Raw genomic sequence first — 57,671 nt, forward strand, 5'->3', positions numbered from 1 at the left:
CGTGGCCGAAGGCTTCCTGCAGCGGGTGGCACTCCACCCGGACCGGGCCGCCCTGTGGACCCCGGAACACACCCTCAGCTACCGGGAACTCGACCACCGCGCCCGCGTGCTCGGCGCCGCCCTGCGCGAGCGGGTGGCGGTGGCACACGGCCGGGTCGGAGTGCTGTGCGGGCAGGGCGTCGAGGTACCGGTCGCCCTGCTCGGCATCATGGCCGGCGGCCACGCCTACATGCCGCTCGACACCAGCGCACCCGCGGGCCGCCTGACGCAGCTGATCGAACTCACCGACGCCGACGCCATCGTCACCGACCGCGCCAACCGGTCACTGGCCGAGCAGATCGCCGACGGCCGACCCGTACTCGACGTCGACGACACCACCGCGCGGCCGCTGGCCGCATGGCCCGCGCTCGACCCGGACGCCGTCGCGTACGTGCTGTTCACCTCCGGCTCCACCGGGGAACCCAAGGCCGTCGTGCAGACCCACCACAACGTGGCCCGGCACGTGTACGGCTACGCCTCGGTCCTCGGCGTCCAGGAGAACGACCGGCTCAGCATGGTCTGCGCGTACACCGCGGACGGCGCGGGCCAGGACCTCTACTCCGCGCTCGTCCACGGCGCGACCGCCTGCCCCATGGACCTTCGCCGGGACGGCGCCGAAGCGGTCCGCGAGACCCTGTCCCGCTCCGCCGTGACCATCTACCACTCCACTCCGACGGCCTTCCGGGAACTCGCCACCGCCACCGGCGCCGCCCCATGGCCCGACACCCTGCGCACCGCCGCCTACGGAGGCGAGAAGCTCACCCGCGACGACGTCACCTTCGTCCAGCGGCAGCTCCCCGCCTGCCGGATCGTCAACGTGTACGGGCTCACCGAGTGCAGCGTCGCGCTGATGCACGTCATCGAGCCCGGCGAGGTGCTGCGCCGCGCCTCGGTGTCGGTCGGCCGTCCGGTGCCGGGCGTGGACGTCCATCTCATCGACGCGGCCGGACAGCCCGCCGAACTCTTCGGCGAGATCATCTGCTCCGGCCCCTCCCTGGCTTTGGGCTACCTGGACCCGGCGCAGACCGCGGCCGCCTTCCGCGACGGCCCCGAGGGCCGCAGCTACCACACCGGCGACCTGGCCTGGCTGCTCCCCGACGGCTCCCTGGAGCTCGTCGGCCGCCGCGACGGACAGGTCAAGCTGTGGGGACACCGGGTCGAGACCGGCGAGGTCGAGGCCCGGCTGCGTGGCCTGCCGGGCGTCACGGACGCCGCGGTCGTCCCCGTCACCGACCCCGCCGGGGAGCTCCAGCTCGCCGGCTACTTCACGGGGCATGCCGAACCCGCCGAACTGCGTGCCCAGTTGTACGCGATTCTGCCGCACTACATGGTGCCCAGGGTGCTCGTCCCGATGGCGGCACTGCCGTACACCAGGACCGCGAAGATCAGCCGCACCGAGCTGCCGGAACCCGACTGGTACGCGACCGCCGCCTCGGCCCCGCCCCGTACCCCCACCGAGCAGTCCATCGCCGACGTGATCAGCGAGGTGCTCGAGGTCGGAGCGGTCGGCCGGCAGGACAACTTCTTCGATCTGGGCGGACAGTCGCTCCAGGCCGCGAAGGTGGTCGGCAGGCTCCGCGAGGTGCTCGGCGTCGAGGTCTCCGTCCGGCAGATCTTCGAACTGGGCACGGTCGAGCGGATCGCCGCCGCGCTGGTGCCCAGCCGCCCGGTGATCGAGCCGCGCCCGGCGGACGCCGAACCCGTACTCTCCTACGACCAGCAGCGGTTGTGGCTGGAGGACCAGCTCCGCTCGTCGGTCGCCTACAACGTGCACGGAAGGCAGCGACTGCTCGGCGATCTCGACGTGCCGGCACTGGAACGCAGCATCCGGGCGATCATCGCCCGTCATGAGACACTGCGCACCACCTTCCCCGTGGTGGACGGCCGCACCGTGCAGTCGGTCACCGACGCCGATGACACCTGGCGCCTCACCACCGAGGACCTGACCGGCTTCGACGGCGACCGCGAGAGCGCGGCCCTGAAGCTCGCCGACGAACAGGCCACCACCACCTTCGACCTGGCGAACGGCCCCCTCTTCCACTGCCTGCTCGTCAAGCTCGCCGACAACGAGCACCTGCTCAGCATCACGATCCACCACATCGTCTCGGACGCCTGGTCGATCCGGCTGTTCCTCAAGGAACTGTCGATGCTGTACGAGGCGGGCGGCGACGTGGAGGTGGCGCGGCTCGCTCCGCTGACCGTCCAGTACCGCGACTACGCGGTGTGGCAGCGCGACTGGCTCACCCCGGAGAGCCTCGAAGCACAGGTCGGCTACTGGCGGCAGCAACTCGAAGGCGCCCCGCCCGCGCTGGACCTGCCGGTCGCCCGGCGGCGCACCGCCGCCCAGGGCGCCGTCGGCGGCCGGGTGTGGGCGGAACTCTCCGCCGAGGAGACGGCGGCACTCCACCAGCTCTGCCGCGCGCACGGCGTCACCCCCTACATGCTGCTCCTCGCCTCACTGGCAACGGTGCTGCGCCGCTGGTCCGGCCAGGAGGACCTCGTCATCGGCACGCCCGTCACCACCAGGAACGACGCCGGGATCACGGACCTGATCGGGTTCTTCGTCAACACGCTCCCGCTGCGCGTCGACCTCTCCGGAGCCCCGTCCTTCGACGAACTGCTCGGCCGGGTACGCAAGGTCGCCCTGGACGGGTACACGCACAACGAGGACGCGCCGTTCGACGTGCTGGTGAGCGAGCTGCGGGTGCCCCGCGACCCCACCCGTACCCCGCTGTTCCAGGTCATCCTGAACATGGTGGAGAGCACCTCGCAGGACTGGCAGCTCGCCGGTGTCTCCGTGCGGAACGTGGAACCGCCGCCGCTGCCCAGCAAGTTCGACCTCGCGCTGACCGCTCACACGTCCGACGACGCCTTCCGCTTCGAGCTCGTCTTCCACCGGGACCGGTACGACGACGCGATGATGCGGGCCCTGCTCGAACAGCTGCGGACCCTGCTGTCCGCCGCTTCGGCCGACTCGACGCGGGGCATCCTCGACTACCCGCTCCAGGCTCCTTCGGCGGCCGCCGACGCCGTCCCGGCCCCGGTCGAGGTGCCGCGCCCGGCGCTTCCCGCGCCCGACGCGATCGCGGTGACCGACGGCACCCACTCGTGGACGTACGCGCAGCTCCACGGGGCGGCCGAGCGGGTCGCCCGGGTTCTGGCGGAGCGCGGTGAGGGGGATGTGGCCGTGATCAAGCGGCGCACGGCCGGCTTCGCCGTGACGGCGCTCGGCTGCGCGCGGGCCGGGGTTCCGTTCTCCGCCGTGGAGGCCTCTCCGGGCCTCGCCGGCCACCCGTTCATCACCACGGTGCTGGACCCGGATCCGTCCGACGACACCCCCGAGGGGGCGATCGACGTACGGGCACTGCTGCGGGACGCCACCGGCGACGCGGCCGCCTTGCCCGCGCCCGCCGAGGACTGGGCGGCCGGGCGGTACGACCTGGGCCCGGAGGACCGGTTCGCCGTGCTCTCCGGCGGCTCCGGTCAGCTGCTGTCCGCGTTCGGTACCTCGCTGACCGCCGGTGCCACGCTGGCCGTGCCCGACGAGGCGACCGCAGGTGACCCCGAGGCCCTGGCCGACTGGCTGCGGAGCACCTCCGTGACCGTCCTCCACCTGACCCCGCCCCAGCTGCGCGACCTGGCGGCGCACGATCCGCTGCTGCCCTCGCTGCGGTACGTCTTCCTCGACAACGACGGACGGCTGACGTCCCATGACGTCGCCCTCGTACGCGGAATGTCATCCGCCTGCCGGGTCGTCGGCCTCTACCGGGTGACCGCGATGGGCCGGCCGCTGGCCGTCTGCGACGTACCGGACACCTGGTCGCCGGAGACCGCCGTACTGCGGGTGCCCATGGGCACGGAGGTGGAGGGCGCGCGGGCCGAGCTGCTGAACGCGGCGGGGCAGCCCGTGGCGGTCGGCGAGGTCGGTGAGATCCGCCACGGGGCCCGCCGCACCGGCGACCTCGGGCGCCGACTGCCGGACGGGACACTGGAGTTCGCCGGCACGTCAGGCGCACCCGTCGACGTGGTGGAGACGGTCGCGGCACTGCGCGACCTCCCGGCCGTACGGGACGCGCTGGTGACCGAGTACCCCGACCTCGACGGCCGGGCGATCCTCGTCGCCTTCGTCGCCGCCCAGGACGGCACGGTCAGCCTGCCCGAACTGCGCCAGCACCTCACCCTGCACCTGCCGGAGTACCAGCTGCCGCAGCAACTGCTGCTGCTCGACCGGCTCCCGCTCACCCCTGACGGCGACTACGACCTGGCCGCCCTGCCCGACCCCGCCGGGGACGGCGCGCAGGACACGTACGTCGCGCCACGCACCCCGGTGGAACGCCGGCTGATCGAGATCTTCGAGGAGCTCCTCCAGGTCAAGGGAGTGGGTGTTCACGACACCTTCTTCGAGCTGAACGGCTTCTCCCTGCTCGCGACCCAGCTGGTCTCCCGGATCAGGGAGACCTTCCAGCTGGAGCTGGCGCTGCGGGACGTCTTCGAGTCGCCCACGGTCGAGAGCCTGGCCCAGCTCATCGTCCGCGCCCAGGCCGAGAAGGCCGACGCGGACGCCCTGGAGGCGCTGCTCAGCGAGCTGGAGTAGCCCCGGCGGCCCGGGGGGTGTCGAGTACGCCCCGGCGGATGCGTATCCGTCGGGCGTACTCCGGATCCCGTGCCATCAGCGTCCGGTGGGAGCGGCGCAAGGCGTGATGGGGTATGCCGGGCCACAGGTGGTGGACGGTGTGATAGCCGTCGGCGTGCGGGTGGATGAGCAGGCGCTGCACCAGCCCGACGTTGGAGATGGTGGCGTCGAAGACGGTGTCGCAGTCGGAGTAGATGTGCTCGTCGGCCTCGGCGATCAGCCTCAGCACCGGCAGCACCACAAACGCCGAGGCGATCCAGATCCCCTCGGCGACGGCTGCCGTGACGGGACCGGCGACCAGCCCCGCGGGCACGGCCACGAGCACCGTGCTCCACAGCAGCGCGCCGACGGTCACGGTCAGGTCCGATCTGATCTCCCGCAGCCACCCGATCTGGTACCGCACGATCCTGACCAGCACCGACGCCGCGAACGCCGTCGCCGACGACCGTCGCATCCCCTCGAGGTCGAGCTCGGTGTACCGCCGCCGGTCGGAGTCCTCGGAGGTCCCGAACCGGCCGTGGTGCCGCAGATGGCTCGCCCGGTAGTCGGACAGTCGCCCACTGGTCGGCAGCCCGGCGAGCAGCCACCCGAGGACATCGTTCCAGCTGCGGTGATGGCGCAGCCAGTTGTAGTGCGACGCCTCGTGGGTCAGGTTCTCCAGCGCCCGCAGCTGCCGCGCGACGACCACACACCCGACCAGGGCGACCGGTAGAGCGACCCACGCGGTCAGCGAGACCAGCGACCACCCACAGGCCACGGCCACGACGATCGCGACCAGCGAGTCGACCACCGCGCAGCTCACCGTGAGCACAGGCCGGCTGCGATGCGCGGCAGCGATCTCCTCACGCAGCTCCGGGGGAAGCCGATACCCTCTCCGGTACGGTTTCTCGTTCCCCGGCCGGGTGGGACGTATGTGGTTCGTCTTCATCGGTTCCCCCGGTTGGCGATGGAGCGACGGCCTGCCCGTCCGGACGTGCCGCGAAATCGCCCCGCATTCGTCACCGCACCAACCGGCCCTCACCCTGGGGCGGCGCCGACTCCCCGCATCCGCACGCCCTGCACACCGTCGCGTCGACGACCCGACAACGATGGCCGCCCGGCCACGAAGGGCCCGCAGCGTATTCCGCGTCGCGGACAATCTAGGAAGCCTTGGCGATCACCGCCTGTCCCCTCTAAGGGGGACCATTGGGGATCCGCTGGTGGGGACCACTGGGGATCCGCTCGCGTCCGGGGGCACGCGCCACGTCCTGGCCGCCCGACCTGGCAGGCAGCGTGCCGACCGACGCCCACCACGCGCCCCGGCCGGAGCCGCGCCGTGTGGTTCCGGCTCCATGTCGAAGACGTCCACGCCCGCGATACGGCCCTCACGCAGCGCCGCCGGCGGCGCGTCCTGGTCGACGATCGCCGCGCGGGAGGTGTCGGCCAGACAGGCGGTCGGCTTGAGCAGGGCGAGTTCGGCGGGGCCGAGCAGGCCTCGGGTGCGGTCGCTCAGGGCGAGGTGGACGGAGACGAAGTCGCTGTACTGCGGTGGGAGGAAAATCGCCGCAAACGGGACGCGAAGTGAACCAGGGTCAGGGGAACCGCGGCATCTGAGGCAACATCTTGGTGAACGACGGACGTCGTCGTCGGTTGGATGGGGTGAGGGATGCCGATGGAGCCGAGAATCGCCGTCGCGGTGGTGACCATGGGGAACAGGCCCGCCGAAGTCGACGCACTGCTGGAGTCGGTGGCCAAGCAGGACCTCGCCCCCGCCCGCATCGTGATCGTCGGCAACGGCTGCCGGCTGCCCGAGTTCGCCCACCGTCTGTCGTTGCCCGGCGAGGTCACCCTCATCGAGGAGGACGAGAATCTCGGCTGCCCCGGCGGGCGCAACGTCGCCCTCGCCCGGCTCCGCGAGTTCGGTGACGTCGACGTCGTGGTGGAGCTCGACGACGACGGACTGCTCGTCGACGCCGACGTGCTGCGTCGCGTACGCGACCTGTACGCCGCAGACCCGCGTCTGGGCATCGTCGGCTTCCGTATCGCCGACGAGCACGGTGAGACGCAGCGGCGGCACGTGCCGCGGGCCGGGGCCTCCGACCCGATGCGGGGCGGGTACGTGACCGGGTTCCTCGGCGGCGGTCACGCCCTGAGCATGGCGATGCTGGCGGAGACCGGTGACTGGCCCGCCGCCTTCTTCTTCGCGCACGAGGAGACCGATCTGGCCTGGCGGGCCACCGACGCGGGCTGGCGCATCCTCTACGCACCCGAACTGCTGCTCCAGCACCCGAAGACCTCGCCCGCCCGGCACGCCATCTACCACCGGGTGACGGCCCGCAACCGGGTGTGGCTGGTCCGGCGCAATCTGCCGCTGCCGCTCATCCCCGTCCACCTGGGGGTGTGGGTACTCGTCACGCTGCTGCGGACCCGGTCGCTCGGTGGACTGCGCGCCTGGTTCGGCGGCTTCGCGGAGGGGCTGCGCGAGCCGGCCGGGGAACGCCGGCCCATGCGCTGGCGGACGGTGTGGCGGCTGACCCGGCTGGGGCGCCCGCCGGTCATCTGAGAACAGGACCGGCGACGGGACGAGGGCCCCGATCGTTCACCTCCGACGACCGAGGCCCCTCACGTCCCCGGATCCGGCCGCGGCGGCGACACTCCCCCGAGTTTCGCGTCCATGACGCGTGCACCGTCGGGGCCAGATCCGATGTAATGATCACATCAGGCCTGGCCAACGGATCGCTAACATATGGCCAACGGTCTCCTTCGTTGCCGCCGCTCCACTGGCCAGAACTTGCCGGGCGGCACCGGAGAACAGCCGGAACCTCAGCGGATTCCGGCGAAGACCGGCAGAGACCAGGTGGCGGGATACCGCCGTGAAGGGGCGAAAACCCGCCAGTCACGGCAGGGTTCCGCCGGAGGGCGCGGTCGGACACGGCGCGCGGGAAGGCAGTGGGCGGCGTGATGCGGTGCGCGCTGCGGTTCGGACTGCTGGGTCCGCCGGTTCTGTACGACATGGGGGAGTCCTACGAGGGTGAGGCCGGCGCGGCTCGCGCTCCCGAGGCCGTCGCCCGTGCCGGAGTACGTACCGTCGGCAGTCCCAAGGTGCGGACCCTGCTGGCCGCGCTGCTGCTCGAAGCCGGCCGGGTCGTCCCGGTCGAGTCGCTGAAGGACACCCTGTGGGGTGGCGCGCCGCCCGCCTCCGCGCAGGCCTCGCTGCACAACCACGTGACCCGACTGCGCCGGCTGCTCGACGACCCGGACCGGCTGCGCGCCGTGCCGCCCGGGTATCTGCTGCGCGTCGAGCAGGGCGAGTTGGACGTCCACGTGTTCGAGCGGCATGTCGCCGCGGCGCGCGGTGCCCATGCTGCCGGAAACTGGGAGCGGGTCGTGCGCGAGTGCGTGGCCGCGCTCGCGCTGTGGCGGGGCACGCCGTTGAGCGGACTGCCGTCCGAGGTGGGCGGGTACGCGTTCGTCCAGCGGCTCCGGGAGGCGCGGCTGCTCCTGCTGGAGTGGCGCTACGACGCCGAGCTTGCCCTGGGCGGCCCCCGACTCGGCGCCTTGGTACCGGAGCTGGCCGCGCTGGCCGCCGAGTATCCGCTGCGGGAGACGTACCACCGCCAGCTGATGCTCGCCCTGCACCGCACCGGCCGCCAGGCCGAGGCCCTCGCCGTCCACCGCGACCTGCGCACCCGCCTCGTCGACGAACTCGGCGTCGAACCGGGCCGGGGCGTGCGCGAGGCACATGTGGAGGTGCTGAGGGGGGTGCCGGGCGTGCCGGGTGTGCCGGATACATCGGGCGCGCGGGGCGGCATGTCGGGCGTGCCAGGTGCGCCGGGTGTGCCGGGTGCGCCGGAGGAGACCGGTGACCTCCCGGGCGACCGTGCCGTGTCAGGCGCCCGCGACGCCGACGGCGATGAGCCCGCCCCGTCCCTGGCGGCCCCCGCCCCCTCTGCCGCTCCTCCGGCCACCACCCCGTCCGCGGTCGCCCAACACATACCTCGCCCCGCCCAACTCCCGCCCGCGCCCGCGTACTTCACCGGCCGTTCCGACGTCCTGGACGCCCTGCGCCGGACCCTGGCCGCCGACTCTCCCGACAGCGACAGCGACAGCGACAGCGACAGCGGTGGCGGTGGCGGTGGCGGTGGCAAAGGCGGCGGTGGCGAAGGCGGTCCCGTCCGCCTCGCCGTCGTCAGCGGTATGGCCGGCGTCGGCAAGAGCGCCCTCGCGCTGCACGTCGCGCACGGTCTGCGGGAACGTTTCCCCGATGGCCAGCTGTACCTCAACCTGCACGGCGCCACCCCGGGCATGACCCCCCTCACCCCCGCCCAGGCCCTCGCCGCCCTGCTGCGCGACCTCGGTGCCGAACCCCGCCGCATCCCGGAACACCCGGACGCCGCCGCCGCGTTGCTGCGCTCCCTGCTCGCGCCGACGCGCACGCTGATGGTGCTGGACGACGCCGCGCACGCCGCGCAGGTACGGCCGCTGCTGCCGGCCGGTTCCGGTTGCGCGGTGATCGTCACCAGCCGTTCCCCGCTGACCGCCCTCGACGGTGCCCACCGCTTCCCGCTCGCGCCGCTGTCGGACGAGGACAGCGCGGCGCTGCTGCGCGCCGTCTCCGGCCGTGACGCCCTCGATGCCGCTCACCCCCTCGTCGAACTCACCGGCCGTCTCCCGCTCGCCCTGCGCGTCGTCGCCGCCCGCCTCGCCGCGCGCCGCGCCCTCACGCCGGACGTGCTGGCCGGTCAACTGGCCGCCACGGAAGGGCGGTTGCACCATCTTGAGTACGACGACCTGAGTGTCCGCCGCTCCCTCGCCGTCGCCCACGACGCGCTCGCCGCCTCCGAGCGCGAGGCCGACCGGGACGCGGCCCTCGCCCTGCGCCGCATCGGCGCCCTCGACCTGCCGGCGTACGGCGCACCCCTGCTCGCCCGACTCACCGGCACCGACGAGCGCCGCGCCGAGGCCGCCCTCGACCGACTCGTCGACGTGGCCCTCCTGGAGGAGACGGCGTACGGCCGCTACACCCCCCACGACCTGGTCCGCGACTTCGCCCGCGAGCTCGCCGACACGGAGGCCGGCCACGGCATCGACGACGACACCGACGCCACCGGCACCGCCCTCCGCTGGTACGCCGCCGTCGCCGAACGTGTCCTCACCGCGATCGTCGAGCCCGGCCCCGACCAGGACGACCGCCGCCGCCCGACCGCCTCCCGGCTGCCCCAGCACCCGGCACAGACCGTGCCGCCCTTCGGCAGTCCCGAGGAGGCCTTCGCCTGGGGCGAGCTGGAACTGGAGAACATCGTCACGCTGGCGGAGCGTCACGAACGCCACGCCAGGAAAGCGGGGGACCGAGGTGCCGCTCCCGGCGCCTCCGCTGCCCGCAGTGCTTCCATTGCCCCAGGTGCCCCAAATGCCCTCGAGGGCCTGGGGAACCTGGGGAGTCCGGGGACCCTGGGGAACGACCCCCACGCCGCCCACATCTCCAGCCTCCTCCGTCTCTTCTTCCCCTACGTCCAGCGCAGCGGCCGGGTCGCCGAGATGGAGGTGCTCGGACGGGCAGCGCTCGCCATGGCACGTCGGCTCGGGGACGAGGCGGCCGAGGCCTACGCGCTGGGCGACCTCGCCGCCCTGCACTTTTTGACCGGCCGCCAGAAGGACGCCCTCGCCCTCAACGACCGTGCCCTGACGATCTGGCGCCGGCTGGAGCGGCTCTCCCGGATCCGGCGCTGCCTCAACAACCGCGGGCTGCTCCTCGAAGGGCTCGGGCGCTACGAGGAGTCCGGCGAGGCGCTGCTGCAGAGCCTGGAGTACTCGCGGCAGCTGAACGACCCGCACGGCGAGGCCGTCACCCACAGCCACCTCGGCAACCTGTACGAGCACACCGACCCCCGGGCCGCGATCGAGCAGCACCGGCGCTCCCTCGCCCTCGGGGACCAGATCGGCGCCTTCATCGTGCAGCACTCCGCGCACTGCAACATCGGCTACGCCCATCTGACCCTCGGCGAACCGGTCGCCGCCCTGCCGCACTTCGAGGAGAGCCTGCGCATCCTCGGCGGCCACGGCGACTGGCACGGTGAGTCCCAGACCCGGCTCGGCCTGGTGCGCACCCTGCGGCTGCTCGGCCACGCCGAACACGCCACCCGCGAGTGCGCCGAGCTGCTGCGCCGCGCGGACGCCCGCGCCGACGGCTACACGGGCGGGCTCGCCCGACACCAGCACGGACTCCTGCTGCACGAGCAGGGGCGCGTCGAGGAGGCGTACGAGGAGTGGCGTGCGGCCCTCGCGGCGCTGGACGGAACGGACGAGAAGGAGGTCGTGGCGCAGCTCGGGGAACTGCTCGCCGCGACCCGCTGACTCAGCACCTCTCGTTCAGCACCGCACATCAGCACCGCACATCAGCACCGCTCATTCAGCCGCCTCACTTCGCGTCCGCATAGCACTCCACCACCGCCGTGGTGAACGGAAACCGCACCGGCGTCTGGCCGAACGTCAGTCGCCCCGCCAGGTCCGCCGCCTCCCGGATCGCCGCGACGACCGTGTCGGCCTCCTCCTGCGGGCAGTGCACGATCACCTCGTCGTGCTGGAAGAAGACGAGCTCGGCCGCCAGGCCGGCACAGGTCCGCCGCAGCGCGGCGAGCAGCAGCAGGGCCCAGTCGGCCGCGCTGCCCTGGACGACGAAGTTACGGGCGAAGCGGCCGCGGGCGCGGGCGTTGCTGGAGGCGTAACCAGGCATCCATCCCTGCTCCGTGGGCTGCTCGGCCGGATCGTCCTGGGGGATGCCCCCCTCCTCCGTCCCGTCGTCGCCCGCCCCGGCCGCAGGCGGACAGGTGCGCCCCAGCCATGTCCGCACCAGCCGCCCCTCCTCCCCGGCCCGCGCCGCCTCGTCGACGTACGCCACCGCCTTGGGGAAGCGGCGTCTGAGGGCGGCGAGGTTCTTCAGGCCGTCGCCGGAGGTCTGGCCGTAGACCGCGCCGAGCACGGCGAGTTTGGCCTGGGCGCGGTCGCCGGAGAAGGCGCGGTCGGAGACGGACTGGTACAGGTCGCTCTCCCGGCCGGCCACCTCCATCAGACCGGGGTCACGGGAGATCGCGGCGAGCACCCGCGGCTCCATCTGGTCGGCGTCCGCGACGACGAGCCGCCAGCCGGGCTCGGCGACGACGGCACGTCGGATGACCTTGGGGATCTGCAACGCGCCCCCGCCGTTGGTCACCCAGCGCCCGGTGACCGTCCCGCCCGCGATGAACTCCGGCCGGAAGCGCCCGTCCCGCACCCAGTCCTGGAGCCAGGACCAGCCGTGCGCGACCCAGATCCGGTACAGCTTCTTGTACTCGATCAGGGGCTTCGTCGCCGGGTGGTCGAGGGACTCGATCTCCCAGCGGCGGGTCGACCTGATCTTGATCCCGGCCTGGGCGAAGGCCTTCACCACGTCGGCGGGCAGGTCGGGCCGCACCCGGCGGCCGAACGCGGCCGACACCTCGTCCGCGAGCTCGGCCAGACGCCGCGGCTCACCACCGCCGGTGTACCGCTCGCCGAGCAGTTCGTGCAGCACCTCGCGGTGCACGTCCGCGCTCCACGGCAGGCCCGCGCGGTTCATCTCGGCGGCCACCAGCATCCCCGCCGACTCGGTGGCCGTCAGCAGCCGCAGCCGGTCGGGGTGGGCGGACCGGTCGTGCCGCCGCAGCTGCTCGGCGTAGACCTCGACGAGGTCCGTCAGCGGCAGGCCGCGGCTGCCCCGTGGCTCGAACAGCGGGGACTGCGCGCCGGGTTCGGCGGACCGCTGGGGCGGATCGGGCGGCACCGGGCCGCCGCGCAGCCGGGCGAGGGCGGCGGCCGCCGACCGGGGTTCGCCGTAACGACCCTCGTGGCCGAGGAGGAGTGTCTCGGCGTCCTCGATGTCGTAACACCGCTCTACTCGCACCCCCGCGGCGAGCAGACGCGGATAGACCTCGGCGGTGGAGCGCCACACCCAGCGCGTGACGTCCGGTCGGCGGCGCACGGCCTCGGCGAGATCCGGCTCCCGCCGTACCGGCCCGGCAGGCAGCCCGTCCGGACCGAGGGGGGCGAGCTCCGCGCCACCGTCCTCGGCCGGAGTGAGCGCCCACCGGTCGGCCATGCTGCGAGTGTGGCAGGGGGGTCTGACAACGGGTCTTCGGCAAGGAGCGTCAGCCGCGTCGGACGCCCTGGCTGCCTCAGCTCTCCTCGCCGAACTTCACCGTCACCTTGGCGAGCGCCGCGGCGATGTTCGCCTCCGCCGCCGGCTTGGTGATGTCCAGGCCCGACAGCACCCCCTCGCCGTTCTCGAACTCCAGCAGGGCGAGCAGGATGTGCTCGGTGCCGACGTAGTTGTGGCCGAGGCGCAGGGCCTCGCGGAACGTGAGCTCCAGGACCTTCTTGGCGTCGGAGCCGTAGGGCACCAGCTCCGGGGCCTCCTCGGCGGCGGGCGGCAGCGCGGCGGTGGCGGCCTGGCGTACGGCGTCGAGGGGGACGCCCTGCGCGGTGATCGCCTTGGCGGCCAGGCCCTCCGGTTCGGCCAGCAGGCCGAGGACCAGGTGCTCGGGGCGGCCCTCGGCGTTGCGGGCGGCGATGGCCTCGTTGTGGGCGGCCATCACCGTGTTGCGGGCGCGGGGTGTGTAGCGGCTGAAGTCCTGGTTCGCGCCCAGGTCCGTGCCCTCCTTCGGCACGAACCGCTTCTGCGCCGCCTGCCGGGTGACCCCCATGCTCTTGCCGATGTCGGTCCAGGAGGCGCCGGAGCGGCGGGCCTGGTCCACGAAGTGGCCGATCAGGTGATCGGCCACTTCGCCGAGGTGATCGGCGGCGATCACCGCGTCCTGGAGCTGGTCGAGGGGTTGGGCGTGGACCTTCTTGATGGCCGCGATGAGGTCGTCGAGACGTACGGATGACGTGATGGTCGGGTTCGTCGTCATGTGACAACCGTAGGTTGACAGTGCGTGGGTGTCAACCATCGGTTGACAGTTTGCGTCGTCTACTTCGGCGAGGCCGCCAACCGCAGCGCCAACCCCGTGAAGACCGTCCCGCTGAAGACGTTGAGCCCACGCGCGACCCGTCGGCTGCGGAGCAGCAGCGCGGAGAGCTTCCCGGAGAGCAGGCCGATCGAGCCGTCGACCGCGAAGCCCATCACCACGATGGTGAGCCCCAGAACCATGAGCTGCCCGGGCACATGCCCGAGCCCCGGGTTCACGAACTGGGGCAGGAAGGCGATGCTGAAAAGGATGACCTTGGGGTTGAGCAGGTTGGTCACGGCCCCCTGCCAGAAGGCGCGCCGCATCCCCGGACCGGCCGGCGCGCCCTCCTCGCCCGGCACGGAACGGTCCCGGAACGCCTTCACGGCCAGGTACAGCAGATAGGCCGCGCCCGCCCAGCGCAGCACGTGGTACAGCGTCGGCAGGGCCGTGAACAGCGCCGACAGGCCGAGCGCCGCGGCCACCGAGTGCACGAGCATCGCGCAGGCCACCCCGAAGGCGGCCATCACCCCGGCCGCGGGGCCGCCCCGCCCGCCCATCGCCACGATGAACATCATGTCGGGGCCGGGAGTGACGCAGAGCGCGAAGGCGGCGACGAGGAACGCCGCGTACAAGGATGTGTCCACCATGACAGCCATGCTCGACCCCGCCCCGGACCCCGGCGACCGAATTCCGGGCGCTGAGACGTGGGCGGGGCCGGGAGCCCCGCGGCCGCGTGGCACGATCAACGGGTGAGCAGTACGACCAGCACCGTCGAGCGCGCCTTCCAGGCCGCCCTCTACGACGCCACCGACACCACCCTCGACACCGGCGCCTCGCTCCTCGCGTCCGACCCGGCGTCCGACGCCGAACTCGACCGCCGAGGGCGGGAGTTCGTGGCGACGGCCTGGCGGCGCGGCTGGCAGCCCGCCGACGTCGTACGCCTGGTGCGGCGCGACCTGGACGACGTACACCTGAGCCTCGTATCGGCGCTGATCCGCGCGCAGGCGCCCGACGACGGTCCGCGCGGCCCCCGCTGGGCGGCGCAGCTGGACGAGCTGACCGCCGAGGCGCCACCCCGCACCGACCGTTTCTCGCACGCCACCGCCCTCCTGGAGCTGTACCGCCTGCTGCTGCGACTGCCCACGCTGGAACCCCTGGCGGAGCCCGCGCGGCGGCAGCCCGGGACCGGCTCCGGCTCCGGTTCGGACTCCCGCATGCTCGGGCGGATCCGCGCGCTGCTCGCCAAGGCGGAGGCGACCGGGTTCCCGGAGGAGGCGGAGGCGCTGAGCGCCAAGGCGCAGGAGCTCATGGCCCGGCACAGCGTCGACGAGGCGCTGCTCGCCGCCCGGGCCCCGGCCCCCGACGCCCCCGGCGCCTGCCGGATCGGGGTCGAGCCGCCGTACGAGCAGGCCAAGGCGGTACTGCTGGACGCGGTCTCGGCCGCGAACCACTGCCAGGCCGTGTGGAACGAACCCCTCGGCTTCTCCACGGTCGTCGGCTTCGAGGCCGACCTGGAGGCCGTGGAGCTCCTCTACACCTCGCTGCTCGTGCAGGCCACGACGGCCATGACCAAGGCGGAAGCGGCCCAGCGCGCGGGCGGCCGCAAGCGCACCAAGGCCTTCCGGCAGTCGTTCCTCGCCGCGTACGCCCACCGCATCGGCAGCCGCCTCGCGGCAGCCGCCGAGACCCAGGTGACCGACGACCTGCTCCCCGTCCTCGCCTCCCGCGAGGTCGCGGTCACGGCCGCTACGGACCGCATGTTCCCGGAGACGGTCACGACCCGCCTGCGCGGGGTGAGCGACGAGGCGGGCTGGACGGAGGGTGCCGAGGCGGCGGACCGGGCCCAGGTGCGATCCCGGCCCCGGCTGCCCTGACCTCCGGTCAGTCGCCCGCCTGCTGGAAGGCGCTCACCGAGGCGTCCGGCTCGTCCGTGCCGTCCTTCAGCGCGACGTCGCCGTACGACCACTCGAAGCTGTGGGTCGCGGAGGCGCCGGGCAGGCCGAACTTCACGGTCTTCACCGCGAGGCTCTTGGCGCCGCCCGCCTCGCCACGTACGTAGGTGATCGTGAAGGAGGCGGTCGCGTCCTTGGCGAGGGTCAGCTTCTGCGCCTGCGCGGCCTCGTCCTGCGGGACGGTGGCGGAGGTGCTGCCGGCGGAGAGGCCGACGGCCGGGAAGCCGTCCAGAGTGCATTCGGAGCCGGTGTTGGTGATCGTGACGGAGACGTTGCCGGTGTCCCCGGCGGCCGGGGCGGCGTTGACGGGCCCGACCTCCACGCCGACCCCGTCGATCTTGCAGGCGGTGCTGCTGGTCTTGCCGGCGGTGGTCTTCTCGTCGGTGGTGTCCCCGCCGCTGTCGCAGGCGGAGAGGAGGAGGGCCGCGGTGAGAGCGGCGACGGTGATCGGCATGACGCGCATGATGTGGTCCCCTGAGATCGTGACGGTGCTCATGGATCATCACGCATGAACGGCCGTCCCGTTGCACGCCCCCGGGGTGATCCTCGCCCCGTCAGGACCCGAGGCTCGCCGTGGGCAGCCCGGAGGGCAGTCGGCCGCCCTCCGACCTGGTGTACGTCTCCGTGCCGAGATCGCCCTCCCAGGTGACCTTCAGCGTCGTCCTGTCGACGGAGTCGACCATGCCCGTCGCCCGGTCCTTGCTGCCGTCCGTGCACTTGAGGTGGATCATCTCCATCCCGGCCTCCTCGCCCGCGGTCCCGCTGCACACGGTCCCGCCCGTGGCGAAGAGCCCGGCCTGGTTGCCGGTGATCACCAGCGCCACCGCATGCCCGTCGGTCGTGGCGAGCCAGCTGCCCTTCAGACCGGCGGACGCCGCCGTCGCCCCGCCGGTGGCGCCCCCGGTGTCCGCGGGCGTGGTCGCGGTCGCCGTCGAGCCGGGGCTCGCCGAGGACTCGTCCTCGGAGCCGCCGCCGCTGCACGCGCTCAGCGCGAGCACACCCGCCAGCCCCGTACCCACGGCCGCGAGCCGGACCCACCGGCGCGACACCTTGCGCGCCGCGCCGGGCGAAGGACGCGAGAAGGTCGCCGAAGTCACTGGAAGCTCCCAAGCAGTAGCCGGCCGGCCCGCGGACCGGAAGGACCGCAGCAAGCTACCAGGATGGGCCGGACGGACAGTGGGGGCGTCGGCACGGGCCTGCCGCACGGAGTCACGGGCGGCGGCGAGCGCCTTCCGGGTGGCCCGGCCGACGGCGCGCGACCTCGGCGGCGGGCCGCGGCGGGAGCTGCGAAGACCCGGCCGGAACGGCCCGGGCCCGGTCCGCCCGGGATCGTGGTTTTTCAGCCCCGGTCCCGGGCGGAGCCGTAGCGTCCGTGGCCGAAACCGCGGCCGGAACGGCGTGACAGCCGCCGGCGGCCACCCCCGGCCCCGCACGCCGACGTACCGGCCGGGCCCCATCCGTACGGGCGGTTGCGGTGCGACCGCCCGAACGGCGTCCGCGAACTGCTCGACCGCGGCTCCGACGAAGTACGTATTCGAACGCCGCACCGAATCCGATGCCAGGTCCCGCACCCGGACAGGCCCCCTGGTCATCCGCGTGGACCAGGACTTCCCGCCCCCGCCCGCCCAGGCCTGCGTCGAGGCCCTCCGGTCCGGGTGTCGTAGAAGCGGAACGCCGCGCCTACGCCAGAGAACGGATGCTGTCCGTCCGCCGGACCGACACCGATCCGTCATCCTGCCCATCGGACGATCACGTGGACGATGGAACACAAGGGGACCGCCGCGCGTCTGTTCCTAGTGCACGCGCGAATGCCCTGCGGTCTTCGGGGCAGACGCTGGAGCGACTCCGGTAAAGGGGTCGGCCAAGCTGTAATCGCGGGACCACCCCGCGTGCACGTGCATCTGCCCATGCATCTGCACATGAACAGAGCTATGATCCGGGTCAGTTGACCACTGCACCTATGGCCACATCAGCCAGTGCACCACCGGGGAGCGAGCTGTGGACCACGACGTTGACGGGGGGTACGACGTGTACAACGGCATGGCGGCCACACAGTTGAGCGGGGTGGCCTGGCAGAAGAGCCGGCACAGCAACTCGCAGGGTTCCTGCGTGGAGTTCGCCCGGCTGCCGGGCGGTGACGTGGCCGTACGGAACTCGCGCTTTCCCGACGGTCCCGCGCTCGTCTACACACGGGCCGAGATAGAGGCGATGCTCCTGGGCATCAAGGACGGCGAGTTCGACCATCTGATAGCCGGCTGACGCACTGCGGGCCGACGTCGGCGGCGGTCGGTGTTCGACATATCGTGACGCGCGTAGAACCGCGGCGCCGGAAAGCGCCGCGGTTCGTCATTCGGCGAGGGGTGGCAGATGGAACAGTGCCCAGACCACCTTGCCGTTGAGCGTGCCCGCCAGGGGGTGCCAGCCCCAGCTGTCACTGAAGGAGTCGACCAGGAACAGGCCGCGGCCCGACTCCGCCGAGAAGTCGTCCGTCTCGCGCGCCACGGGGCTGTCGTGGCTGGGGTCGCGCACCGCGCACACCAGCCGCTCGGTCCAGCGCATCAGGTGCAGCCGCACGGGCGGGTGCTGCTCCGGGTCGCGCGCGCTGCCGTTCGGCAGCGCATGGCGCAGGGCGTTGGTGACCAGTTCGGAGACGACCAGGCAGACGTCGTCGAAGCGCTCGCCCATGTCCCACTGGTCGAGGGTTCTCCGAGTGAACCGTCTGGCCTCGCGCACCGCTTCGTAGCGGGCGGGCAGGGCGCAGGAGGCGGCACTGGACACGGCCGCGGGATCCAGCGGCGGAAGGCCCTGCCGTAACGGCTCGAGCATGGTCGATCCATTCGTCCCCATGCGAGGCACTCCCGGGAATTCGCGGTCGTTGCGATGCAGCGGTGGCGCGGGACCATGGTTTCGGATGCGCAGAGCAGATGCAAGGGCAGATGCACGTGCACGTGACCGAATTGGACGCTCCCGTACCGCTTCTTGGCCATTTTTTCCGCCATCTTCTCGCCTTCTCTTGCTACGCCTTTGCGCTCTCCCTGCTCCTTCCTGTGCGCATCCTTTGACTTCTTTCCGTCTCTGTAATCGGACGAGTACTGCTCGGAGTGTTTTAGTGGCAGACTTCGGCCCCTGGAGACGTTGGGGAGGCTGGCGAACGTGAGCGCGGGAGAGCCAGGATCGGTGGTGCGGCGCATGCTGCTCGGCTCGCAACTCAGGCGACTGCGCGAGGCGCGCGGGATCACCCGCGAGGCGGCGGGGTACTCCATCCGTGCTTCCGAGTCGAAGATCAGCCGGATGGAGTTGGGCCGGGTGAGCTTCAAGACGCGGGACGTCGAGGACCTGCTGACGCTGTACGGCATCACCGACGAGGCGGAACGCAACTCGCTCGTCGCCCTCGCCCGGGAGGCCAATGTCGCCGGCTGGTGGCACAGCTACTCGGACGTGCTGCCCAGCTGGTTCCCCACCTATGTGGGCCTGGAGGGCGCCGCCTCCGCGATCCGCGCCTACGAGGTGCAGTTCGTGCACGGCCTGCTCCAGACCGAGGCGTACGCCCGCGCGGTCGTGCAGCGCGGTATGAAGGGCGCGAGCGAGGCCGACATCGAGCGGCGCGTGACGCTGCGCCTGGAACGGCAGAAGTACCTCTTCTCCGAGACCGCACCCGACTTCCACATCGTCCTGGACGAGGCCGCCCTGCGCCGCCCCTACGGCGACCGCGAGGTGATGCGCGACCAGCTCCAGCACCTCATCGAGATCTCCGAACGCCCCAACCTGCGGCTGCAGATCATGCCGTTCGGCTTCGGCGGCCACTCCGGTGAGTCCGGCGCCTTCACGATCCTCAGCTTCCCCGAGTCGGACCTGTCGGACGTCGTCTACCTGGAGCAGCTCACCAGCGCGCTGTACCTGGACAAGCGCGAGGACGTCGCCCAGTACGAACAGGCACTGAAGGAACTCCAGCAGGACAGCCCCGGCCCGGACGAGAGCCGGGACCTGCTTCGGGGGCTTTTGCAGCTGTCGTAGGGATAACCCTCGACATTGCTGTGAGGTTCTTGCGCAAAGCGCTCTCACACCCCCAACTCGCATGATTCACACGTACGATGACGTGTGATCAGACCAACAGTCGATCGGGGGTTGACCGGGTGTCCGCCTCGACTGCTTCGGCGGCAAGGGGATTGAGGGATCACATGTCGTCCTGCTTCACCGAACTGGCCCTGCAGTACATCGACGGCGAGTGGCGCCCGGGTACCGGCTCCTGGGACATCATCGACTTCAATCCGTACGACGGCGAGAAGCTGGCCTCGATCACGATAGCCACCATCGACGAGGTCGATCAGGCCTATCGGGCGGCCGCGCGGGCCCAGAGAGCGTGGGCCGACGTCAATCCCTACGCCCGCCGGGACATCTTCGACCGCGCGCTGCGGCTGGTCGAGGAGCGCGAGCAGGAGATCACCGAGGCGATCATCGCCGAGCTCGGCGGCACCCATGTGAAGGCCCGCTTCGAGCTCCACCTCGCCAAGGAGTTCCTGCGCGAGGCGGCCCAGCTGGCGCTGCGCTCCGAAGGCCGGCTGCTGCCCTCGCCGGTCGAAGGCAAGGAGAACCGCCTCTATCGCGTCCCGGTCGGCGTCGTGGGCGTCATCAGCCCCTTCAACTTCCCCTTCCTGCTGTCCATCAAGCCCGTCGCCGCCGCCCTCGCCCTCGGCAACGCCGTCGTCCTCAAGCCGCATCAGGACACCCCCGTCGTCGGCGGCACCCTGATCGCGAAGATCTTCGAGGACGCGGGCCTGCCGGCCGGTCTGCTGAACGTCGTCCTCACGGACATCGCCGAGATCGGCGACGCCTTCATCGAGCACCCGGTACCGAAGGTCATCTCCTTCACCGGCTCCGACAAGGTCGGCCGCCACATCGCCACCGTCTGCGCCGCCCAGCTCAAGCGCACGGTCCTCGAACTGGGCGGGAACAGCGCCCTGGTGGTGCTCGACGACGCCGACATCGACTACGCGGTCGACGCGGCCGTCTTCAGCCGTTACGTCGACCAGGGCCAGGTCTGCATGGCCGCGAACCGCGTGCTGGTGGACCGGTCGGTCGTGGCGGAGTTCACCGAGAAGTTCGTCGCCAAGGTGCGCACCCTGAAGACCGGCGACCCGAGCGACCCGCAGACGGTCATCGGGCCGGTCATCAACTCCCTCCAGGCGAACGCCATTTCCGCCGCCGTCGACCAGGCCGTCGCCGAGGGCGCCACGGTCCTCGTGCGCGGCGCGACGACCGACAACCTGGTGGAGCCCTCCGTCCTCACGGACGTCCCCGCCGACTCCTCGCTCCTGCACAAGGAGCTCTTCGGCCCCGTCGCCCTCCTCGTCCCCTTCGACGGCGAGCAGGAGGCCATCCGCATCGTCAACGACACGCCCTACGGCCTGAGCGGCGCCGTCCACACGGCGGACGTGGAGCGGGGGGTCGCCTTCGCCAAGCAGGTCGACACCGGCATGTTCCACGTGAACGACGGCACCATCCACGACGAGCCGCTCGTCCCCTTCGGCGGCGAGAAGCACTCCGGAATCGGCCGCCTGAACGGCGAGACCACACTGGACGCCTTCACCACGCTGAAGTGGATCTCGGTACAGCACGGGCAGAGCTCGTTCCCGTTCTAGTGGTTTCCCCGCAGCCGGGCCGTTGAGGACAGAAGCTGACCGCAATGACCCGTAGCTTCGTCGGTGTCAGGCGGGGACGTCCCCTGCCGAACCCGACGAAAGGCAGCCGATCATGGTCACTCATGTGCGAGCCGAGGCGCTGGGCGACGAGCGCGGAGCACTGCTCTCCTTCCTGGCGGAGCAGCGCGGCGGCATCCGGCGGGCGGTGCTCGGACTGACGGAGGAGCAGGCGAGCTCCCGCCCCAGCGCGAGCGAACTGTCCCTGTCCGGCCTGCTCAAGCATGTCGCCGAGGTCGAGCAGGGCTGGATCGCCCGGGCCAAGGGCGAGCCGCCGGCGGTGAAGCGTGACGAGTCCAACTGGCACGAGTGTTTCGTGCTCCTCGACGACGAGACCGTGGCCTCGCAGCTCGCGTACTGGGAGCAGGTCGCCGTCGAGACGGAGGAGTTCCTCCGCGGCGTCCCGAGCCTCGACGACACCTTCCCCCTCCCGAACGACCCGTGGTTCCCGCCGGAGGGACGGGTCTCCATGCGCTGGGTGGCCCTGCATCTGATCCGCGAGACGGCCCGGCACGCCGGCCACGCCGACATCATCCGGGAGTCGCTGGACGGGAAGACGGCGTTCGAGCTGGTGGCGCTGGAACAGGCGGGCTGAGACCGCCGGGACCAGGGCAATAACCTGGGTCCCATGTCAGCGATCCGTCTCCTCGTGCTGGGCGCCGTCCGCCAGCACGGGCGGGCCCACGGCTACCAGGTGCGCAACGACCTGGAGTACTGGGGCGCGCACGAGTGGTCCAACGCCAAGCCCGGCTCGATCTACCACGCGCTGAAACAGATGGCGAAACAGGGACTGCTGCACGCGCACGAGGTCGCGCCGTCCACCGCGGGCGGTCCGCCCCGCACCGAGTACGAGATCACCGGCAAGGGCACCGAGGAGTACCTCAGGCTGCTCCGGGAATCCCTGACCGCCTACGACCAGAAGATGGACATCCAGTCGGCGGCCATCGGCTTCCTCGTCGACCTGCCGAGGGACGAGGCGGTGGCCCTGCTGAAGGAGCGGATCCGGCGGATCGAGGCCTGGCGGGCCGACGTCACCGAGCACTACATCCCCGAGGACGGCCCCGGGCAGCTCGGCCACATCGGCGAGATCATGAACCTCTGGGTCCACACGGCGGACTCCGACGCCGCCTGGACCCGGGGTCTCATCGAGCGGCTCGAGGCCGGCGCGTACACCTTCGCCGGTGAGGGCGAACCGTTCGTCGGCGTCCTGTCCGAGGGCGAGGAGAACCCGTATGCGACGGGGGGCCGGCATCCGGAGGACGCGCGCTGAGCGCAGTGCGCCGGTCGGGTCCTAGTGGTGGAACCCGGTCGCCGCCTCCTTGTCCCGCGTCAGCGGATGCGGCTGCCGGCGCAGCTCCGGCAGCAGCCTGCTCAGGTCCTCCAGGAACAGGTCGGCCAGGTCGACCGAGAAGCCGTTGCGGCAGACGACGCGGAGGACCGCGAGGTCCTCACGGTTCGGCGGGAAGGTGTACGCGGGCACCAGCCAGCCGTGCTCGCGCAGCCGCCGGGAGACGTCGAACACGTCGTACGACGTCACGTCGTCGGCGGTCGTGAAGGCGAAGACCGGCAGCTCGTCGCCCCGGGTGAGGAGCCGGAAGTCGCCGAGCTCCGCCACGCGCGCGGACAGGCCCGTGGCCACGTCCCGGGTGGTCTGCTGCACGGCCCGGTAGCCGTCGCGGCCCAGCCGCAGGAACGTGTAGTACTGCGCGACGACCTGGGCGCCGGGCCGGGAGAAGTTGAGGGCGAAGGTCGGCATGTCGCCGCCCAGGTAGTTGACGCGGAAGACGAGTTCCTCGGGGAGGGACTCCTTGTCGCGCCACAGCGCCCAGCCGACCCCCGGGTAGACCAGCCCGTACTTGTGCCCCGAGGTGTTGATCGAGGCCACGCGCGGCAGGCGGAAGTCCCACACCAGGTCCTCGTCGAGGAAGGGCGCGATCATCGCGCCGGACGCGCCGTCGACGTGCACCGGGATGTCGAGCCCGGTGCGCTCCTGGAGGGCGTCGAGGGCGGCGCAGAGGTCCGCGATCGGCTCGTAGGAGCCGTCGAAGGTGGAGCCGAGGATGCCGACGACCCCGATGGTGTTCTCGTCGCACAGCTCGGCCGCGGCCTGCGGATCGAGGTGGTACCGGTCGCCCTCCATGGGGACCAGCCGGGCCTCCACCTCCCAGAAGTTGCAGAACTTTTCCCAGCAGACCTGGATGTTGACGCCCATGACGAGGTTCGGGCGGGCCCCCGGATACCGGTCCGGGTTCCGCTGCGCCCAGCGCCGCTTGAGCGCCATTCCGGCGAGCATGCACGCCTCGCTCGACCCCGTCGTCGAACAGCCGACGGCCGTCGACGGGTCGGGCGCGTGCCACAGGTCGGCGAGCATCGCCACGCAGCGCCGCTCCAGCTCGGCGGTGCGCGGGTACTCGTCCTTGTCGATCATGTTCTTGTCCCGGCACTCGCCCATCAGCATCCCGGCCTGCGGCTCCATCCACGTGGTGACGAACGTGGCGAGGTTCAGCCGGGAGTTGCCGTCCAGCATCAGCTCGTCGTGCACGACCTGGTACGCCGTCGTCGGAGGCAGGGGCGCGTCCGGGAGCCGGTGCCGGGGCGGGTTCTCGGTCATGTCGACGACCGGATTCGCCTCCCCGAAGAAGGGGTTCACGGAGACGGTGCGTTCCTCGTGCTTCTCGGGACCTTTGTGGAGGGCCATCGGGATTCTCCTCGGATGGGATCAGCGGACAGGGGTTCCGTCGTGGTGCAGCTGCATCTGCGGCCGCCCGGTCACCAGCAGCCAGGCCGACAGCGAGGCGATGGAGAGGAGGGCGAGGATCACCGGCGAGGCGACGAGTACCGCGGCGGTGAACAGGCTCACCCAGCCCTGCCGGGTGATGGCCAGGAGCATGCCCAGCACGCCCGACGCCACCCCGAGCGCCGGCGACACCGCGGGCACGAGGGCGTGGGCGCACAGGCCGAGGGCGGTGCCTACGAAGACGGCCGGGAAGATGCGCCCGCCCCGGAAGCCGCAGGACGCGGCGACGAGCAGCGCGGCCAGCTTCACCACCGTCATCGTGGCGAACTGCCCCGCCGTCCAGCCCTCGGGATCGCTCGCCAGCTCCCCGAGCTCGTCGAGCCCCTTGAACAGCGTCAGATGACCGCCCAGCGCCCCCAGCGCCCCCAGGACGACTCCGCCGGCCGGGAGCATCAGCATCGGGTGCCGCAGCCGCCGGAAGGCGCCGTGGACGTACGGGAAGCCGTAGACGGCGCACATGCCGAGCAGCGCGGCCACGGAGGCGACCACGAGCGCCGCCAGCACGTCGCCCCAGCCCGGCCGGCCGAGCGGGGGCAGATGGAGGTCGAAGGTCGGACGGGCCATGACGGTGGTCGTGATGGCGCCGGCCGCGGCCGCGAGCAGCGGCGCGAACAGGTTGTCCCACAGCAGCCCCTGCGCCGGGCGCCCGGCCAGCGCCTCGGAGATGACCAGCGCCGCCGCCACCGGCGTACCGAACAGCGCACCGATCGTCGCCGCCTCCGCCAGCAGCCCCCACAGCTCTCCGGGCCGCCGGGGGAGGGCCCTGCGGCCCAGCCAGACCGCCAGGCCGACGTTCACGGCGATGATCGGGTTCTCCGGTCCGAGGCTCGGCCCGCCGGCCAGCATCAGCGCGGTCGCCAGCAGCAGGCCCGGCAGCACCACGGGCGGCAGCACGGGTGCGCTCAGCCCCATGGTGGCGGGGTCGGGCCCGGCGTGCCCGGGCACCTTCCACACCACCAGCCCGACCGCGATGCCCGTCGCGATGAGCATGACGAACATCCACAGCACGGAGTAGCGACCGATCCCCAGCGCGTCCGGCAGGTCGTTCCACAGCACGTGCTGGAGCTTCTCCGCCACCACGCTCACCCCGACGAAGACCAGACTCGCCACCACACCCACGACGAGAGCGGGCAGGATCAACGGCAGCAGCGCGCGTGCGGGGGCCGCCGGGGTGGTGGGTTCCTGCCGCGCGGTGTCCTGAGCCACGGGCTCACCATAAGCGGACGAAACGGACACAACATCCTGGGTGGGGGGATCGGGCTTGCACCTCACGCAACGTGAGGGTTCAGCGTGGAGTGCGACCGAGAAGGGAGCGGAAGTGAGCTACTCCGTCGGACAGGTCGCCGGCTTCGCCGGACTGACGGTGCGCGCCCTGCACCACTACGACGACATCGGCCTGCTCGTCCCCGGCGAGCGCAGCCACGCGGGCCACCGGCGCTACAGCGACGCCGACCTCGACCGGCTGCAGCAGATCCTGTTCTACCGAGAACTCGGCTTTCCGCTCGAGGAGGTCGCCGCCCTGCTCGACGATCCGACCGCGGACCCGCGCGCACACCTGCGCCGCCGGCACGAACTGCTGACCGCCCGGATCGAGAAGCTGCAGAAGATGGCCGCGGCCGTGGAGCACGCCATGGAGGCACGCAAGATGGGCATCAACCTCACGCCCGAGGAGAAGTTCGAGGTCTTCGGCGAGAAGGACCCCGAAGAGTACGCCGAGGAGTCGGCCCGGCGCTGGGGCGGCACGTACAGCTACGAGGAGTCGCAGCGCCGTGCCGCCCGCTACACCAAGGACGACTGGAAGCAGATCCAGGCCGAGGTCGCCTCCTGGGGCGAGGCCTACGCGGCCCTCATGGACGAAGGCGAGCGGCCCTCCTCCGAGCGGGCGATGGACCTCGCCGAGGCGCACCGGCGGCACATCACGAAGTGGTTCTTCGAATGCCACGTGAAGACGCACCTGGGCCTGGCGGAGATGTACGTCTCCGACGAGCGCTTCCGCGAGTTCTACGAGTCCATGCACCCCGGCCTCGCCGAGCACCTCAGGGCCGCGATCACCGCGAACGCGGCCCGGCAGGCGGCCTGACGGGCGTCCTGGCAGGCGTTGTGACAGTGTCCTGGCCCGGCTCCACTGCCGGGCCAGGACCACCGCGGTCAGCGTTGCCCGTGTTCACAGCTTTGTGCCAGGGGGAGCACAGGGCATCCTGGGAGGAGCCCTGGGAACCTGGTCCTGTGGCGTCGCGTTGATACGTTTGGGCGGTCCCGCCGCCGCACCGACCGCCCTCCCTCGTCCTCAGGAGCCCGGAACCCGTGATTACCCTCGCCCTCGGCCCCGAGTGGCTCACCCCGGACTATCTGATCTCGACCTTCGGGCTGATCGGCATCCTGGTCATCGTCTTCGCCGAGTCGGGCCTCTTCGCCTTCCTGCCCGGCGATTCGCTGCTGTTCACGGCGGGTCTGCTGGTCGCCGACGGCAAGTGGATCAATCAGCCCCTGTGGCTGGTGTGCACGCTGATCGTGGCCGCCGCGGTCCTCGGTGACCAAGTCGGCTTCCTGATCGGCAAGTTCTTCGGGCCGAAGCTCTTCAGCCGCCCCAACTCCAAGCTCTTCAAGCAGGAGAACCTGGAGAAGGCCCACGAGTTCGTGGAGAACTACGGCCCCAAGGCCATCGTGCTCGCCCGTTTCGTGCCGATCGTGCGCACCTTCGCCCCGATCATCGCGGGCGCCGGCCGTATGAAGTACCGCACGTTCATCACGTACAACGTGATCGGCGGTGTCATGTGGGGCACGGGCGTGACGGTCGCGGGCTACTTCCTCGGCCAGATCGACCTCATCAAGAACAACGTCGAGGCCATCCTCGTCCTGATCGTCCTCATCTCCGTCATCCCGGTGATCATCGAGGTGCTGAAGGCCCGCAAGGAACAGCGCAACGCCCCGGCCACCGCCCCGGCCCAGCAGCAGCCCTTCCAGCAGCAGCCTCCCGCCATGGACGACGCGACGACCCAGCTGCGCCGCATCCCGCCGACCGAGCAGCCCCGGGACCAGGGCTACGACCAGGGCCGGCAGCAGCCGTACGGCACGGACCAGGGCTACGACCAGGGTTACGACCAGTACTACGGGCAGGACTACGGCCAGCCCCAGCAGCCGTACGCCCAGCCCCAGCAGCCGTATGCCCAGCAGTACCCCCAGGGGTACGGCCAGCAGCCGTACGGCTCACAGCAGGACTACCAGCAGGGCGGGCAGTACCCGTACAACCAGGGCTGAGCGGCGCCCCGACAGGGGCGCGCGCAGGCACCCGGCGCTCAGAACCCTCGCGTCCGCTTCGCGGCCCGCCGCTTCCCGGCGGAGCCGATCCGCAGGAACATCCGCGAAATCTCCGACCCCAGATTGACCCCGATGGCGATGGCCATCGCCAACGCCGCGGCCTTCGACAACGACACGAGCCCCTCGTCGACCTGGTTCTGCGCGATCGACAACAGCCCGAAGTACGTCGAGGAACCCGGCAGCAGCGGACCGATCGCCGCTGTCGTGTACGGCAGCGCCGAGGCGAACCGGTAGCGGGACAGCATCTGCCCGAACAACCCCACCAGTCCCGCCGCCACCGCCGTGGAGGCAACCGGTGAGAGCCCGCCCGTGTAGTGCATCGCGCCGTACACCGACCACGCGACGCCGCCGTTCAAGGTCACGGCCAGCACGGTGGACCGTTCCTGCTGGAGCAGCACCGCGAAGGTCAGCGACAGCAGCATCGACGCGCCGATCTGCAACAGCGGCCGTTCGGTGATGCCCAGAGCCGCGTCGGGGTTGAGGTGGGCGCCCAGCTGCACGCCGACGTAGAGCATCACCAGCACGCCGACGACGATGCCCACGAAGAAGTACATGACCTCCAGCAGGCGCGCGGCCGCGGTGATGTAGAAGCCGGTCAGGCCGTCCTGGACGCCGGCGACCAGCGCCCGCCCGGGCAGCAGCGCGAACAGTCCACCCGTGATCACCGCGGACGCCTTCACGTCGACGTGCGTCAGTGTCAGCGCGATCCCCATCGCGGCCGGAGGCATCGCGGCCACCGTGAACTGATAGAACTCCGGCAGCCCGCGACCCGCGCACAGCCACGCCAGCCGGTCGCCGAGCATCGCGCCGATCGCGGCGGCCACGAAGACGAGCAGGTCACCGCCGACGAGCACGGAGGCCGCGCCCGCCAGCAGCCCGCTGGCCGAGGTCAGCACCCAGGTGGGATACGGGTGCCGGTTGCGGCGGATCTCCGCGAGCCGCCGATAGGCCTCCTCCAGGGAGATGTGCGCCTCTGGGTCGCTGAGGTCGTCGACGAGCTGGAACACGGCCGCCAGGCGCGTGTAGTCGGTGCCCCGGCGGCGCACGGTCCGTGACGCCGTCACCGGGTCCTCGACCAGCGACGGCTGGTACGAGATCGACAACAGGGTGAAGGTGACGTTCGGCTCGCAGCGGTCGAGGCCGTAGGAACGGCAGACCGCGAACATCGCCGCCTCCACGTCCTCGGCGCCCTCGCCGCCCGCCAGCAGCAGCTCCCCGATACGCAGGGTCAGGTCGAGCACGCGCGGGACGGCGGGAGCCACCTCCTCGGCCTTCTGCGCCACCTCCAGCGCGGGCCGCTCGGCCACCGGCATGCGCAGCATCGTGCGCATCCGGTCCTGCCAGGGGCTGTCCTTGGTCAGGCTGACCTGCGGGATGCCGGCGGGCGGAGTGAAGGCGGGCGGCGCGTTACGGGCGCTGTACGTCCGCGGCGTACTGAACGCCGAGCCCTCCGACTCCCCGGCGGCCGGCTGTGGCACGTCGAGGCCGTCGGGGACGGCGAACTCGGACGTGGTCTCCGGCTCGGTGCCGCCCTTCGGGACGGCCAGCCCCTTCGGGATCGCGAACTCGGACGTTATCTCGGACTCGGGCGTGCTCCTCGCCTCGTCCGACTGCGGTTTGCGGTCCTCCGCCTCCGTCACTGACGCAACGCTCCCTGAACGACGCCTTTCTCAGACCTCAGTATGCGCACAGACATGCCGACGGGCCGCACGCGCACGCGTGCGGCCCGTCGAGCGGCAGGGGGCTCAGTGACCGCCCTGCTCCTTGAAGCGCTTGTACGACTTCTCGATCTCGGCCTCGGCGTCCGCGCGGCCCACCCAGTTGGCGCCCTCGACGGACTTGCCGGGCTCCAGGTCCTTGTAGACCTCGAAGAAGTGCTGGATCTCCAGGCGGTCGAACTCCGACACGTGGTGGATGTCGCGCAGGTGCTCCACACGCGGGTCGTGCGCCGGGACGCACAGCAGCTTGTCGTCGCCGCCGGCCTCGTCCGTCATGCGGAACATGCCGATCGTGCGGCACTGGATGAGGCAGCCCGGGAAGGTCGGCTCGTCCAGGATGACCAGCGCGTCCAGCGGGTCGCCGTCCTCGCCGAGGGTGTTCTCGACGAAGCCGTAGTCGGCCGGGTAACTGGTCGAGGTGAAGAGCCGACGGTCCAGCCGGATCCGACCGGTCTCGTGGTCCACCTCGTACTTGTTCCGTGAACCCTTCGGAATCTCGATCGTGACGTCGAACTCCACCGGTGGCTCCTCCATGATCAGCACATAGTTCTGGTGATTAAGTGTCCCTCACGCAGGTGTGTGATCGCGAAAGGGGCTGGTGGTCGTGCCCGAGCTGAGGCCTTGGCAAGCCGCGAGACCGCATGTGGTGCGGATCGCGGGCGCCGTACGACCGCGTCTCATGCGAGCCGCGACGGCCGTGAAGCCGCGGGTCGCGCGGCTGGCACAGGCCGCGAAACCGCAGGTCGCACGGGTGCGCAAGCCGAAGACCTGGCAGTACACCGCGGGCGCCGCCACCGCCGGGCTGGCCCTGGCCGCCGGTGTGGTGACCGCCGCCGGCCCCTGGGACTCCTCCGGTCAGCGTACGGCGGAGCGGGACTGGGCCGCCGCCCAGGAGAACACGGGTGGCGCAGATCACGGTCGTAAATCCGGTACGTCCGACACGAAGGCCCGGGCGCCGCAGCCCGCGCCCAGCGCCGCGGCCGTGCTGACCGGCCTCGGCGGCGCCGCGAACACGGTGAAGTCGGCGCCGGACGGGACGTCCCTCGCCGACATCCTGGACCCCCTCCTGGGGGACGAGGCGCTCGGCGCCCGTCACACGGCCGTCGTGGTCGACGTGAGCACCGGCAAGCGCCTGTACGGCGCCGGGGCCGACGACGCGCTGACCCCCGCCTCCACGACGAAGCTCGCCACCGCCGTCGCCGCGCTCTCCGCGATGGGCGCCGACCACCGTTTCACCACCCGCACCGCCCTCGAGCCCGACACCGGGAAACTCCTCCTGGTCGGCGGCGGCGACCCGACCCTGACGGCCCGTAAGGACGCGGCAGGCTGGGCGAGCCTGCGCACCCTCGCCGCCGACACGGCCGCCACCCTGAAGAAGCGCGGCGTGAGCGAGGTGACGCTCGCGTACGACACCGCTCTGTACGCCGGCTCCGCGATGCACCCGATCGGCGCCAACGACAACCTCGCCCCCGTCAGCGCCCTCATGGCCGACGAGGGCCGCACCGACGCCTCGACGAGCGGCCCGGCGACCCGCGTGAGCGACCCGGCGGCCGACGCGGCCCGCCGGTTCGGCGAGTTCCTGAAGTCCGACGGCATCAGGGCGACCTCCCCCGGCCCCGCCAAGGCGACCAGCCGCGCCGAGCCCCTGGCCGCCGTCTCCTCGCCCCCGTTGTCCGCCCTGGTCGAGCGGATGCTGACCAACAGCGACAACGACATCGCCGAGGCCCTCGCCCGCCAGACCGCCGTCGCGACCGGCGAGCGCGCCGACTTCACCGGCGGCGGCAAGGCGATCCGCGCCCAGCTGAAGAAGCTCGCACTGCCGCTGAGCGGAGCCGACTTCAAGGACGGCAGCGGCCTGAACCGCGCCGACAGACTGACAGCGGACCTGCTGACCGCCCTGCTGGTCGAGGCCGCCGACCCCGCCCACCCCGAACTGCGCCCGGTCCTGACCGGCCTCCCCGTCGCCGGCTTCACGGGCACCCTGGCCGACCGCTACACGGACGGCGCGGCCGGCGTCGTACGCGCCAAGACGGGCACCCTCACTGGCGTCAACACACTCGCCGGCACGGTCGTCGACCGGGACGGCCGCCTGTTCGCCTTCGCCTTCCTGGCGTCGGACACGACGGACGCGTGGGCGGCCCAGTCGGCACTGGACCGGACGGCGACGGCGCTGGCGCAGTGCGGGTGCGGCTGAGTCCGGCGTGCGGGCGCGGCTCCGTGGCCTGCCCCAAGTGGGAACGCTCACGTACCGTTGACGCATGACGAGCATCGGTGGTGCCGAGATGGTCGACTGGAATCTCGCGGTGGCGACCGCGACCCGGCTCGTACGGCCGGGCCCCGAGGTGAGCCGCGACGAGGCGAGGGCCGTCGTCGCGGAACTGCGCCGGCATGCCAAGGCCTCGGAGGATCACGTCCGGGGCTTCACTCGTATGGGCACGGATCACCTCCATGACACGCCCGTACTCGTCGTGGACCGCCCCGGCTGGGTCCGGGCGAACGTCGCCGGGTTCCGGGAGATCCTCAAGCCGCTGCTCGACAAGATGCAGGAGCGGCGCGGAAACACCCCCGGCGGCGCGGTCCTCGGCGCCGTCGGCGGCAAGGTGACGGGCGTCGAACTCGGGATGCTGCTGTCGTTCCTGTCCTCGCGCGTCCTCGGTCAGTACGAGACCTTCGCCCCGGCCACCCGTGAACTCCCGGCGGGCCAGAACGGCGGCGGCCGCCTGCTGCTCGTCGCGCCGAACATCGTGCACGTGGAGCGCGAACTCGACGTGCGGCCACACGACTTCCGTCTCTGGGTGTGCCTGCACGAGGAGACGCACCGCACCCAGTTCACCGCGGTGCCCTGGCTGCGCGACCATCTCGAGGGCGAAATCCAGTCGTTCCTGGGGGAGACGGACGTCGACCCGATGACCTTCCTGGAACGCATCCGGGAGGCCGCCCAGTCGCTGGCCGGCGGCCGCCCCGAGGGCGAGGAGGACGACGGCGGACGCTCCCTCGTGGAACTGGTGCAGACCCCGGCCCAGCGGGAGATCCTCGCCCGCCTCACCGCCGTGATGTCCCTGCTGGAAGGACACGCCGACTTCGTGATGGACGGGGTCGGCCCCGCCGTCGTCCCGAGCGTCGCGGAGATCCGCGAGAAGTTCCAGCAGCGCCGCGCCAAGGGCGCCTCACGACTGGACACCGCCCTGCGCAAGCTGCTGGGCCTGGACGCCAAACTCAGGCAGTACCGGGACGGCGAACGCTTCGTGCGGTCCGTGGTGGACCAGGTCGGCATGGACGGGTTCAACCGTGTGTGGACTTCCCCGAACACCCTCCCGACCAAGGCGGAGATCGCCAAACCGGCGGACTGGGTCACGCGGGTGCACCGCAAGACCGAGTCGTGAACCGTGGGGAAGAGTCGTGAAACGAATCCGGCCGACGGCAGGCGAACGCCCCTCCAATCACCCGTCCGAGGGACCGTGGGGCATGGGTAGGCGTGCAATGCTCGGGTAACGCCCCGGTTCTGTCACCATCGACACACTCAGAGTGACCGAACCTCGGGCTCACCCCCCGAAAACTTCATGAAGGGAACCGGACATGGGTCCCCATCCTGCGGTCGCGGCGATACGCCTGGCGGTCCGCCGCGTCCTCCACGACATCCTCCTCGAACACAACAGCATCAGCACGGGCACCATCGGCACCACCAGCACGATCGGCATCACCAGCTCCGTCGGCCAGGCCTCCGCCCGGTTCTCCGACCAGGTCCCGGCCCAGAGCACCGACCACGCGCCGCACGAGCGCCCGGCGCCGCCGGTCGTGCTCGTGGCGTGCTCCGGTGGCGCCGACTCCATGGCGCTCGCCTCCGCCCTCGCCTTCGAAGCCCCCAAGCTCGGCATCCGCGCCGGCGGCGTCACCGTCGACCACGGCCTGCAGCCCGGTTCCGACCTGCGCGCCGCCGAAGTCGCCCTGCGCCTGCGCGAACTCGGCCTGGACCCGGTCGAGTCCGTCGCCGTGACCGTCGGCCGCGAAGGCGGGCCCGAAGCCGCCGCCCGCGACGCCCGCTACGCCGCCCTCGACGACGCCGCCGCCCGCCACGGCGCCGCCGCGGTCCTGCTCGGCCACACCCGCGACGACCAGGCCGAGACCGTCCTGCTGGGCCTCGCCCGCGGCTCCGGCATCCGCTCGCTGTCCGGAATGGCCGCGGTCTCGGGGGCCGACGGCCGCTACCGCCGCCCCTTCCTCCAGCTCGACCGGCAGACCGCCCGCAAGGCCTGCATGGTCCAGTCGCTGCCCGTGTGGGACGACCCGCACAACACCGACCCGGCCTACACCCGTTCCCGGCTCCGCCACGAAGGCCTGCCCGCCCTGGAGAAGGCCCTCGGCAAGGGCGTCGTCGAGGCCCTCGCGCGTACGGCCCAGCTCTCCCGCGACGACGCCGACGCCCTCGACGCCTGGGCCAGCCAGGCCGAGGCCTCCGTACGCGACGCGAAGGGCTTCCTGGAGTGCGCCAAGCTCTACGCGCTGCCGCCCGCCGTGCGCCGCCGGATCCTGCGCAGCGCCGCCATCGAGGCGGGCGCTCCGGCCGGATCGTTGTTCGCCCGCCACATCGAGGAAGTCGACCGGCTGATCACTGGTTGGCGCGGTCAGGGAGCCATCAACCTCCCGGGCAAAGTCGTCGCCCAGCGGCAGGGTGGCAGACTGGTGATTCGGCAAGGCTGAATCTCCCCCTCGGGGAGACGGCCGGTCTCCCCTCCGGGGAGGGCCGGACAGCTGGTGGGACGACCGACCGAAAGTGATGCGGGTGGACGCGAAAGACATGGGTGCCGACCTCAAAGAGGTACTCATCACCAAGGAAGAGATCGACGCGAAGCTGGCCGAGCTGGCCGCGAAGGTCGACGCGGAGTACGCGGGCAAGGACCTGCTGATCGTCGGTGTCCTCAAGGGCGCGGTGATGGTCATGGCCGACCTCGCCCGGGCGCTGTCCACCCCCGTCACCATGGACTGGATGGCCGTGTCCTCGTACGGCGCGGGCACGCAGTCCTCCGGCGTCGTGCGGATCCTCAAGGACCTCGACACCGACATCAAGGGCAAGCACGTCCTCATCGTCGAGGACATCATCGACTCCGGCCTGACCCTGTCCTGGCTGATCTCCAACCTCGGCTCCCGCGAGCCCGCCACCCTCAAGGTGTGCACGCTGCTGCGCAAGCCCGAGGCCGCCAAGGTCGCCATCGACGTCGAGTGGGTCGGTTTCGACATCCCCAACGAGTTCGTCGTGGGCTACGGCCTCGACTACGCCGAGAAGTACCGCAACCTCCCGTTCGTCGGTACTCTCGCGCCTCACGTCTACGGCGGCTGAGCCCGACGGGCCAAGCCCAGTAGGACGATCGGGAACCCCAGCGGGCCTCGCGCCGTTGGAGCATGCAGACGGATCGCCAGTTGTCCCGTGCGGCTTCGGTCCACAATGCTGGGGTACCGTCAGAAGAACTGTCTTATCAAACTCACTATGGCAGGAGGGACGGGGCGGCACCGCTCCGTATGGATGGACGTGAAGCGATACTTCCGTGGGCCGGTCATGTGGATCGTGCTGGCCGTCCTTGCCGTGGTCGTGTTGATGCAGGTCGTCGGCTCGTCCGGCGGCTACAAGACGGTGGACACCGGCCAGGTCGTGGCAGCGATCAACAACAACAAGGTCGAGTCGGCCAAGCTCACCACCGGTGACGAGCAGACCATCAAGGTCACGCTCAAGGACGGCGTGAAGGTCGACGGCAGCTCGAAGATCCAAGCGAGCTACATCGGCGACCAGGGCGTGACCATCGCCAACACGCTGCAGACCAAGTACCAGGACAAGCAGATCCCCGACGGTTACACCGTCTCGCCGACCAAGCAGAACGCGTTCGTCGGCATCCTGCTCTCCCTGCTCCCCTTCGTCCTCATCGTCGTCGTGTTCCTGTTCCTGATGAATCAGATGCAGGGCGGCGGCTCCCGGGTCATGAACTTCGGCAAGTCCAAGGCGAAGCTCATCACCAAGGACACCCCGAAGACGACGTTCTCGGACGTCGCGGGCTCGGACGAGGCAGTCGAGGAGCTCCAGGAGATCAAGGAGTTCCTCCAGGAGCCGGCGAAGTTCCAGGCCGTCGGCGCCAAGATCCCGAAGGGCGTACTCCTGTACGGCCCTCCCGGCACCGGCAAGACCCTGCTCGCGCGCGCTGTCGCGGGCGAGGCGGGCGTGCCCTTCTACTCGATCTCCGGTTCCGACTTCGTCGAGATGTTCGTCGGTGTCGGTGCCTCCCGAGTGCGTGACCTGTTCGAGCAGGCCAAGGCGAACGCCCCCGCGATCGTCTTCGTCGACGAGATCGACGCGGTCGGCCGCCACCGTGGTGCCGGCCTCGGCGGTGGTCACGACGAGCGCGAGCAGACCCTGAACCAGCTGCTCGTCGAGATGGACGGCTTCGACGTCAAGGGCGGCGTCATCCTGATCGCGGCCACGAACCGCCCGGACATCCTCGACCCGGCCCTTCTGCGCCCCGGCCGCTTCGACCGCCAGATCGCGGTCGACCGTCCGGACATGCAGGGCCGTCTGGAGATCCTCAAGGTCCACCAGAAGGGCAAGCCGGTCGCTCCGGACGTCGACCTGTCGGCCGTCGCGCGGCGCACGCCGGGCTTCACCGGCGCGGACCTGAGCAACGTCCTCAACGAGGCCGCGCTGCTCACCGCCCGCAGCGACCGCAAGCTGATCGACAACTCGATGCTGGACGAGGCGATCGACCGTGTGGTCGCGGGCCCGCAGAAGCGGACCCGGATCATGTCGGACAAGGAGAAGAAGATCACCGCGTACCACGAGGGCGGCCACGCCCTGGTCGCGGCGGCCTCGCCGAACTCCGACCCGGTCCACAAGATCACGATCCTGTCCCGGGGCCGTGCCCTCGGCTACACGATGGTGCTCCCGGACGAGGACAAGTACTCGACCACGCGCAACGAGATGCTCGACCAGCTGGCGTACATGCTGGGCGGCCGCGCTGCCGAGGAACTGGTCTTCCACGACCCGACCACGGGCGCCGCGAACGACATCGAGAAGGCCACGGCCACCGCCCGCGCGATGGTCACGCAGTACGGCATGACCGAGCGGCTCGGCGCGATCAAGTTCGGCGGCGACAACACCGAGCCCTTCCTCGGACGTGAGATGGCTCACCAGCGCGACTACTCGGAAGAGGTCGCCGCGCTGGTGGACGAGGAAGTCAAGAAGCTCATCGAGAACGCGCACAACGAGGCCTGGGAGATCCTGGTCGAGAACCGCGACGTCCTCGACAACCTGGTGCTCCAGCTGCTGGAGCGGGAGACCCTCGGCAAGGAGGAGATCGCCGAGATCTTCGCCCCGATCGTCAAGCGGCCGCCGCGGCCCGCCTGGACGGGTTCCTCCCGCCGTACGCCGTCCACCCGTCCGCCGGTCCTCTCCCCCAAGGAGCTGGCACTGACGAACGGCGCGAACGGCGCGACGCCGGCCATCAGCACTGCGAAGTCGACGGCGGCGGACTCCGTCCCGGCGACGGAACCGGTCACGGAGGACCGCCCGGAGAGCTGACGCTCTCGGCCCACCCCGGTATCCCGCGGGGCCCGGAAATGGATGCCACGTCCCCCAGGTTTAGCCTGGGGGACGTGGCATTTTCGTGTGGCCGCAGCTGACGCGTGGCCCGCACGCACGACAGGCACAGGAACGAGGCTTCAGATGACCGACCCCGTGACGCTGGACGGCGAGGGCTCCATCGGCGAGTTCGACGAGAAGCGCGCCGAGAACGCCGTACGCGAACTCCTGATCGCGGTCGGCGAGGACCCGGACCGCGAGGGACTCAGGGAGACGCCGGGGCGGGTGGCGCGGGCGTACAAGGAGATATTCGCGGGGTTGTGGCAGAAGCCCGAGGACGTGCTGACGACGACGTTCGACCTGGGGCACGACGAGATGGTGCTCGTGAAGGACATCGAAGTCCTCAGTTCCTGTGAACACCATCTGGTGCCGTTCGTCGGAGTTGCCCATGTGGGCTACATTCCGTCCACCGACGGCAAGATCACCGGCCTCTCGAAGCTGGCTCGGCTCGTGGACGTGTATGCCCGTCGGCCGCAGGTGCAGGAACGACTCACGACGCAGATCGCCGACTCGCTGATGGAGATCCTGGAGCCTCGCGGGGTGATCGTCGTCGTCGAGTGCGAGCACATGTGCATGTCGATGCGGGGCGTCCGCAAGCCCGGGGCGAAGACCATCACGTCGGCTGTGCGCGGTCAGCTGCGTGACCTCGCCACCCGCAACGAGGCAATGAGCCTGATCATGGCGCGATAACGTCGCTCAGCCCCGGGTCGGCGTCACGCCGCCGGAGCTGCCCCGGTGTGGTTGTTCTCGTCGTCCTCCGGGAGCTTGCACACGCGCTCCAGGAAGATGGCCGCCGCTATCACGGCGATGCCGGACAGGACCGAGAAGCCCGCGTAGATGGCCTGGTCGCGGCGGGCGGGGATGTCGAGGGACTCCAGGAGGAAGGCGCCGGTGCCGCCGTACATGCCGGCGACGAGGGCCGCCACCAGGGCGCTGGCCTGGCCGAAGACGACCGCGCGGGCCGCCATGAGCGGGTCGACACCCTTGGCGTCGGGGCGGCGCTCGCGCTGGGCCTTGAGGCGGGCGCGGATCGAGAGGGCCGTGGCGAGGAGGATCACCGCGATCACGGCGAGGACGATGGGGGCGGCCAGGGGGACGCTGGGGAGAGTCCCCACCGCGCTCCACAGGCGGGCGCCCGCCCACGAGAGCACTCCGGCGACGACGAACACGCCTGCCAGCACCCTGATGCGAAGCTCTCTCACGGTGTCCCTTCAGCTCCCCCGGACTGCGGTCCCGGACTGCGGTCGTGGACGGCCCGCCCGGGCGGGCCGTTCCTCTGGTCGTCTCGACCTTAACGACTACTCGGGCAGCCGGAGTTCCAGGTCCCCGCGCGGCGCGACTCCATTGCTGGTGACGGTGTCGAGGAGGTCGGCGACCGCGCCCCGGCCGGGCAGCTCGGCCTCGGGGTCGACATCGAGCCAGGGAGCGAGGACGAAGGCGCGTTCGTGGGCGCGGGGGTGGGGGAGGGTGAGCTGCGGGTCGTCGGAGACCACGCCGGCGTACGCGACGATGTCGACGTCGAGGGTGCGCGGACCCCAGCGCTCGTCCCGTACGCGGTTGAAGGCCTCCTCGATCGCGTGTGCCCGCTCCAGGAGCGAGGACGGGGGGAGGGTGGTCTTCAGGACCACGACCGCGTTGAAGTACGACGGCTGGCTGCCGGGCTCGACGCCCCACGGCTCCGTCTCGTACACCGGGGAGACGGCCTTGACGCGCAGGCCGGGGGTGTCCTCGAGGGCGTCGACGGCTCCCTGGAGGGTCTCCAGGCGGTTGCCGAGGTTCGAGCCGAGGGAGATCACGGCCCGTTTCGGGTTGTGCAGGGTGGTGTCGGCGGCGTCGACCTGCTCGACGACGGAGGCGGGTACCGGCTGTACGGTCGGGTCGCTGTGACCCTCGGTGAAGAAGGCGGTCATGTTCGGCTCCGGGTGATGGTGACGGTCACGTCGTCGAACGGGACGGTGATGGGTGCGTCGGGCTTGTGGACGCAGACCTCGACCTCCTCGACCCCTTCGTGCTTCAGGCAGGCCTGGGCGATGCGCTCGGCGAGCGTCTCGATGAGGTTGACGGGCTCGCCCTCGACGATGGCCACGACCTCCTCCGCGACGATGCCGTAGTGCGCGGTCTTCGCCAGGTCGTCGTCGGCCGCGGCCGGCCGGGTGTCCAGGCCCAGGACGAGGTCCACGATGAAGGTCTGGCCCTCCTCGCGCTCCTTGGGGAACACACCGTGGTGCCCGCGGGCCTTGAGGCCGCGCAGCGCGACACGATCCACGCGAATCACTCCTGCAATCGTCGGACAGTGTTTTCCGGGGACACGTCCCCGAGCCGGTTCGCACCGTGTGCGGGCGGCACACCGGCCTCAGACGAATCTACCTGCGGGCACTGACAGTGCCGGGCCACACGGGCGCCGGCCCCGGCCGGGTCCAGAAGGCTTCATCGGGCGTTTCCCCTGGGAAACCCGGCGGCTCACGGGCTGGTAGCGGCGCCTACCCAGTCGGCCGTGATTCCAACCACTTCTCGGTCCTCGTCGGTCCTGGTCGGTCGTCGCGGACCCGTCCACCCCCTCAGGAGGGTGTGCCGTGGGTGTCCTCGTCCTCCTCCTCGTCGGACTCGGCCAGCACCGGCGAGGCGTGGTGCGACCAGAGTTTCCAGCCGTCGGGTGTGCGACGGAACACGTTCGTGGCGACCACCAGCTGGCCGACGAGCGGGCCGAGCTCCTCGCTGCCCTCGGGGGCCGGGCCGCCGCTGAGGATGTTCTCGGTGCAGTTCACCAGGGCCGTGTCGCCGGTGACGGACACGTGTACATCGGTGAGGATGAACTGGATGTACTCGGTGTTCGCCATGATCAGCGCGTACGACCTGAGGACCTCGCCGCGGCCGGTGAGCACGGGCCAGCCCGGGTGCACGCAGGAGATCACGCCGGCGTCGGCCGGGTCGTGGTACTCCTCGTCGACGCCCAGGTCGGCCGGGGTGAGCCAGAGCGAGCTCAGCTCTTCGAAGTCGCCGCGTTCCATCGCCTCGTAGAAGGCGGTGTTGGCGGCCTCGACCTGCTCGACGTCGGTGTGCGGGGCGCTCACCGGGCTCCCTCGGGCAAGCCGGAGCCTGGCGCGTACTTCGCCGTACGTGCCCCCTCCACGGCGCGCGCGACCCGCACCGCGTCCGCTGTGGCGCGCACCTCGTGCACGCGCACCGCCCACGCGCCGGCCTGCGCCGCGAGCGCCGAGACGGCGGCCGTGGCCGCGTCGCGCTCGCGCGCGGGCGGCGGCGCGCCCTCCGGACCCGCCAGCACGCGTCCGAGGAAGCGCTTGCGGGAGGCGGCGACGAGCAGGGGGTGACCGAGAGCGTGCAGTCGGTCGAGGTGGGAGAGCAGGGCCAGGTCGTGTTCGGCCTCCTTGGAGAAGCCGAGGCCGGGATCGACGACGATGCGGTCGGGGGCGATGCCGCCCTCCAGGACGGCCTCCACGCGCGCGTGGAGCTCGTCGACGACTTCGGTGACGACGTCGGCGTACGCGCCCTGGACGTTGCCGCCCTCGAGGAAGCCGCGCCAGTGCATGACGACGAAGGGGGCGCCCGCTTCGGCCACGACCCGGATCATCGCGGGGTCGGCGAGGCCGCCGCTGACGTCGTTGACCAGGGCGGCGCCGGCCGCGAGGGACTGTTCGGCGACGGAGGCCCGCATGGTGTCGACGGAGATGACGACGCCTTCGGAGGCGAGGCCGCGGACGACGGGGATGACGCGCTTGAGTTCCTCCGCCTCGTCGACGCGGGTGGCGCCGGGGCGGGTGGACTCGCCGCCGACGTCGACCAGGTCCGCGCCCTCGGCGACCAGGCCGAGGCCGTGCTTGACGGCGGCTGTGGTGTCGAACCAGCGGCCGCCGTCGGAGAAGGAGTCGGGGGTGACGTTCACGACCCCCATGACCGCACAGCGATCCCATTCCGGAAGGCCCGTCACGCGCCCGCGTCCGCTCTGCTTGCTCATACGTTCAGCGTAGGCCTACGGGGAGGCCGTAAGAGCAGCAAGGCCCGCGGCCCGAGCGGAAGCCCCGGGCTGGAGGAGGTGGGGCTGCCGCTCGGGCCTGTCTCGGTGATCGGTCGACGTGACCGGGCGACGCGGTCATGCCGCGCGGACGTCTCTTTCCGCCAGTCCGTGCGCGCACGGGCGCGGAGCGGCCGCGCGGCGGCGCAGGAAGCGGGGCAGGGGCAGGGCCAGGTTCACGAAGCCCTCGGCCTGCATGGCGGCGAAGCCGATGCGGGGCAGGTCGGAGGAGGCGCGGTAGACGACGAAGCGCGGCTCCCAGCGGGGCTGGAACTTGGCGTTGAACTTGTACAGGGACTCGATCTGGAACCAGCGGGAGAGGAAGACCAGCAGCCCGCGCCAGGCGCGCAGCACCGGGCCCGCGCCGATCTTCTCGCCGCGTGCCAGCGCCGAACGGAACATCGCGAAATTGAGTGACACGCGTGCGATGCCGAACTTCGGAGCCGCCTGGAGCGCCGCGACGATGAGAAGTTCGTTCATGCCCGGGTCGGCCGAGCGGTCGCGCCGCATGAGGTCCAGCGAAGCGCCGTCCGTACCCCAGGGCACGAAGTGCAGGATGGCCTTCAGGTCGCCGTACGGGCCCGGATCACCATCGGCCTTGTGGGCGGTGGCGATGAGGCAGTCGCCGTCGGAGGGGTCGCCGATGCGGCCGAGCGCCATGGAGAAGCCGCGCTCGGTGTCGGTGCCGCGCCAGTCCTCCGCGGCGAGCCGGATGCGCTCCAGCTCGGCCTCGCCGAGGTCATGGACGCGCCGTACCCGGGTTTCGTAACCGGCGCGCTCGATGCGCTTGACCATCTGGCGCACGTTGCGCATCGCGCGGCCGGCGAGCGAGAAATCCGTGACGTCCACCACCGCCTCGTCGCCCAGTTCGAGGGCGTCGAGACCGGTCTCGCGGGTCCACACCTCACCGCCCGTCTCCGAGCAGCCCATGACGGCCGGGGTCCACGAATGGGCCCTGGCCTCGTCCATGAAGCGCTCGATGGCACCCGGCCAGGCCTCGACGTCGCCGATGGGGTCGCCGCTGGCGAGCATCACGCCACTGACGACGCGGTACGTCACCGCGGCCTTGCCGCTGGGCGAGAAGACGACGGCCTTGTCGCGGCGGAGCGCGAAGTGGCCGAGGGAGTCGCGGCCGCCGTGCTTCTCCAGCAGGGCGCGCAGCCGGGCCTCGTCCTCCTCGGTGAGGCGCGCGGCCGGGTGCTCGGGGCGGAAGGCGAGGTAGATGGTGGTGATGGCGGTGAGCAGGCCGAGGGCACCGAGGGAGAAGGCGACCGTCCAGGAGGTGTTGCCCTGGTAGTCGACCGGGCCCTCGAAGCCGAAGAGGCCGTACAGGACGTGCGTGAGGCGATCGGCCAGGCTGGGGTCGCCGATCATGCGCTTCGGATGGACGCTGACGATGACCAGGCCGAGGGCGAGGGAACCGGCGCTCATGAGGACGAAGTTGGCGAGCGCGCGCCACCGGCTGCGAGGATCGGGCAGGGCCGCGAACTGGTCGCGGTGGCGCAGCAGGGGCGCGAGCAGCGCGAGCGAGATCAGGACCCCGAGAAGGGAGTGCCGGTACGTGTACTGCGCGACCGCACCCGCCGGCAGCAGCGCCACCGCGGCCCGCCAGGCGCGGCGCTTGCCGCGCTTGAGGCCGTGGGCGAGCAGCAGCAACAGCATGCCGCTGCTCAGCGCGAGCGCGGCCGCGAAGGGGCCGACCGAGCCGGGCAGTACCTCGGCCATGGTGTGCATACGGCTGTGCCGGAAGCGCGGGAAGACGCCTGCGGCGATGTCCAGGACGCCCACCAGGGCACACGCTCTGCCGACGAGGGTGGGTACGGATTCGGGGCGCGGCCCCCGGAGGACATGCCGCTCCCGGCTTGATCGGTTCGGAACCCCGCCCGACATTTCCTCATCTTGCCTGACAGACATCGCATCCCGTAGTTCTGCGAGAGACCTTGAATCCGGTGCCGTATCGGGCATCCGGCGACATTGCGCCCTCTAGGACGGTGTCTCGGGGGAAGAGGTTCACTCCCCTCGACAAAGCCGCTTCAAAGGCCAAGGAAAGTCCGGGACAAGACCTCGTCAATCAGCGGGGGATACGGGATCCCGGACGGAAAGCGCAGGCAGGAAACCCCTATGGGTCTCACGAGCAACAAGGTGCTGGTGCTGGCGATCGTGTTCGCCTTGCTGCTGTTCGTCGGCACGGTGTGGCTGTGGCCAAGGCTGGCCCGGCGCAGCTGGCGGGCTGTCAGCGGGCGCGTGGGTCTGCTGCTCGCCACCCAGGTGACGCTGTTCGCCTGTGTGGCGCTCGCGGCCAACCAGGCCTTCGGGTTCTACGCCAGCTGGGCGGACCTCTTCGGGCGCGAGACCGGCCAGGGTGTGGTCGTCGACCACACGACCGGCGGCGGTTCGGGTGGCCCGCTGGAGGTGGTCGACACCCGCCCGGTGACGGAGCGGGGCAGCGCCCGGCCGCAGGATGGCGGGCAGATCCAGAAGGTCGCCATCGTCGGCCGTACGACGCACATCGCCACGCCCGCGTACGTGTACCTGCCGCCGGAGTACTTCCAGTCCGCGTACCGCACGCGCACGTTCCCCGCGGCGGTCGTCCTGACGGGTTATCCGGGTACGGCCGAGGCGCTGGTGGACAAGCTGAACTACCCGCGAACGGCCAGGAAGCTCGCCAAGGACGGCCGTATGCAGCCGATGATCCTGGTGATGCTGCGGCCGACGGTGGCGCCGCCCAGGGACACGGAGTGCGTGGACGTCCCGGGTGGGCCGCAGACCGAGTCGTTCTTCGCCAAGGATCTGCCCGACGCCGTACTGGCCCACTACAGGGTGGGCAGGAAGCCGGGCAGCTGGGGCATCATCGGTGACTCCACGGGCGGTTACTGCGCGCTGAAACTCGCCATGCACCACCCCGGTGTGTACGCGGCGGCCGCCGGTCTGTCGCCGTACTACAAGGCGCCGATCGACCCGACCACCGGCGACCTCTTCCACGACGACGAGGACCTGCGGCACCGGGCCGACCTGTGGTGGTACCTCAAGCACATGCCCGCGCCCGACACCTCACTGCTCGTCACCAGCAGCAAGGTCGGAGAATCCGACTACAAGTCCACACTGAAGTTCGTGGAGCGGGTGAAGGCCACGGAACTGACGCGGATCTCGTCGATCATCCTCGAAAGCGGCGGGCACAACTTCAACACCTGGCGGCGGGAGATCCCGCCGACGCTGCAGTGGATCAGTGGACGGCTGAGCGACCGGTGAAAAGGCTTCAAAAAAGCTTCACTATGGCTGCGTTTTTGCGAGGCCGGCCACCACTGTTCGCCTACGCGCGGTAAGTTTCTGGCCATGCCACGTGGACGTCACCGCCATTCCCCGCCCTTGCACAGGCTGTTGCCGCCTTCGGCGATCGCCGGCGTCTCCGTCGTCTGCGCTCTCGCCCCCTGGGTGTTCACGCAGCCGACGATGCTCCGCGTTCTGGCCGCGGCCGCCGCCGCGACGGCTGTCCTGGGCGCGGTCGTCATGCGCCGTTGGGACACACAGGCGGGCAAGCAGGTCGCCGACCTCACCCGCGCGCGTGCGAGCGACGACTGGCGGCACGAGGAACGGGTCGCCGAACTGGAGAGCGACCTCGAGGAGTCCCGCGAACTGCGCGTCAAGCTGGAGCAGCGGCTGCGGGCGAAGCGCGCGGAGCTGGCGGGGCTGCGCAACGAGCACGCGGCGCTGCTGCGGCGGTACGCCACAGCGGAGACCGAGCGCGCGACGGCCCTGGAGGGCCGCCGGCTGCTCGAGATAGAGACCACGGCTCCCGCGCGGGCGCTGCCGCCCGCGCCGGTGCCGCCCACCGCGGAGGAGGCCGAGGCTGTGGCAGCCCCGGCCGAGGCCGAGGTCGTGGACACGGAGGCGACCGAGGAGGAGAAGCCGGCGGTTCCTGCGGCTGTCTTCTCCCCGGAGGGGTCCAAGCTGTTCCTGCGGGCGAAGGCGGCGCTGATCCGGTTCGACGGTGAGGCCGCTGCGGAGGCGCCCGCCCAGTCCGCACTGTCCCCGCGGTCCGCCGATGGCGAGCCGACCGAGGACGGCGCCACCAGCACCACCGGCACCAACGACGCCACCAAGGTGGAGGCCGCCCAGGAGGACGAGGCGCAGGGGAAGCCCGAGGCGGTCGACGGGCATCAGCGCGCGGCCGCCGAACCCGAGGCCGGCGCGGAGGACCAGATCCACGCGCGGAACGCTGCCACTGGTGCCGCCGTCCTGGCGGAGACTGCCGTCGAGACGGAGACCGTCATGCCGGCGGAGAGCGTTACCCCGGCGGAGATCGCGGCTCCCGCAGAGACTGTCGCCCGGACGGAGGCCGTCGCCCCGGCGGAGACGGTGGCGTCGGCGAAGCCCGCCGGCCCCGTCCAGCGGCCCACCGGTCACTTCACCGTGCCGACCGCCGTGGCCGTCGTACCGGCCGCCGCTCCGGTGCGGCGGCCGACGGTGGAGGGCGGGTTCGACTTCTTCGGCATGCAGAAGTCCTTGGCGTCCGCTGCCCTGGAAGCCGTGCAGAACGAGGATCTCGCCGACGTCGTCGGCCAGGAGGCCCTCGCCCTGCACAAGGCGGAGGCGGAGGCGGAGTTCAAGCCGGCGGACGCGGAGTCGCGTGGCATCGGCCAGGTCATCGACCTGACGGCGCACGACGAGACGGAGCAGATCGACCTGCAGGGACTGCGCAGCGCGGCGTCCTGACCGGCGCCCCGGCGCCCGCTCAGGCCATCCACCTGTCCGGCCGCGCGTCCCTGCGTCCCGTGCGCGACCGCTCCGCCTGCCCGCGCAGCAGCTCCGCGGCCTCCCCCGCGTCCCTCAGCCGGGCTGTCACCGACTTGTCGGCCCCCGTGTCCACGTGCACGTCGGCGACCCGCCACAGCCGCCCCCACGGCCCCTGTGTCAGCCGTACGCTCTGCACCTTGGCGTGCGGCACCAGCACCAGGCTGCGCCGCAGCAGCCCGTGCCGGGCGGCGAACACCGCGTCGGTGACGGCGAGCCCGTACCCCCGCCACCACACCGGCAGGCACCGCCCCGCCCGTCGCGGCGGCCGGGACAGCCCGGCGGCCGTCGGCACGGTCACCCCGGGCAGCACGCGCGCGACGACCGCCTCGGCGAGCTCCCGCGGAGCGACCGGTATCAGCACGGAGTTGGACGACCCGGCCACGTCCAGCTCCACCCGCACCCAGTCGCGCCGCCGCCACAGCAGCGGCTGCACGATCCGTACGGTCTGCACGCGTCCTGGCGGCACCGTCTCGTGCGAGCGGTCCAGCAGCCCGTGGTCGATCCGCAGCCCGTCCGGCGACTCGCCCACCGTCCAGTCGTAGTCTCCGACGAACCGCCCCACGCTGCTCGCGCCCGCCGCGCCGAGCAGCGGCACAGCGGTCGCGAGGACCGTCCACACGCTGTGGGTGGCCAGCCACAGCACCGGCGGTACGACGAGCGCGGCGGCCAGCGAGCCCCAGGTCGCGCCGGTCAGCAGCAGCGAGACGGCGAGGTCGCGCGCGGGCAGCCGCAGCAGCTGCCGGGACGGTGCCTCACCGACCTCGTGCGCCGTCTCGGGCGCGAAACCGGCCGCCCGCGCGAGCAGCTCGGCGCGCAGCGCCCGCGCCTCGGTCTCCCCCAGGAAGGCGAGTTCGTCCTTCTTGTCCGTGCCGACGACGTCGAGCCTGAGCTTGGCGACGCCCGCCACGCGCGCGAGGAGCGGCTGGGTGACGTCGACGGCCTGGATGCGTTCCAGCCGGATGTGAGCGGTGCGCCGGAACAACAGGCCGGTGCGTATGCGCAGTTCGCTCTCGGTCACCGCGAAGTGGGTGAACCACCAGGTCAGGAAGCCGTAGAGGGAGGCGGCCGGGACGAGTACGGCGAGCGCGATCAGCAGCGTCGTCGTGGTCAGCCGGGTCAGCTGCTCCTGCGCCTGGTTGGGGTCGTGCACCGCCCAGCCGACGATCACCGCGACGGGCGCCCACGCCCGCCTGAACGGTGTGACGGGGTGCAGCCGCCGCTCGGTCACGGGCCGCTCCTCGCGTATGCCGTCGTCGACGTCGGGCGCTGTCACAGCCCCGCCGATCGGGCTTCGCCCAGCTCGGTGAGCCGGTCGCGCAGCCGTTCCGCCTCGGCCGGGTCGAGGCCCGGGATGGTCGCGTCGGTCGCGGCGGCCGCCGTGTGCAGCTGCACGCTGGCCAGCCCGAAGTGCCGCTCGACGGGCCCGGAGGTGACCTCGACCAGTTGCATCCGCCCGTACGGCACGACGGTCTCCTCGCGCCACAGCACGCCCCTGCTGATCAGCAGGTCGTCGGCGCGCTCGGCATAGCGCCAGGAGCGCCAGTTGCGGCCGAGCATCACCCAGCCCCACGCCGTCAGCGCCAGGGGCAGCAGCGCGAAGGCGGCCCAGGCGGGACCGGCGAGCAGCCCGAGCAGCAGTCCGGTGGCGAGGGCGGCCAGACCCAGCCACACCGCCAGCAGCAGCCGTCGCATCCGCAGCAGTCCGGGCGGCAGCCCCGTCCACACCGTCCCGTCCCCTGTCGCCTCGGCATTTCCCGGGCTCCCCGTTTCCATGAGGCCAGCGTACGTAGGAGAGACTGTGTCCATGACTCCTACGACGGAGACCACGGTCGGGATCGGCGGTGCCGCGGAGAGCACCGACATGGTGCTCAACATCGGGCCCCAGCATCCCTCCACACACGGCGTGCTGCGGCTGCGGCTCGTACTGGACGGCGAGCGCATCGTCAGCGCGGAGCCGGTGATCGGCTACATGCACCGCGGCGCCGAGAAGCTCTTCGAGGCGCGCGATTACCGGCAGATCATCATGCTCGCCAACCGCCACGACTGGCTGTCGGCCTTCTCGAACGAGCTGGGCGTGGTCCTCGCGGTGGAGCGCATGCTCGGCATGGAGGTCCCGCAGCGCGCGGTGTGGACGCGCACGCTCCTCGCGGAGCTGAACCGGGTGCTGAACCACCTGATGTTCCTGGGGTCGTATCCGCTGGAGCTGGGCGGCATCACCCCGGTCTTCTACGCGTTCCGGGAGCGCGAGGTCCTCCAGAACGTCATGGAGGAGGTCTCCGGCGGGCGCATGCACTACATGTTCAACCGCGTCGGCGGCCTGAAGGAGGACCTGCCCGCCGGGTGGGCCACCCGCGCGCGCGGCGCCGTCTCCGCGGTGCGTTCGCGCATGGACGTCGTCGACGACCTGGTGCTCGGCAACGAGATCTTCCGGGGGCGCACGCGGGGCGTGGGCGCCCTCACGCCGCAGACCGTGCACGCGTACGGCGTGAGCGGGCCGATAGCGCGTGCCTCCGGCGTCGACTTCGACCTGCGCCGCGACGAGCCCTACCTCGCCTACGGGGACCTTCAGGACACCCTGAAGGTCGTCACCCGGCAGGAGGGCGACTGCCTGGCCCGCTTCGAGTGCCTCCTGGAGCAGACGCACAACGCGCTGGACCTTGCCGACGCCTGCCTCGACCGGCTCGCCGAGCTGCCGCCCGGGCCGATCAACCAGCGGCTGCCGAAGGTCCTGAAGGCGCCCGAGGGACACACGTACGCGTGGACAGAGAACCCGCTCGGCATCAACGGCTACTACCTCGTCAGCAAGGGCGAGAAGACCCCGTACCGGCTGAAGCTGCGCTCCGCCTCGTACAACAACATCCAGGCGCTGACCGAGCTGCTGCCGGGAACGCTGGTGGCAGACATGGTGGCGATCCTGGGGTCACTGTTCTTCGTGGTCGGGGACATCGACAAGTAGGGCGAGCGGGTCCGGGATCCCGGTCGGCTGAAGCAGCCAGCCGAAGTCGCCCAGCCCGCCGGGCGCGGTGAGCTCGGCGGCCTCTCCGGCACCCGCGAGGGCGCGTACGTAGGCCGAGGGGTTTGTGGAGGCGAGCGCGAGCGGGGGGCGTGCGCCGGTGACGCCCAGGGCGCGCAGCGCCTCGCGTTGCGGGAGCAGGCGCGCGCCGGGGAGCGCGCACGCGTCCAGTGCGACGTGCGCCGTGACGTCGCACGAGCCGTCCGGCACGGGCGCCGTCCCGCGTCCCTCCCGGAAGCCGGCGAGCGTCCCGAACGGGGGGCGCGTGTCCGCGGTGTGCGCGTAGTCCACGGCCACCGCGAGCCCCCGCTCCACGCAGGAGACGGCGGAGGCCCACGCGGTGTCCCTGGGGAGCCCGATCTCCGCGCGCAGCCCCTCCTCGGCCGGCAGCGGCCACCACTGCGCGAGCCACTCCGCCTCCGCGCCTCGGACCGGCTCCCCGAGCCGCTCGGTACCGTCCGCGCGGACGAGGACCAGCCGCGGTACACCCCTGGCGTCCACCTCGGCGACGTCCACCGGCACGTTGTCCAGCCACTCGTTGGCGAACAGCAGCCCGGTGACGCCCCGCGGCGGCTCGGGCAGCCACTCGATCCGGTGGTCGAGGTCCGGCGGGCGAGCGGCGACCTCGACGGCGTACCCACGCGCGCGTGCGGCCACGTCGGCGGGGAGCGCGGCGAGCACCCCGCCGACCAGCTCACCCCGTCCTGCGGCCATGTCGACGAAGTCGAGCGAGGCGGGCCTGCCCAGGGCCTCGTCGACCCGGCACAGCAGCCGGGCCACGGCCTCGGCGAACAGCGGCGACGCGTGCACCGACGTGCGGAAGTGTCCGGCGGGACCCTCCGGCCGCCGGTAGAAACCGTCCGGGCCGTACAGGGCGGACTCGGTCGCCGCCCGCCAGCCGCGCCACTCTCCGGCCGTACCGGGGGTGCCCGTCCTGCCCGTAGTGCCCGTCGACTCCGCCTCCACCCGGACAGACTAGGCGTACAGGTGACCACCACCTCCACCTTGCGGAGTATGCGCATCGGACACGGATCGGCCCTCCGGTTGACCCCTGCACGCATCACGCTTCCCTACGCTGGGTCACGTGCAGCGCGTCTATGACTTCCTCCGCAGACACCCGACCTGGGTCGACGGTTTCTGGGCCGTCGTCCTGTTCGGGATCTCGGTCGCGGGCGGAGCCACCCGCCAGGAGTCCGCGGGCACCGACTCCCCGGCCCTGATCATCCCGGTGATGTTCCTGCTGAGCGTGGTGGTCGCGCTGCGCCGGCGCACGCCGGAGAAGATGCTGCTGCTGACCGCCGCGCTCGGAGCGGCGCAGCTGGTGCTGGACGTCGAGACGACGGCCGCCGACTTCGCCATGCTGGTGATCATCTACACGGTCGCCGCGACCGGCGCGCGCTGGGCGTCCTGGCTCGCGTTGGCCATGGGCCTGGGCGCGGCCTCAGCGGCGCAGCTGCGCTGGCCGAACGAGCAGACGAGCGCCGCGGGCAACGTCGCGATAGTGGTCTTCCAGACCGTGCCGTTCGCCCTCGCCTGGGTGCTCGGCGACTCGATGCGCACCCGCCGCGCCTACTTCGCGCAGCTCGAGGAGCGCGCGGCGCGCCTGGAGAAGGAACGCGAGGCACAGGCGAAGGTCGCGGTCGCGGCCGAGCGCGCCCGGATCGCGCGCGAGCTGCACGACGTGGTCGCGCACAACGTCTCGGTGATGGTGGTGCAGGCCGACGGCGCCGCCTACGTCCTCGACGCGGCACCGGACCAGGCGAAGAAGGCCCTGGAGACGATCTCCTCCACCGGCCGCCAGGCCCTCGCCGAGATGCGCCGCCTGCTGGGCGTGCTGCGCACCGGCGAGCACCAGGAGGTCGGGGAGTACGTGCCCCAGCCCGACGTCGAGCAGATCGAGGACCTCGTCGAGCAGTGCCGGGGCTCCGGTCTGCCCATCGACTTCAAGATCGAGGGCACTCCGCGTCCGCTGCCCAGTGGCGTCGAGCTCACGGCCTACCGCATCGTGCAGGAGGCGCTCACCAACACCCGCAAGCACGGCGGGCCGAACGCGGGCGCCAGCGTGCGCCTGGTCTACTTCGACGACGGCCTCGGCCTGCTCGTCGAGGACGACGGCAAGGGCGCCCCGCACGAGCTGTACGAGGAGGGCGGTGCCGACGGCCAGGGCCACGGCCTGATCGGCATGCGCGAGCGTGTGGGCATGGTCGGCGGCACCCTCGACGCGGGCCCGCGGCCGGGCGGAGGATTCCGCATCAGCGCCCTGCTCCCGCTCAAACCGGCGCACTGACCCCGACGCGCGCCCCCTGTTGACACCTGTCACGCCCCCAGAGCAAACGGAACAACGGAAACGGAAGAGGTCTCATGACGATCCGCGTGATGCTCGTCGACGACCAGGTGCTGCTGCGCACCGGGTTCCGGATGGTGCTCGCCGCCCAGCCGGACATGGAGGTCGTCGCGGAGGCGGGCGACGGTGTCGAGGCCCTCCAGGTGCTGCGCTCCACCGCTGTCGACGTCGTCCTGATGGACGTCCGCATGCCGAAGCTCGACGGCGTCGAGGCCACCCGCCGGATCTGCTCGGAGCCCGAGCCGCCGAAGGTGCTGATCCTCACCACGTTCGACCTCGACGAGTACGCGTTCTCGGGGCTGAAGGCGGGCGCGTCCGGGTTCATGCTCAAGGACGTGCCGCCGGCCGAGCTGCTGGCCGCGATCCGCTCGGTGCACAGCGGCGACGCCGTGGTCGCCCCCTCCACCACGCGCCGCCTTCTCGACCGCTTCGCGCCGATGCTGCCCACCACCGGCAAGGAACCCCGGCACAAGGGGCTCGAGCGGCTCACCGACCGCGAGCGCGAGGTGATGGTGCTGGTCGCCCAGGGGCTGTCCAACGGCGAGATCGCCGCCCGGCTGGTGTTGTCGGAGGCGACCGTCAAGACGCACGTGGGCCGCATCCTCACGAAGCTGGGGCTGCGGGACCGGGTACAGGTGGTGGTCCTGGCGTACGAGACGGGGCTGGTACGGGCAGGCGGCGGGCACGGCTGACCACTGGCGCGATCACAGGGACCGGATCGCGGGGAGCGGATCGGGAGAACCGGATCGCGGGGACCGGATCACAGCGAAACGTGACCCCGGCGTACCCGGCGCCCACTAGGGTCTGCGCATGCTCCTGTGGATCAACGGCCCTTTCGGGGGCGGCAAAACACAGACCGCACACGAGATCCAGCGGCGGCTGCCGGGCAGCGTGATCTGCGACCCCGAGCACGCCGGTTTCGGTCTGCGCCGCATGCTGCCGCCCGAGCTGCGCGGCGACTTCCAGGACCTGGTCGCATGGCGGCAGGGCGTCGTAGAGGTCCTCGACCTCGCCCTCACCAAGCACGAGGGAGTGGTGATCGCCCCCATGACGGTCACCGACTCCGGTCACTTCGAGGAGACCGTGGGCCGGCTCCGCGAACTCGGGCACGACGTACGCCACTTCACCCTGCTCGCCCAGCGCGAGACCGTGCTGAGGCGGCTGCGGGAGCGGGGCTTCGGCCACCTCCTTTCGTACGTGGCCGGTAAGAACGCGGGTCTGCGCAGGGAGAGCTGGGCCGTACAGCAGCTCGACCACTGCCTGGAGCGGCTGCGCGAACCGGAGTTCGCCGAGCATCTGTGGACCGATCATTCGACCGTGCCGAAGACGGCGGACCGCATAGCCGTCCTGGCCGGGCTGACACTGCGGCCCAACAACGAGGGCGCGCTGCGGACTCGGCTGCGGCAGGCGGGGGTGGGCATCAGACACATCCGATTCGACTGAGGGTCTGCTCCCGCCGGGCTATCTGAGGATCCCCTCCAGGAAGTCGCTGCCCAGCCGCGCCACCACGGAGACATCCAGCTGATGCAGGACGTACCGCCCGCGCCGGCGCGTGGTGACCAGGCCCGCCTTCTTCAGCACCCCGAGGTGCCGGGATATCTCGGGCGCCGTCATGCCGTGGACCTGGGCCAGCTCGCTGGTGGTGTACGCGCTGCGCGCCAGATGACGGCAGATACGCATCCGGACGGGGTGGGACAGGGCGGTCATCCGCAGGGTGAGCTGCTCGACCGACGGGGGCGAGGCCGGTTCGGGCGATCCGACCGGGTAGTGCAGCAGCGGCTGCCAGCCGTAGCGGTGCAGCACGTTCAGATGCGGCCAGCCGAGGCTGGTCGGGACGAGGAGGAGGCCGCCGCCCGCCGTGACGGTGCGGCCCTGGACCAGCTTGTCCACGACGATCCGACCGGCGGCCTCGTCGACCGTCACGACGGGGGAGACCGCGGCCAGCGCCTCGGCCAGCCCCTTGTGCCGCAGCAGCTCCGTCTTGTGCCGGGCGTCCGCCGTCAGTTGGTGGCGCAGCCGGGACCAGGCCTCGTCGAAGAACGCCTCGTCGCAGTCCTCCAGGAACCGCCGCAGCCAGGACCGGACGCTGGGCGGGTCGTCGAGCAGCCGCTGGGTGAACCGCACCTGCTGCGGGCCGCGGGAGGCGGCCACCTCCAGCGCGCGGCGCCGGACCACGGGATTCGCCAGGATGTCCGGGGCCTGCGTGTCGTACGTGATCATGCACGTGAACTCCAGGGCCGCATCCACGAACTGTTCGTCCGTCAGCTTGTCCAGGAGGTCCAGGTCCTCGGCGAGTGTGGCGCCCGGGAGCGTGCTGCGGCCCGGGATGCCCGCGTACGGCAGGAACAGGTCCGAGAACGTCGTGCGCCACAGGAAGTCGGCCTCGCACATCCGGTCGGCCAGGTGCGAGTCGAGCCGGCTGGTCACGCCCGTCACCCAGGCCTGCAGGCCCGGATGGTGCCCCGGCTCGGACAGCGCGTGCAGCGCCATGCCGAGCTCGGCCAGGGGGGAGGGCACGACGGTGACCCTCTCCGGCCGCAGCCCCGCGATGTCGATGCTCACGCTCATGCCACCCATGGTGCACTCCGCCACTGACAACGCCGTCCTCGGACGACCACCGCCGTCGGTCGAGGAGACGTCGCCGCCGCACGGGCGCGACCTGGGACGACCGGGGCAGCCGCGGCGCCCGATTCCCACGTCCCGAGAAGGCGATCCGCCATGAGCCCGACCCAGCAGTACGTCCCTCGACGCCCACCGCGCCCGCCGGCACGGCGAGCCCGCCCCGCCCGCGCCCGGTACCCACGACTGGCAGGTCGAGCGCGAGCTGCGCGACCACCGGCGCTTCCGGGCGGTCCTCGCGGGCCGCCCGGCCCACGAGCGGATACGGCAGGCCCTGCGCCGACGGCTGCGTCCGCGTCCGCGTGTTACGCGCCGACCTCCCCGGCCAGCCGGGCCACGAAGTCCGCGACCGCCGCCTTCACGTCGGCGGAAGTCCATTCCAGGCCGGCGGCGCGCACGACGACCTCGGTGAAGGACAGGCCGGGACCGCCATGCTCCCAGCCGGTCGCGAAGAGCAGCGTCCCCGTCTCCTCGGCCTGGAGCACCGCCGCCTCGGCGAGCACGTCCGGGCCGTACGGCAGCCAGACCTGGAACTCGTGGGTGTGCGGCACCTCGGGGTGCACGCGCGCCCATGGCACGCCCGCCTCGGCGAACCCCTCCCGCAGCGCGGCGGCCACCACGCGCGCGTGGCGCACGTAGTCGGGCAGCCGGGGCAGCTCGCGGTCGAGGCCGGCGAGTGCCGAGAGCACGGTGGGGAACTGCTGGAACACCATGCCGCCGTACCGGTGCCGCCAGACCTTCGCCTCCTCCACCAGCGTCCTGGGGCCGGCGAGCGCCGCCCCGCCGAAGGCGTCGAGGGACTTGTAGAACGACACATAGACGCTGTCCGCGAGGGCGGCGATCTCCTCCAGGGGGCGGTCGAAGTGGACGGTGGACTCCCACAGGCGCGCGCCGTCGAAGTGCACCACCGCGTCGCGCTCGCGCGCGGCCTCCACGAGCTCGGTGAGCTCCTCCCACGAGGGCAGTACGAAACCGGCGTCCCTGAGGGGCAGTTCCAGCATCAGTGCCCCGAAAGGCTCCGGGAAGTCGCGCACCTCGTCGGCCGTCGGCAGCCGGGGCTCGCTCGTCACACGGACCGGGCGCAACCCGCTGACCAGGCTGAACGCGTGCTGCTCGTGCACCTCGGGGTGGGCCAGCGCGTGCAGCGCCACCCTGGGGTCGCCGGTGCGGCCCGCCCAGCAGCGCAGCGCCACCTGCTGGGCCATCGTCCCGGTCGGGAAGAACGCGGCGGCCTCCGTGCCCAGCAGCGCGGCGACCCGTTCCTCCAGGTGCTCCACGATCCGGTTGCCGTAGATGTCCGCCGGTTCGTCGAGGTCGTACACCTGGGGTGCCGTCTCGTGCAGCAGGGCCAGCCGTTCACGGAGCGTGCCCCGGAAGCCCCCGCGTGACAGGACGTGCCCGGCCTCCCGAAAGGCGGCCGAACGCCGCTCCCGTATACGCTCCTGGGCCGACTTCTGCGTGCCCTGCTCCACCGTGTCGCTCATGCCCTGGATCATGCCGTGCGCGGATCCGGGCGAGCACCCGCATTCACCGGTTCCGGGGGTGAGCGGCAGCGTGGCCGGAAGAGCGCCCCGAAACCCACAGCCTGTGGACAACCCGACGCCCCCCGAACCGATCGCGTTAACATGACGAGAAATCGTCCGGTACCGAGAGCGGACTGGAACGGGAAGGCCGCCGTCGCGTGAGTACAGTCCAACAGCCAGATCCCAGGGACCGCCCCGCGCGGCTCACCGTCGGCGTCGTCGGCGCCGGCCGCGTGGGCCCCGCGCTGGCCGCGTCCCTCGAACTCGCCGGGCACCACCCGGTGGCCGTCTCCGGGGTCTCCGACGCCTCCAGAAGGCGGGCCGCGCTGATGCTGCCCGACGTGCCGGTCGTCCCGCCCGCCGAGGTGCTCCAGCGCGCCGACCTGGTGCTGCTGACCGTCCCGGACGACACCCTGCCCGGCCTCGTGACGGGACTCGCCGAGACCGGGGCCGTGCGGCCGGGACAACTGCTCGTGCACACCTCCGGTCGGTACGGCGCGAAGGTGCTGGACCCCGCCCTGCGCGCGGGCGCGCTGCCGCTGGCGCTGCACCCCGCGATGACCTTCACCGGTACCCCCGTGGACATCCAGCGTCTGGCCGGCTGTTCCTTCGGCGTCACCGCGCCCGACGAACTGCGGCTGGCCGCCGAGGCTCTCGTCATCGAGATGGGCGGCGAGCCGGAGTGGATCGCCGAGCAGAACCGGCCGCTCTACCACGCGGCCCTCGCACTCGGCGCCAACCACCTGGTGACCCTCGTCGCCCAGTCCATGGAGCTGCTGCGCACGGCCGGTGTCGAGGCGCCCGACCGGATGCTCGGCCCGCTGCTCGGCGCCGCCCTCGACAACGCCCTGCGCTCCGGCGACGCGGCGCTCACCGGCCCCGTCGCGCGCGGTGACGCGGGTACGGTCGCCGCGCACATCGGCCAGCTGCGCGAGCACGCCCCGCAGACCGTCGCCGGCTACCTGGCGATGGCACGCGCGACCGCCGACCGGGCGCTCGCCCACGGACTGCTGAAGCCGGAACTCGCCGAGGACCTGCTCGGGGTACTCGCCGACGGAACCGACGGCACCGACGGAACCAACGGCACCGAAGGAGCTGCCGGATGACCACCACCCTGCTGCGCACCGCCGACGAATTGCACGCTCGCGCGCGTGCGGGCCGCCGTGCCGTCGTGATGACCATGGGCGCCCTGCACGACGGGCACGCCACGCTGATCCGCACCGCGCGCGAGATCGCCGGCCCGGACGGCGAGGTCGTGGTCACGGTCTTCGTCAACCCGCTGCAGTTCGGCGCGGGCGAGGACCTCGACCGTTACCCGCGCACCCTGGAGGCCGACCTCAAGGTCGCCGAGCAGGCGGGCGCGGACGTCGTGTTCGCCCCGTCCGTGGACGAGGTCTACCCGGGCGGCGAACCGCAGGTCCGCATCAGCGCGGGCCCCATGGGCGAACGCCTGGAGGGCGCCACACGCCCCGGCCACTTCGACGGCATGCTCACCGTCGTCGGCAAACTGCTGCACCTCACCCGGCCCGACGTGGCCCTGTTCGGGCAGAAGGACGCCCAGCAGCTCGCCCTGATCCGGCGCATGGTGCGGGACCTGAACTTCGGGATCGAGATCGTGGGCGTGCCGACCGCACGCGAGGAGGACGGCCTGGCCCTGTCCAGCCGCAACCGCTATCTCTCGCTCCAGGAGCGGCGCACCGCCCTCGCCCTGTCCCAGGCCCTGTTCGCGGGCCGCGACCGGCACGCCGCCCAGGAGGCGCTGCGCGCGCGGGCGCGTGAGGTACCCGCCACGCACGCGCGTGCCGAGGCCCTCAGCGCCATAGGTGAGTCCCGCGCGGCCGCCGACGCGCACGCCGTCGCCAAGGCCGTACCCGGCTCCGCCGCGGCCGTCCGCGCCGCGGCGCGCCTGGTGCTCGACGATGCCGCCCGCCTCGACCCGCCGCTCGAACTGGACTACCTCGCCCTGGTCGACCCGTCCGACTTCACCGAGATCGAGGACGACTTCACCGGCGAGGCCGTCCTCGCCGTCGCCGCCCGGGTCGGGACGACCCGGCTGATCGACAACCTTCCTCTCACCTTCGGAGCCGCCTCGTGACCAGCACAGGCATACGACTGCACGCGCCCGCGCCCGGGTGGTCCATCTCCGCGGACGTGGTGGTCGTCGGCTCCGGCGTCGCCGGCCTGACCGCGGCCCTGCGCTGCGAGGCCGCCGGCCTGACGACGGTCGTCGTCACCAAGGCCCGCCTCGACGACGGCTCCACCCGCTGGGCCCAGGGCGGCATCGCCGCGGCCCTCGGCGAGGGCGACACCCCCGAACAGCACCTGGACGACACGCTGGTCGCCGGCGCGGGCCTGTGCGACGAGGAGGCCGTGCGGATCCTCGTCACCGAGGGCCCCGACGCCGTACGGCGGCTGATCGAGACCGGCGCCCACTTCGACGAGTCCTCCGAAGGCGGACTGGAACTCACCCGCGAGGGCGGCCACCACCGCCGCCGGATCGCACACGCCGGCGGCGACGCGACCGGCGCCGAGGTCTCCCGGGCGCTCGTCGAGGCGGTACGCGCGCGTGGGCTGCGCGCGATCGAGAACGCGCTCGTCCTGGACCTGCTGACGGACCCCGACGGCCGCACGGCGG

General features: G+C 71.6%; 48 protein-coding genes and 1 pseudogene (2 of these 49 running past the window's edge). 26 read left to right on the plus strand and 23 right to left on the minus strand.

Going from position 1 to position 57,671, the window contains the following annotated elements; all coding sequences use genetic code 11:
• Window positions 1-4,633, plus strand: the 3' portion of a protein-coding gene (locus tag ACFY16_RS13100) for an amino acid adenylation domain-containing protein (RefSeq protein ID WP_390647154.1). Its footprint begins 4,433 nt before the window's first position; 4,633 of the gene's 9,066 nt are visible here — the last part of the coding sequence; the start codon falls outside the window, past its left edge; it ends in the stop codon at window positions 4,631-4,633.
• On the opposite strand, the gene ACFY16_RS13105 is transcribed toward ACFY16_RS13100, so the two are convergent.
• Window positions 4,617-5,462 carry a fatty acid desaturase gene (locus ACFY16_RS13105; RefSeq protein WP_390647155.1) on the minus strand — a complete coding sequence of 282 codons (846 nt, stop codon included), beginning with the start codon at window positions 5,460-5,462 and terminating at the stop codon, window positions 4,617-4,619. The genes ACFY16_RS13100 and ACFY16_RS13105 overlap by 17 nt on opposite strands.
• 366 nt (window positions 5,463-5,828) lie before the next feature.
• A pseudogene (locus tag ACFY16_RS13110) lies at window positions 5,829-6,191 on the minus strand (NAD(P)-dependent oxidoreductase); the annotation flags it as partial.
• A gap of 132 nt (window positions 6,192-6,323) precedes the next feature.
• On the opposite strand from ACFY16_RS13110, the gene ACFY16_RS13115 reads away from it, so the two are divergent.
• Window positions 6,324-7,214, plus strand: a complete 891-nt coding sequence (locus tag ACFY16_RS13115) for a glycosyltransferase family 2 protein (protein ID WP_390647156.1) — start codon at window positions 6,324-6,326, stop codon at window positions 7,212-7,214.
• A 398-nt stretch (window positions 7,215-7,612) separates the two neighbouring features.
• Complete coding sequence (locus ACFY16_RS13120; RefSeq protein WP_390647259.1) at window positions 7,613-11,005, plus strand: BTAD domain-containing putative transcriptional regulator; 3,393 nt, start codon at window positions 7,613-7,615, stop codon at window positions 11,003-11,005.
• A gap of 64 nt (window positions 11,006-11,069) precedes the next feature.
• Here the strand turns inward: ACFY16_RS13120 and ACFY16_RS13125 are convergent, their stop codons facing one another.
• The 3 genes from ACFY16_RS13125 to ACFY16_RS13135 form a co-directional block, all read right to left on the minus strand.
• Entirely contained in the window at window positions 11,070-12,764 is a 1,695-nt protein-coding gene (locus ACFY16_RS13125) for a bifunctional 3'-5' exonuclease/DNA polymerase (protein ID WP_390647157.1), read from the minus strand.
• A 76-nt stretch (window positions 12,765-12,840) separates the two neighbouring features.
• Entirely contained in the window at window positions 12,841-13,575 is a 735-nt protein-coding gene (locus tag ACFY16_RS13130) for a Clp protease N-terminal domain-containing protein (protein ID WP_390647158.1), read from the minus strand.
• Between the two features lie 59 nt (window positions 13,576-13,634).
• The gene (locus ACFY16_RS13135; protein ID WP_390647159.1) at window positions 13,635-14,261 is read right to left on the minus strand and encodes a LysE family translocator; all 627 of its coding nucleotides are present in this window, start codon (window positions 14,259-14,261) and stop codon (window positions 13,635-13,637) included.
• Window positions 14,262-14,363: 102 nt separating this feature from the next.
• On the opposite strand from ACFY16_RS13135, the gene ACFY16_RS13140 reads away from it, so the two are divergent.
• On the plus strand, window positions 14,364-15,488 hold the full coding sequence (locus ACFY16_RS13140; protein WP_390647160.1) for a DUF2786 domain-containing protein: 1,125 nt from the start codon (window positions 14,364-14,366) through the stop codon (window positions 15,486-15,488).
• 7 nt (window positions 15,489-15,495) lie between these two features.
• Here the strand turns inward: ACFY16_RS13140 and ACFY16_RS13145 are convergent, their stop codons facing one another.
• On the minus strand, window positions 15,496-16,029 hold the full coding sequence (locus ACFY16_RS13145; RefSeq protein WP_390647260.1) for a DUF4232 domain-containing protein: 534 nt from the start codon (window positions 16,027-16,029) through the stop codon (window positions 15,496-15,498).
• 91 nt (window positions 16,030-16,120) lie between these two features.
• Complete coding sequence (locus tag ACFY16_RS13150; protein WP_390647161.1) at window positions 16,121-16,663, minus strand: hypothetical protein; 543 nt, start codon at window positions 16,661-16,663, stop codon at window positions 16,121-16,123.
• Between the two features lie 901 nt (window positions 16,664-17,564).
• On the opposite strand from ACFY16_RS13150, the gene ACFY16_RS13155 reads away from it, so the two are divergent.
• The gene (locus ACFY16_RS13155) at window positions 17,565-17,825 is read left to right on the plus strand and encodes a DUF397 domain-containing protein (protein WP_390647162.1); all 261 of its coding nucleotides are present in this window, start codon (window positions 17,565-17,567) and stop codon (window positions 17,823-17,825) included.
• 87 nt (window positions 17,826-17,912) lie between these two features.
• Here ACFY16_RS13155 and ACFY16_RS13160 read toward each other — a convergent pair whose 3' ends face one another.
• Complete coding sequence (locus ACFY16_RS13160; RefSeq protein WP_390647163.1) at window positions 17,913-18,413, minus strand: ATP-binding protein; 501 nt, start codon at window positions 18,411-18,413, stop codon at window positions 17,913-17,915.
• 342 nt (window positions 18,414-18,755) lie between these two features.
• Here ACFY16_RS13160 and ACFY16_RS13165 point away from each other — a divergent pair, with 342 nt between their 5' ends.
• The 4 genes from ACFY16_RS13165 to ACFY16_RS13180 all read left to right on the plus strand — a co-directional run bounded on the left by ACFY16_RS13165 (window position 18,756) and on the right by ACFY16_RS13180 (window position 22,532).
• Window positions 18,756-19,580 (plus strand): helix-turn-helix domain-containing protein, encoded by an 825-nt coding sequence (locus tag ACFY16_RS13165; protein WP_390647261.1) that lies wholly within the window; start codon window positions 18,756-18,758, stop codon window positions 19,578-19,580.
• A 164-nt stretch (window positions 19,581-19,744) separates the two neighbouring features.
• Entirely contained in the window at window positions 19,745-21,205 is a 1,461-nt protein-coding gene (locus tag ACFY16_RS13170; RefSeq protein ID WP_390647164.1) for an aldehyde dehydrogenase family protein, read from the plus strand.
• 112 nt (window positions 21,206-21,317) lie between these two features.
• Window positions 21,318-21,857, plus strand: a complete 540-nt coding sequence (locus ACFY16_RS13175) for a DinB family protein (protein WP_390647165.1) — start codon at window positions 21,318-21,320, stop codon at window positions 21,855-21,857.
• Window positions 21,858-21,890: 33 nt separating this feature from the next.
• Entirely contained in the window at window positions 21,891-22,532 is a 642-nt protein-coding gene (locus ACFY16_RS13180) for a PadR family transcriptional regulator (protein ID WP_390647166.1), read from the plus strand.
• A 21-nt stretch (window positions 22,533-22,553) separates the two neighbouring features.
• Here ACFY16_RS13180 and ACFY16_RS13185 read toward each other — a convergent pair whose 3' ends face one another.
• On the minus strand, window positions 22,554-23,960 hold the full coding sequence (locus tag ACFY16_RS13185; RefSeq protein WP_390647167.1) for a glutamate decarboxylase: 1,407 nt from the start codon (window positions 23,958-23,960) through the stop codon (window positions 22,554-22,556).
• 21 nt (window positions 23,961-23,981) lie between these two features.
• Entirely contained in the window at window positions 23,982-25,265 is a 1,284-nt protein-coding gene (locus tag ACFY16_RS13190; protein WP_390647168.1) for an ion channel protein, read from the minus strand.
• A 112-nt stretch (window positions 25,266-25,377) separates the two neighbouring features.
• Between ACFY16_RS13190 and ACFY16_RS13195 the strand changes: the two genes are divergently transcribed.
• Both ACFY16_RS13195 and ACFY16_RS13200 read left to right on the plus strand, forming a co-directional pair.
• Window positions 25,378-26,139 (plus strand): MerR family transcriptional regulator, encoded by a 762-nt coding sequence (locus ACFY16_RS13195; protein WP_390647169.1) that lies wholly within the window; start codon window positions 25,378-25,380, stop codon window positions 26,137-26,139.
• A 224-nt stretch (window positions 26,140-26,363) separates the two neighbouring features.
• The gene (locus ACFY16_RS13200; RefSeq protein ID WP_390647170.1) at window positions 26,364-27,317 is read left to right on the plus strand and encodes a DedA family protein; all 954 of its coding nucleotides are present in this window, start codon (window positions 26,364-26,366) and stop codon (window positions 27,315-27,317) included.
• A 38-nt stretch (window positions 27,318-27,355) separates the two neighbouring features.
• Here ACFY16_RS13200 and ACFY16_RS13205 read toward each other — a convergent pair whose 3' ends face one another.
• Window positions 27,356-29,017 carry a threonine/serine exporter ThrE family protein gene (locus ACFY16_RS13205; RefSeq protein ID WP_390647171.1) on the minus strand — a complete coding sequence of 554 codons (1,662 nt, stop codon included), beginning with the start codon at window positions 29,015-29,017 and terminating at the stop codon, window positions 27,356-27,358.
• Window positions 29,018-29,122: 105 nt separating this feature from the next.
• On the minus strand, window positions 29,123-29,614 hold the full coding sequence (locus tag ACFY16_RS13210; RefSeq protein WP_351138365.1) for an inorganic diphosphatase: 492 nt from the start codon (window positions 29,612-29,614) through the stop codon (window positions 29,123-29,125).
• 160 nt (window positions 29,615-29,774) lie between these two features.
• On the opposite strand from ACFY16_RS13210, the gene dacB reads away from it, so the two are divergent.
• The 6 genes from dacB (at window position 29,775) to folE (ending at window position 37,403) form a co-directional block, all read left to right on the plus strand.
• Window positions 29,775-31,289 (plus strand): D-alanyl-D-alanine carboxypeptidase/D-alanyl-D-alanine-endopeptidase, encoded by a 1,515-nt coding sequence (dacB, locus tag ACFY16_RS13215; RefSeq protein ID WP_390647172.1) that lies wholly within the window; start codon window positions 29,775-29,777, stop codon window positions 31,287-31,289.
• A 64-nt stretch (window positions 31,290-31,353) separates the two neighbouring features.
• Complete coding sequence (locus ACFY16_RS13220; RefSeq protein WP_390647173.1) at window positions 31,354-32,478, plus strand: zinc-dependent metalloprotease; 1,125 nt, start codon at window positions 31,354-31,356, stop codon at window positions 32,476-32,478.
• A gap of 193 nt (window positions 32,479-32,671) precedes the next feature.
• On the plus strand, window positions 32,672-33,793 hold the full coding sequence (gene tilS / locus ACFY16_RS13225; RefSeq protein ID WP_390647174.1) for a tRNA lysidine(34) synthetase TilS: 1,122 nt from the start codon (window positions 32,672-32,674) through the stop codon (window positions 33,791-33,793).
• Between the two features lie 76 nt (window positions 33,794-33,869).
• Complete coding sequence (gene hpt, locus ACFY16_RS13230) at window positions 33,870-34,430, plus strand: hypoxanthine phosphoribosyltransferase (protein ID WP_351139482.1); 561 nt, start codon at window positions 33,870-33,872, stop codon at window positions 34,428-34,430.
• 183 nt (window positions 34,431-34,613) lie between these two features.
• Complete coding sequence (gene ftsH / locus ACFY16_RS13235; RefSeq protein ID WP_390647262.1) at window positions 34,614-36,653, plus strand: ATP-dependent zinc metalloprotease FtsH; 2,040 nt, start codon at window positions 34,614-34,616, stop codon at window positions 36,651-36,653.
• 144 nt (window positions 36,654-36,797) lie between these two features.
• Window positions 36,798-37,403, plus strand: a complete 606-nt coding sequence (folE, locus tag ACFY16_RS13240) for a GTP cyclohydrolase I FolE (RefSeq protein ID WP_390647175.1) — start codon at window positions 36,798-36,800, stop codon at window positions 37,401-37,403.
• A gap of 23 nt (window positions 37,404-37,426) precedes the next feature.
• Here the strand turns inward: folE and ACFY16_RS13245 are convergent, their stop codons facing one another.
• The 6 genes from ACFY16_RS13245 to ACFY16_RS13270 all read right to left on the minus strand — a co-directional run bounded on the left by ACFY16_RS13245 (window position 37,427) and on the right by ACFY16_RS13270 (window position 42,633).
• Window positions 37,427-37,915 (minus strand): DUF3180 domain-containing protein, encoded by a 489-nt coding sequence (locus ACFY16_RS13245; RefSeq protein WP_390647176.1) that lies wholly within the window; start codon window positions 37,913-37,915, stop codon window positions 37,427-37,429.
• A 96-nt stretch (window positions 37,916-38,011) separates the two neighbouring features.
• Window positions 38,012-38,623, minus strand: coding sequence for a 2-amino-4-hydroxy-6-hydroxymethyldihydropteridine diphosphokinase (gene folK, locus ACFY16_RS13250; RefSeq protein WP_390647177.1), 612 nt, complete (start codon window positions 38,621-38,623; stop codon window positions 38,012-38,014).
• Window positions 38,620-38,979, minus strand: coding sequence for a dihydroneopterin aldolase (folB, locus tag ACFY16_RS13255; RefSeq protein ID WP_390647178.1), 360 nt, complete (start codon window positions 38,977-38,979; stop codon window positions 38,620-38,622). The genes folK and folB overlap by 4 nt, the downstream gene beginning before the upstream one ends.
• 292 nt (window positions 38,980-39,271) lie before the next feature.
• Window positions 39,272-39,784: a nuclear transport factor 2 family protein gene (locus tag ACFY16_RS13260; RefSeq protein ID WP_390647179.1), complete on the minus strand. Its 513-nt coding sequence runs from the start codon at window positions 39,782-39,784 to the stop codon at window positions 39,272-39,274.
• A complete protein-coding gene (gene folP, locus ACFY16_RS13265) occupies window positions 39,781-40,686 on the minus strand; it encodes a dihydropteroate synthase (RefSeq protein WP_390647180.1) in 906 nt (301 codons plus the stop codon). The genes ACFY16_RS13260 and folP overlap by 4 nt, the downstream gene beginning before the upstream one ends.
• Window positions 40,687-40,821: 135 nt before the next feature.
• Window positions 40,822-42,633 (minus strand): phosphatidylglycerol lysyltransferase domain-containing protein, encoded by a 1,812-nt coding sequence (locus ACFY16_RS13270; protein WP_390647181.1) that lies wholly within the window; start codon window positions 42,631-42,633, stop codon window positions 40,822-40,824.
• Window positions 42,634-42,864: 231 nt separating this feature from the next.
• On the opposite strand from ACFY16_RS13270, the gene ACFY16_RS13275 reads away from it, so the two are divergent.
• Both ACFY16_RS13275 and ACFY16_RS13280 read left to right on the plus strand, forming a co-directional pair.
• Complete coding sequence (locus ACFY16_RS13275; protein WP_390647182.1) at window positions 42,865-43,992, plus strand: alpha/beta hydrolase; 1,128 nt, start codon at window positions 42,865-42,867, stop codon at window positions 43,990-43,992.
• Between the two features lie 84 nt (window positions 43,993-44,076).
• Window positions 44,077-45,456 carry a hypothetical protein gene (locus ACFY16_RS13280; RefSeq protein ID WP_390647183.1) on the plus strand — a complete coding sequence of 460 codons (1,380 nt, stop codon included), beginning with the start codon at window positions 44,077-44,079 and terminating at the stop codon, window positions 45,454-45,456.
• A gap of 19 nt (window positions 45,457-45,475) precedes the next feature.
• Here the strand turns inward: ACFY16_RS13280 and ACFY16_RS13285 are convergent, their stop codons facing one another.
• Window positions 45,476-46,810: a PH domain-containing protein gene (locus ACFY16_RS13285; RefSeq protein WP_390647184.1), complete on the minus strand. Its 1,335-nt coding sequence runs from the start codon at window positions 46,808-46,810 to the stop codon at window positions 45,476-45,478.
• Entirely contained in the window at window positions 46,807-47,310 is a 504-nt protein-coding gene (locus tag ACFY16_RS13290) for a PH domain-containing protein (protein WP_390647185.1), read from the minus strand. Before ACFY16_RS13290 ends, ACFY16_RS13285 begins: the two co-directional genes overlap by 4 nt.
• 31 nt (window positions 47,311-47,341) lie before the next feature.
• Here ACFY16_RS13290 and ACFY16_RS13295 point away from each other — a divergent pair, with 31 nt between their 5' ends.
• Window positions 47,342-48,493 (plus strand): NADH-quinone oxidoreductase subunit D, encoded by a 1,152-nt coding sequence (locus ACFY16_RS13295; RefSeq protein ID WP_390647186.1) that lies wholly within the window; start codon window positions 47,342-47,344, stop codon window positions 48,491-48,493.
• Here the strand turns inward: ACFY16_RS13295 and ACFY16_RS13300 are convergent.
• On the minus strand, window positions 48,458-49,516 hold the full coding sequence (locus tag ACFY16_RS13300; RefSeq protein ID WP_390647187.1) for an SAM-dependent methyltransferase: 1,059 nt from the start codon (window positions 49,514-49,516) through the stop codon (window positions 48,458-48,460). The two genes, ACFY16_RS13295 and ACFY16_RS13300, sit on opposite strands and share 36 nt — an antisense overlap.
• A 118-nt stretch (window positions 49,517-49,634) precedes the next feature.
• On the opposite strand from ACFY16_RS13300, the gene ACFY16_RS13305 reads away from it, so the two are divergent.
• The 3 genes from ACFY16_RS13305 (at window position 49,635) to ACFY16_RS13315 (ending at window position 52,337) form a co-directional block, all read left to right on the plus strand.
• Window positions 49,635-50,837 carry a sensor histidine kinase gene (locus ACFY16_RS13305; protein ID WP_390647188.1) on the plus strand — a complete coding sequence of 401 codons (1,203 nt, stop codon included), beginning with the start codon at window positions 49,635-49,637 and terminating at the stop codon, window positions 50,835-50,837.
• A 74-nt stretch (window positions 50,838-50,911) separates the two neighbouring features.
• The gene (locus ACFY16_RS13310; protein WP_390647189.1) at window positions 50,912-51,586 is read left to right on the plus strand and encodes a response regulator; all 675 of its coding nucleotides are present in this window, start codon (window positions 50,912-50,914) and stop codon (window positions 51,584-51,586) included.
• A gap of 118 nt (window positions 51,587-51,704) precedes the next feature.
• Entirely contained in the window at window positions 51,705-52,337 is a 633-nt protein-coding gene (locus ACFY16_RS13315) for an AAA family ATPase (protein ID WP_390647190.1), read from the plus strand.
• 18 nt (window positions 52,338-52,355) lie between these two features.
• Here the strand turns inward: ACFY16_RS13315 and ACFY16_RS13320 are convergent, their stop codons facing one another.
• Together ACFY16_RS13320 and ACFY16_RS13325 are read right to left on the minus strand one after the other, a co-directional pair.
• The gene (locus ACFY16_RS13320; RefSeq protein WP_390647191.1) at window positions 52,356-53,462 is read right to left on the minus strand and encodes a DUF5937 family protein; all 1,107 of its coding nucleotides are present in this window, start codon (window positions 53,460-53,462) and stop codon (window positions 52,356-52,358) included.
• Window positions 53,463-53,818: 356 nt separating this feature from the next.
• On the minus strand, window positions 53,819-54,997 hold the full coding sequence (locus ACFY16_RS13325; RefSeq protein ID WP_390647192.1) for a threonine aldolase family protein: 1,179 nt from the start codon (window positions 54,995-54,997) through the stop codon (window positions 53,819-53,821).
• A 197-nt stretch (window positions 54,998-55,194) separates the two neighbouring features.
• Between ACFY16_RS13325 and ACFY16_RS13330 the strand changes: the two genes are divergently transcribed.
• The 3 genes in view from ACFY16_RS13330 to ACFY16_RS13340 are tightly spaced (each overlapping or abutting the next) and all read left to right on the plus strand, a layout consistent with a single transcriptional unit that may run on beyond the window.
• Window positions 55,195-56,142: a Rossmann-like and DUF2520 domain-containing protein gene (locus ACFY16_RS13330; RefSeq protein WP_390647193.1), complete on the plus strand. Its 948-nt coding sequence runs from the start codon at window positions 55,195-55,197 to the stop codon at window positions 56,140-56,142.
• Entirely contained in the window at window positions 56,139-57,131 is a 993-nt protein-coding gene (gene panC / locus ACFY16_RS13335) for a pantoate--beta-alanine ligase (RefSeq protein WP_390647194.1), read from the plus strand. The genes ACFY16_RS13330 and panC overlap by 4 nt, the downstream gene beginning before the upstream one ends.
• Window positions 57,128-57,671: the 5' portion of an L-aspartate oxidase gene (locus ACFY16_RS13340; protein ID WP_390647195.1), read on the plus strand. It continues 1,178 nt past the right edge of the window; 544 of the gene's 1,722 nt are visible here — the first part of the coding sequence; the start codon lies at window positions 57,128-57,130; the stop codon falls past the right edge of the window. The genes panC and ACFY16_RS13340 overlap by 4 nt, the downstream gene beginning before the upstream one ends.

It is taken from the genome of Streptomyces sp. NPDC001315 (assembly GCF_042896175.1).
Classification (GTDB): domain Bacteria; phylum Actinomycetota; class Actinomycetes; order Streptomycetales; family Streptomycetaceae; genus Streptomyces.

Excerpts from the sequence above, each read along its gene's own strand:
- folK (WP_390647177.1), bottom strand. The coding sequence starts at position 38,623 with ATGACCGCCTTCTTCACCGAGGGTCACAGCGACCCGACCGTACAGCCG.
- ACFY16_RS13145 (WP_390647260.1), bottom strand. The coding sequence starts at position 16,029 with ATGCGCGTCATGCCGATCACCGTCGCCGCTCTCACCGCGGCCCTCCTC.
- ACFY16_RS13115 (WP_390647156.1), top strand. The coding sequence starts at position 6,324 with ATGGAGCCGAGAATCGCCGTCGCGGTGGTGACCATGGGGAACAGGCCC.
- panC (WP_390647194.1), top strand. The coding sequence starts at position 56,139 with ATGACCACCACCCTGCTGCGCACCGCCGACGAATTGCACGCTCGCGCG.
- ACFY16_RS13180 (WP_390647166.1), top strand. The coding sequence starts at position 21,891 with ATGTCAGCGATCCGTCTCCTCGTGCTGGGCGCCGTCCGCCAGCACGGG.
- ACFY16_RS13290 (WP_390647185.1), bottom strand. The coding sequence starts at position 47,310 with ATGGAAACGGGGAGCCCGGGAAATGCCGAGGCGACAGGGGACGGGACG.
- dacB (WP_390647172.1), top strand. The coding sequence starts at position 29,775 with ATGCGAGCCGCGACGGCCGTGAAGCCGCGGGTCGCGCGGCTGGCACAG.
- ACFY16_RS13295 (WP_390647186.1), top strand. The coding sequence starts at position 47,342 with ATGACTCCTACGACGGAGACCACGGTCGGGATCGGCGGTGCCGCGGAG.
- ACFY16_RS13160 (WP_390647163.1), bottom strand. The coding sequence starts at position 18,413 with ATGGGGACGAATGGATCGACCATGCTCGAGCCGTTACGGCAGGGCCTT.
- ACFY16_RS13310 (WP_390647189.1), top strand. The coding sequence starts at position 50,912 with ATGACGATCCGCGTGATGCTCGTCGACGACCAGGTGCTGCTGCGCACC.
- ACFY16_RS13135 (WP_390647159.1), bottom strand. The coding sequence starts at position 14,261 with ATGGTGGACACATCCTTGTACGCGGCGTTCCTCGTCGCCGCCTTCGCG.
- ftsH (WP_390647262.1), top strand. The coding sequence starts at position 34,614 with ATGGACGTGAAGCGATACTTCCGTGGGCCGGTCATGTGGATCGTGCTG.
- ACFY16_RS13125 (WP_390647157.1), bottom strand. The coding sequence starts at position 12,764 with ATGGCCGACCGGTGGGCGCTCACTCCGGCCGAGGACGGTGGCGCGGAG.
- ACFY16_RS13165 (WP_390647261.1), top strand. The coding sequence starts at position 18,756 with ATGCTGCTCGGCTCGCAACTCAGGCGACTGCGCGAGGCGCGCGGGATC.
- ACFY16_RS13320 (WP_390647191.1), bottom strand. The coding sequence starts at position 53,462 with ATGAGCGTGAGCATCGACATCGCGGGGCTGCGGCCGGAGAGGGTCACC.
- ACFY16_RS13315 (WP_390647190.1), top strand. The coding sequence starts at position 51,705 with ATGCTCCTGTGGATCAACGGCCCTTTCGGGGGCGGCAAAACACAGACC.
- ACFY16_RS13280 (WP_390647183.1), top strand. The coding sequence starts at position 44,077 with ATGCCACGTGGACGTCACCGCCATTCCCCGCCCTTGCACAGGCTGTTG.
- tilS (WP_390647174.1), top strand. The coding sequence starts at position 32,672 with ATGGGTCCCCATCCTGCGGTCGCGGCGATACGCCTGGCGGTCCGCCGC.
- folE (WP_390647175.1), top strand. The coding sequence starts at position 36,798 with ATGACCGACCCCGTGACGCTGGACGGCGAGGGCTCCATCGGCGAGTTC.
- ACFY16_RS13130 (WP_390647158.1), bottom strand. The coding sequence starts at position 13,575 with ATGACGACGAACCCGACCATCACGTCATCCGTACGTCTCGACGACCTC.
- ACFY16_RS13270 (WP_390647181.1), bottom strand. The coding sequence starts at position 42,633 with ATGTCGGGCGGGGTTCCGAACCGATCAAGCCGGGAGCGGCATGTCCTC.
- hpt (WP_351139482.1), top strand. The coding sequence starts at position 33,870 with ATGCGGGTGGACGCGAAAGACATGGGTGCCGACCTCAAAGAGGTACTC.
- ACFY16_RS13185 (WP_390647167.1), bottom strand. The coding sequence starts at position 23,960 with ATGGCCCTCCACAAAGGTCCCGAGAAGCACGAGGAACGCACCGTCTCC.
- ACFY16_RS13275 (WP_390647182.1), top strand. The coding sequence starts at position 42,865 with ATGGGTCTCACGAGCAACAAGGTGCTGGTGCTGGCGATCGTGTTCGCC.
- ACFY16_RS13120 (WP_390647259.1), top strand. The coding sequence starts at position 7,613 with ATGCGGTGCGCGCTGCGGTTCGGACTGCTGGGTCCGCCGGTTCTGTAC.
- ACFY16_RS13220 (WP_390647173.1), top strand. The coding sequence starts at position 31,354 with ATGACGAGCATCGGTGGTGCCGAGATGGTCGACTGGAATCTCGCGGTG.
- ACFY16_RS13175 (WP_390647165.1), top strand. The coding sequence starts at position 21,318 with ATGGTCACTCATGTGCGAGCCGAGGCGCTGGGCGACGAGCGCGGAGCA.
- ACFY16_RS13325 (WP_390647192.1), bottom strand. The coding sequence starts at position 54,997 with ATGAGCGACACGGTGGAGCAGGGCACGCAGAAGTCGGCCCAGGAGCGT.
- folP (WP_390647180.1), bottom strand. The coding sequence starts at position 40,686 with ATGAGCAAGCAGAGCGGACGCGGGCGCGTGACGGGCCTTCCGGAATGG.
- ACFY16_RS13170 (WP_390647164.1), top strand. The coding sequence starts at position 19,745 with ATGTCGTCCTGCTTCACCGAACTGGCCCTGCAGTACATCGACGGCGAG.